At 51.2% G+C, this 54999-nt stretch carries 63 protein-coding genes, 3 tRNA genes and 1 pseudogene (1 of these 67 only partly in view); 30 read left to right on the forward strand and 37 right to left on the reverse strand.

The annotated features are described in order from the left end of the window. The first annotated feature begins 162 nt into the window (after nt 1-162). Nucleotides 163-591, forward strand: a complete 429-nt coding sequence (gene uspC / locus BZK41_RS24820) for a universal stress protein UspC (RefSeq protein ID WP_079939943.1) — start codon at nt 163-165, stop codon at nt 589-591. Between the two features lie 17 nt (nt 592-608). On the opposite strand, the gene otsA is transcribed toward uspC, so the two are convergent. The 6 genes and pseudogenes from otsA to BZK41_RS24855 form a co-directional block, all read right to left on the reverse strand. Continuing rightward, entirely contained in the window at nt 609-2030 is a 1422-nt protein-coding gene (gene otsA, locus BZK41_RS24825; protein ID WP_079939944.1) for an alpha,alpha-trehalose-phosphate synthase, read from the reverse strand. Then, nucleotides 2005-2808: a trehalose-phosphatase gene (otsB, locus tag BZK41_RS24830; RefSeq protein ID WP_079939945.1), complete on the reverse strand. Its 804-nt coding sequence runs from the start codon at nt 2806-2808 to the stop codon at nt 2005-2007. The genes otsA and otsB overlap by 26 nt, the downstream gene beginning before the upstream one ends. Nucleotides 2809-2983: 175 nt before the next feature. Continuing rightward, nucleotides 2984-3970, reverse strand: a complete 987-nt coding sequence (gene araH / locus BZK41_RS24835) for an L-arabinose ABC transporter permease AraH (protein ID WP_003034609.1) — start codon at nt 3968-3970, stop codon at nt 2984-2986. Between the two features lie 14 nt (nt 3971-3984). Further along, nucleotides 3985-5504 (reverse strand): annotated as a pseudogene (araG, locus tag BZK41_RS24840) (arabinose ABC transporter ATP-binding protein AraG). Nucleotides 5505-5636: 132 nt separating this feature from the next. Then, the gene (locus BZK41_RS24845; protein ID WP_079939946.1) at nt 5637-6626 is read right to left on the reverse strand and encodes an arabinose ABC transporter substrate-binding protein; all 990 of its coding nucleotides are present in this window, start codon (nt 6624-6626) and stop codon (nt 5637-5639) included. Nucleotides 6627-6941: 315 nt separating this feature from the next. Beyond that, a complete protein-coding gene (locus tag BZK41_RS24855) occupies nt 6942-7499 on the reverse strand; it encodes a DJ-1/PfpI family protein (RefSeq protein ID WP_079939947.1) in 558 nt (185 codons plus the stop codon). 553 nt (nt 7500-8052) lie between these two features. Here BZK41_RS24855 and BZK41_RS24860 point away from each other — a divergent pair. Further along, nucleotides 8053-8556, forward strand: a complete 504-nt coding sequence (locus tag BZK41_RS24860; protein WP_003034597.1) for a non-heme ferritin-like protein — start codon at nt 8053-8055, stop codon at nt 8554-8556. A gap of 139 nt (nt 8557-8695) precedes the next feature. Here the strand turns inward: BZK41_RS24860 and BZK41_RS24865 are convergent, their stop codons facing one another. Further along, a complete protein-coding gene (locus tag BZK41_RS24865) occupies nt 8696-8947 on the reverse strand; it encodes a DUF2766 family protein (RefSeq protein WP_003034595.1) in 252 nt (83 codons plus the stop codon). Nucleotides 8948-9076: 129 nt separating this feature from the next. Here BZK41_RS24865 and BZK41_RS24870 point away from each other — a divergent pair, with 129 nt between their 5' ends. Then, nucleotides 9077-10498 carry an MFS transporter gene (locus BZK41_RS24870; RefSeq protein WP_079939948.1) on the forward strand — a complete coding sequence of 474 codons (1422 nt, stop codon included), beginning with the start codon at nt 9077-9079 and terminating at the stop codon, nt 10496-10498. Nucleotides 10499-10531: 33 nt separating this feature from the next. Here BZK41_RS24870 and BZK41_RS24875 read toward each other — a convergent pair whose 3' ends face one another. Beyond that, nucleotides 10532-11170, reverse strand: coding sequence for an RpiB/LacA/LacB family sugar-phosphate isomerase (locus BZK41_RS24875; protein ID WP_079939949.1), 639 nt, complete (start codon nt 11168-11170; stop codon nt 10532-10534). 267 nt (nt 11171-11437) lie between these two features. Here BZK41_RS24875 and yecR point away from each other — a divergent pair, with 267 nt between their 5' ends. Together yecR and ftnA are read left to right on the forward strand one after the other, a co-directional pair. Next, entirely contained in the window at nt 11438-11773 is a 336-nt protein-coding gene (gene yecR, locus BZK41_RS24880) for a YecR family lipoprotein (RefSeq protein WP_079939950.1), read from the forward strand. A gap of 194 nt (nt 11774-11967) precedes the next feature. Beyond that, nucleotides 11968-12465 (forward strand): non-heme ferritin, encoded by a 498-nt coding sequence (ftnA, locus tag BZK41_RS24885; protein WP_079939951.1) that lies wholly within the window; start codon nt 11968-11970, stop codon nt 12463-12465. 45 nt (nt 12466-12510) lie between these two features. Here the strand turns inward: ftnA and BZK41_RS24890 are convergent, their stop codons facing one another. After that, the gene (locus tag BZK41_RS24890) at nt 12511-12750 is read right to left on the reverse strand and encodes a YecH family metal-binding protein (protein WP_003034586.1); all 240 of its coding nucleotides are present in this window, start codon (nt 12748-12750) and stop codon (nt 12511-12513) included. 225 nt (nt 12751-12975) lie between these two features. Between BZK41_RS24890 and tyrP the strand changes: the two genes are divergently transcribed. Then, on the forward strand, nt 12976-14187 hold the full coding sequence (gene tyrP / locus BZK41_RS24895; RefSeq protein ID WP_079939952.1) for a tyrosine transporter TyrP: 1212 nt from the start codon (nt 12976-12978) through the stop codon (nt 14185-14187). Between the two features lie 27 nt (nt 14188-14214). Here tyrP and BZK41_RS24900 read toward each other — a convergent pair whose 3' ends face one another. The 6 genes from BZK41_RS24900 to BZK41_RS24925 form a co-directional block, all read right to left on the reverse strand. Beyond that, a complete protein-coding gene (locus BZK41_RS24900; RefSeq protein WP_079939953.1) occupies nt 14215-14880 on the reverse strand; it encodes a YecA family protein in 666 nt (221 codons plus the stop codon). 209 nt (nt 14881-15089) lie between these two features. After that, nucleotides 15090-15371 carry a heavy metal-associated domain-containing protein gene (locus tag BZK41_RS24905; RefSeq protein ID WP_079939954.1) on the reverse strand — a complete coding sequence of 94 codons (282 nt, stop codon included), beginning with the start codon at nt 15369-15371 and terminating at the stop codon, nt 15090-15092. Continuing rightward, nucleotides 15368-15724, reverse strand: coding sequence for a hypothetical protein (locus BZK41_RS24910; RefSeq protein ID WP_079939955.1), 357 nt, complete (start codon nt 15722-15724; stop codon nt 15368-15370). The genes BZK41_RS24905 and BZK41_RS24910 overlap by 4 nt, the downstream gene beginning before the upstream one ends. Then, nucleotides 15702-16844 (reverse strand): transglutaminase-like domain-containing protein, encoded by a 1143-nt coding sequence (locus tag BZK41_RS24915; RefSeq protein WP_079939956.1) that lies wholly within the window; start codon nt 16842-16844, stop codon nt 15702-15704. Before BZK41_RS24915 ends, BZK41_RS24910 begins: the two co-directional genes overlap by 23 nt. A gap of 208 nt (nt 16845-17052) precedes the next feature. Continuing rightward, entirely contained in the window at nt 17053-17523 is a 471-nt protein-coding gene (locus BZK41_RS24920) for an SRPBCC family protein (RefSeq protein ID WP_079939957.1), read from the reverse strand. A 12-nt stretch (nt 17524-17535) separates the two neighbouring features. Continuing rightward, entirely contained in the window at nt 17536-18225 is a 690-nt protein-coding gene (locus BZK41_RS24925) for a DUF1571 domain-containing protein (RefSeq protein ID WP_079939958.1), read from the reverse strand. 204 nt (nt 18226-18429) lie between these two features. On the opposite strand from BZK41_RS24925, the gene BZK41_RS24930 reads away from it, so the two are divergent. After that, nucleotides 18430-18774, forward strand: coding sequence for a hypothetical protein (locus BZK41_RS24930; RefSeq protein WP_079939959.1), 345 nt, complete (start codon nt 18430-18432; stop codon nt 18772-18774). A 156-nt stretch (nt 18775-18930) separates the two neighbouring features. Here the strand turns inward: BZK41_RS24930 and BZK41_RS24935 are convergent. From BZK41_RS24935 to uvrY, 6 genes are all read right to left on the reverse strand, one after another. Then, nucleotides 18931-19017 (reverse strand) — tRNA-Leu (locus tag BZK41_RS24935). Between the two features lie 12 nt (nt 19018-19029). Further along, nucleotides 19030-19103: transfer RNA gene (locus BZK41_RS24940), tRNA-Cys, on the reverse strand. A 51-nt stretch (nt 19104-19154) separates the two neighbouring features. Beyond that, nucleotides 19155-19230, reverse strand: a tRNA-Gly gene (locus BZK41_RS24945). A gap of 151 nt (nt 19231-19381) precedes the next feature. Continuing rightward, nucleotides 19382-19930 (reverse strand): CDP-diacylglycerol--glycerol-3-phosphate 3-phosphatidyltransferase, encoded by a 549-nt coding sequence (pgsA, locus tag BZK41_RS24950; RefSeq protein WP_003030490.1) that lies wholly within the window; start codon nt 19928-19930, stop codon nt 19382-19384. Nucleotides 19931-19985: 55 nt separating this feature from the next. Beyond that, complete coding sequence (uvrC, locus tag BZK41_RS24955; protein WP_079939960.1) at nt 19986-21818, reverse strand: excinuclease ABC subunit UvrC; 1833 nt, start codon at nt 21816-21818, stop codon at nt 19986-19988. Continuing rightward, the gene (gene uvrY / locus BZK41_RS24960; RefSeq protein WP_003834023.1) at nt 21815-22471 is read right to left on the reverse strand and encodes a UvrY/SirA/GacA family response regulator transcription factor; all 657 of its coding nucleotides are present in this window, start codon (nt 22469-22471) and stop codon (nt 21815-21817) included. Before uvrY ends, uvrC begins: the two co-directional genes overlap by 4 nt. A gap of 459 nt (nt 22472-22930) precedes the next feature. Here uvrY and BZK41_RS24965 point away from each other — a divergent pair, with 459 nt between their 5' ends. Continuing rightward, nucleotides 22931-23155 (forward strand): DUF2594 family protein, encoded by a 225-nt coding sequence (locus BZK41_RS24965; protein WP_003030482.1) that lies wholly within the window; start codon nt 22931-22933, stop codon nt 23153-23155. A 66-nt stretch (nt 23156-23221) separates the two neighbouring features. Here BZK41_RS24965 and sdiA read toward each other — a convergent pair whose 3' ends face one another. The 9 genes from sdiA to BZK41_RS25010 all read right to left on the reverse strand — a co-directional run bounded on the left by sdiA (nt 23222) and on the right by BZK41_RS25010 (nt 31906). After that, the gene (gene sdiA, locus BZK41_RS24970) at nt 23222-23944 is read right to left on the reverse strand and encodes a transcriptional regulator SdiA (RefSeq protein ID WP_079939961.1); all 723 of its coding nucleotides are present in this window, start codon (nt 23942-23944) and stop codon (nt 23222-23224) included. 230 nt (nt 23945-24174) lie between these two features. Continuing rightward, nucleotides 24175-24927 (reverse strand): L-cystine ABC transporter ATP-binding protein TcyN, encoded by a 753-nt coding sequence (tcyN, locus tag BZK41_RS24975; RefSeq protein WP_003030477.1) that lies wholly within the window; start codon nt 24925-24927, stop codon nt 24175-24177. Continuing rightward, nucleotides 24924-25592, reverse strand: a complete 669-nt coding sequence (tcyL, locus tag BZK41_RS24980) for a cystine ABC transporter permease (protein WP_003030474.1) — start codon at nt 25590-25592, stop codon at nt 24924-24926. Before tcyL ends, tcyN begins: the two co-directional genes overlap by 4 nt. Nucleotides 25593-25613: 21 nt before the next feature. Then, nucleotides 25614-26600: a D-cysteine desulfhydrase gene (gene dcyD, locus BZK41_RS24985; RefSeq protein WP_079939962.1), complete on the reverse strand. Its 987-nt coding sequence runs from the start codon at nt 26598-26600 to the stop codon at nt 25614-25616. Nucleotides 26601-26708: 108 nt separating this feature from the next. Further along, complete coding sequence (gene tcyJ, locus BZK41_RS24990) at nt 26709-27509, reverse strand: cystine ABC transporter substrate-binding protein (RefSeq protein WP_003030469.1); 801 nt, start codon at nt 27507-27509, stop codon at nt 26709-26711. Nucleotides 27510-27609: 100 nt separating this feature from the next. Beyond that, nucleotides 27610-28161: a flagella biosynthesis regulatory protein FliZ gene (fliZ, locus tag BZK41_RS24995; protein WP_079939963.1), complete on the reverse strand. Its 552-nt coding sequence runs from the start codon at nt 28159-28161 to the stop codon at nt 27610-27612. A 57-nt stretch (nt 28162-28218) separates the two neighbouring features. Beyond that, a complete protein-coding gene (locus tag BZK41_RS25000; RefSeq protein ID WP_003030465.1) occupies nt 28219-28938 on the reverse strand; it encodes an RNA polymerase sigma factor FliA in 720 nt (239 codons plus the stop codon). A gap of 196 nt (nt 28939-29134) precedes the next feature. Continuing rightward, entirely contained in the window at nt 29135-30340 is a 1206-nt protein-coding gene (gene fliB, locus BZK41_RS25005) for a flagellin lysine-N-methylase (protein WP_079939964.1), read from the reverse strand. Nucleotides 30341-30418: 78 nt separating this feature from the next. Further along, a complete protein-coding gene (locus BZK41_RS25010; protein ID WP_079939965.1) occupies nt 30419-31906 on the reverse strand; it encodes a FliC/FljB family flagellin in 1488 nt (495 codons plus the stop codon). 255 nt (nt 31907-32161) lie between these two features. On the opposite strand from BZK41_RS25010, the gene fliD reads away from it, so the two are divergent. The 4 genes from fliD (at nt 32162) to amyA (ending at nt 35915) form a co-directional block, all read left to right on the forward strand. Continuing rightward, nucleotides 32162-33565 (forward strand): flagellar filament capping protein FliD, encoded by a 1404-nt coding sequence (gene fliD, locus BZK41_RS25020; RefSeq protein WP_079939966.1) that lies wholly within the window; start codon nt 32162-32164, stop codon nt 33563-33565. A 15-nt stretch (nt 33566-33580) separates the two neighbouring features. After that, a complete protein-coding gene (gene fliS / locus BZK41_RS25025; protein WP_079939967.1) occupies nt 33581-33988 on the forward strand; it encodes a flagellar export chaperone FliS in 408 nt (135 codons plus the stop codon). After that, on the forward strand, nt 33988-34356 hold the full coding sequence (fliT, locus tag BZK41_RS25030; RefSeq protein WP_079939968.1) for a flagella biosynthesis regulatory protein FliT: 369 nt from the start codon (nt 33988-33990) through the stop codon (nt 34354-34356). Before fliS ends, fliT begins: the two co-directional genes overlap by 1 nt. 71 nt (nt 34357-34427) lie before the next feature. Beyond that, the gene (amyA, locus tag BZK41_RS25035; protein WP_079939969.1) at nt 34428-35915 is read left to right on the forward strand and encodes an alpha-amylase; all 1488 of its coding nucleotides are present in this window, start codon (nt 34428-34430) and stop codon (nt 35913-35915) included. A gap of 40 nt (nt 35916-35955) precedes the next feature. Here amyA and yedD read toward each other — a convergent pair whose 3' ends face one another. Beyond that, nucleotides 35956-36369: a lipoprotein YedD gene (yedD, locus tag BZK41_RS25040; RefSeq protein ID WP_003030454.1), complete on the reverse strand. Its 414-nt coding sequence runs from the start codon at nt 36367-36369 to the stop codon at nt 35956-35958. Nucleotides 36370-36533: 164 nt separating this feature from the next. On the opposite strand from yedD, the gene yedE reads away from it, so the two are divergent. Both yedE and yedF read left to right on the forward strand, forming a co-directional pair. Next, nucleotides 36534-37760, forward strand: coding sequence for a selenium metabolism membrane protein YedE/FdhT (yedE, locus tag BZK41_RS25045; RefSeq protein WP_366557299.1), 1227 nt, complete (start codon nt 36534-36536; stop codon nt 37758-37760). Further along, on the forward strand, nt 37757-37990 hold the full coding sequence (gene yedF / locus BZK41_RS25050; RefSeq protein ID WP_000790504.1) for a sulfurtransferase-like selenium metabolism protein YedF: 234 nt from the start codon (nt 37757-37759) through the stop codon (nt 37988-37990). Before yedE ends, yedF begins: the two co-directional genes overlap by 4 nt. Nucleotides 37991-38044: 54 nt before the next feature. Here yedF and fliE read toward each other — a convergent pair whose 3' ends face one another. Then, complete coding sequence (gene fliE / locus BZK41_RS25055; RefSeq protein ID WP_003030448.1) at nt 38045-38359, reverse strand: flagellar hook-basal body complex protein FliE; 315 nt, start codon at nt 38357-38359, stop codon at nt 38045-38047. 216 nt (nt 38360-38575) lie between these two features. Here fliE and fliF point away from each other — a divergent pair, with 216 nt between their 5' ends. The 14 genes from fliF to rcsA all read left to right on the forward strand — a co-directional run bounded on the left by fliF (nt 38576) and on the right by rcsA (nt 50088). Continuing rightward, entirely contained in the window at nt 38576-40249 is a 1674-nt protein-coding gene (gene fliF, locus BZK41_RS25065; RefSeq protein WP_079939971.1) for a flagellar basal-body MS-ring/collar protein FliF, read from the forward strand. After that, nucleotides 40242-41237 (forward strand): flagellar motor switch protein FliG, encoded by a 996-nt coding sequence (gene fliG, locus BZK41_RS25070; protein ID WP_079939972.1) that lies wholly within the window; start codon nt 40242-40244, stop codon nt 41235-41237. Before fliF ends, fliG begins: the two co-directional genes overlap by 8 nt. Next, nucleotides 41230-41937, forward strand: a complete 708-nt coding sequence (gene fliH / locus BZK41_RS25075; RefSeq protein WP_003030441.1) for a flagellar assembly protein FliH — start codon at nt 41230-41232, stop codon at nt 41935-41937. Before fliG ends, fliH begins: the two co-directional genes overlap by 8 nt. After that, nucleotides 41937-43307, forward strand: coding sequence for a flagellar protein export ATPase FliI (fliI, locus tag BZK41_RS25080; RefSeq protein ID WP_003030440.1), 1371 nt, complete (start codon nt 41937-41939; stop codon nt 43305-43307). Before fliH ends, fliI begins: the two co-directional genes overlap by 1 nt. A 21-nt stretch (nt 43308-43328) precedes the next feature. Further along, the gene (gene fliJ / locus BZK41_RS25085) at nt 43329-43772 is read left to right on the forward strand and encodes a flagellar export protein FliJ (RefSeq protein ID WP_079939973.1); all 444 of its coding nucleotides are present in this window, start codon (nt 43329-43331) and stop codon (nt 43770-43772) included. Beyond that, nucleotides 43769-44998: a flagellar hook length control protein FliK gene (gene fliK / locus BZK41_RS25090; RefSeq protein ID WP_079939974.1), complete on the forward strand. Its 1230-nt coding sequence runs from the start codon at nt 43769-43771 to the stop codon at nt 44996-44998. Before fliJ ends, fliK begins: the two co-directional genes overlap by 4 nt. A gap of 104 nt (nt 44999-45102) precedes the next feature. Next, entirely contained in the window at nt 45103-45570 is a 468-nt protein-coding gene (gene fliL / locus BZK41_RS25095; protein WP_003030435.1) for a flagellar basal body-associated protein FliL, read from the forward strand. Nucleotides 45571-45574: 4 nt separating this feature from the next. After that, a complete protein-coding gene (fliM, locus tag BZK41_RS25100; RefSeq protein WP_003030434.1) occupies nt 45575-46579 on the forward strand; it encodes a flagellar motor switch protein FliM in 1005 nt (334 codons plus the stop codon). Next, nucleotides 46576-46989 carry a flagellar motor switch protein FliN gene (gene fliN / locus BZK41_RS25105; RefSeq protein WP_003030433.1) on the forward strand — a complete coding sequence of 138 codons (414 nt, stop codon included), beginning with the start codon at nt 46576-46578 and terminating at the stop codon, nt 46987-46989. Before fliM ends, fliN begins: the two co-directional genes overlap by 4 nt. Continuing rightward, complete coding sequence (gene fliO / locus BZK41_RS25110; RefSeq protein ID WP_139762666.1) at nt 46989-47366, forward strand: flagellar biosynthetic protein FliO; 378 nt, start codon at nt 46989-46991, stop codon at nt 47364-47366. The genes fliN and fliO overlap by 1 nt, the downstream gene beginning before the upstream one ends. Next, nucleotides 47366-48103, forward strand: a complete 738-nt coding sequence (gene fliP, locus BZK41_RS25115) for a flagellar type III secretion system pore protein FliP (protein WP_003834056.1) — start codon at nt 47366-47368, stop codon at nt 48101-48103. The genes fliO and fliP overlap by 1 nt, the downstream gene beginning before the upstream one ends. A 9-nt stretch (nt 48104-48112) precedes the next feature. After that, nucleotides 48113-48382: a flagellar biosynthesis protein FliQ gene (gene fliQ / locus BZK41_RS25120; protein WP_003030425.1), complete on the forward strand. Its 270-nt coding sequence runs from the start codon at nt 48113-48115 to the stop codon at nt 48380-48382. Between the two features lie 8 nt (nt 48383-48390). After that, the gene (gene fliR, locus BZK41_RS25125) at nt 48391-49176 is read left to right on the forward strand and encodes a flagellar biosynthetic protein FliR (RefSeq protein ID WP_048218017.1); all 786 of its coding nucleotides are present in this window, start codon (nt 48391-48393) and stop codon (nt 49174-49176) included. 288 nt (nt 49177-49464) lie between these two features. Then, on the forward strand, nt 49465-50088 hold the full coding sequence (rcsA, locus tag BZK41_RS25130; protein WP_003030421.1) for a transcriptional regulator RcsA: 624 nt from the start codon (nt 49465-49467) through the stop codon (nt 50086-50088). Between the two features lie 54 nt (nt 50089-50142). On the opposite strand, the gene dsrB is transcribed toward rcsA, so the two are convergent. Continuing rightward, nucleotides 50143-50331 (reverse strand): protein DsrB, encoded by a 189-nt coding sequence (gene dsrB, locus BZK41_RS25135; RefSeq protein WP_003030419.1) that lies wholly within the window; start codon nt 50329-50331, stop codon nt 50143-50145. A 163-nt stretch (nt 50332-50494) separates the two neighbouring features. Between dsrB and yodD the strand changes: the two genes are divergently transcribed. After that, the gene (gene yodD / locus BZK41_RS25140) at nt 50495-50722 is read left to right on the forward strand and encodes a YodD family peroxide/acid resistance protein (RefSeq protein ID WP_003030417.1); all 228 of its coding nucleotides are present in this window, start codon (nt 50495-50497) and stop codon (nt 50720-50722) included. Between the two features lie 205 nt (nt 50723-50927). Here yodD and BZK41_RS25145 read toward each other — a convergent pair whose 3' ends face one another. Next, a complete protein-coding gene (locus BZK41_RS25145; RefSeq protein WP_003030415.1) occupies nt 50928-51113 on the reverse strand; it encodes a DUF2158 domain-containing protein in 186 nt (61 codons plus the stop codon). Between the two features lie 77 nt (nt 51114-51190). Then, nucleotides 51191-52138, reverse strand: a complete 948-nt coding sequence (locus BZK41_RS25150) for a DUF808 domain-containing protein (RefSeq protein ID WP_139762668.1) — start codon at nt 52136-52138, stop codon at nt 51191-51193. Between the two features lie 143 nt (nt 52139-52281). On the opposite strand from BZK41_RS25150, the gene yedA reads away from it, so the two are divergent. Further along, nucleotides 52282-53202, forward strand: coding sequence for a drug/metabolite exporter YedA (gene yedA, locus BZK41_RS25155; RefSeq protein ID WP_079939977.1), 921 nt, complete (start codon nt 52282-52284; stop codon nt 53200-53202). On the opposite strand, the gene BZK41_RS25160 is transcribed toward yedA, so the two are convergent. Continuing rightward, complete coding sequence (locus BZK41_RS25160; RefSeq protein ID WP_079939978.1) at nt 53194-53661, reverse strand: very short patch repair endonuclease; 468 nt, start codon at nt 53659-53661, stop codon at nt 53194-53196. The genes yedA and BZK41_RS25160 overlap by 9 nt on opposite strands. Beyond that, nucleotides 53642-54999, reverse strand: the 3' portion of a protein-coding gene (locus BZK41_RS25165) for a DNA cytosine methyltransferase (RefSeq protein ID WP_079939979.1). 73 nt of this gene lie beyond the right edge of the window; the window shows 1358 of its 1431 coding nt (coding positions 74-1431); its start codon lies off the right edge, out of view; it ends in the stop codon at nt 53642-53644. The genes BZK41_RS25160 and BZK41_RS25165 overlap by 20 nt, the downstream gene beginning before the upstream one ends.

Genomic DNA, 54999 nt, shown 5'->3' on the forward strand with positions numbered 1-54999 from the left:
ACATATCTGCAACCAATATGAATCGATTATTCTATTTATAAGAATAATTAATGAATAATCATGATGACATTCACACTATGAAGTAAGGAAACGTTGCAGTATGGAGTAAGCTGAGTAAAGCTGAAAAGCCCTCTCATAATTCTTGAAAAAAAGGAGCGAGTTATGAGCTATTCGCACATTCTTGTTGCTGTTGCCGCCACCCCTGAAAGTCAGCAGTTGTTAGCCAGGGCGGTTTCTATCGCTCGTCCTGTCAACGCCCGAATTAGCCTGATTACACTGGTCTCAGATCCCGAACTGTATAACCAGTTTGCAGCCCCCATGCTGGAAGACCTGCGTGAAGTGATGCAGGAGGAGACTCAGGATTTTATCGACAAGCTCAGCAAAGAAGCAGAATACCCCATTGAACATACCTTCATTACCTATGGGGCTCTGAATGAACATATCCTGGATGTCTGCCGTAAACACGCTGTTGATCTGGTCATTTACGGCAACCATAACCACAGTTTTTTTTCGCGCGCGTCCTGTTCAGCGAAAAGCGTGGTCGGTGCCAGCCAGGTGGACGTTCTGTTAGTTCCGCTGGCTGGAGATTGATCTTCATTTTTTGAACGTCACGCCAGTTTAGAGCAGGAAGAAACGTTACCTGGCAATGGCTGTTTACTCTGGCGTAGGGACACTTTTTCCAGATCGCAAATGAACTGCGCCTGCCAGCTGTCGATATCATTTTTAATGATCGTTGCAAGCATCTCAGCGTGGCGGGAAATACGCTCAGCAAGTGGCATCGTCAGCGCCTGGTTTAATGCGCCTGCCACTTCATCCCGATCATAGGGATTAACAATAAGCGCGGAAGTAAGCTCATTCGCAGCCCCGGCAAATTGCGATAACACCAGCACGCCAGGGTTAGCAGGATCCTGTGCGGCCACAAACTCTTTCGCCACCAGGTTCATACCATCGCGCAACGGAGTCACCAATCCTACGTCAGAGTAGCGGAAGATCTTCATCAGCAATTTACGATCAAAGTACTGGTTCAGATAGTAAAGCGGCGTCCAGCCTAGTTGCCCATATTTGCCGTTGATTCGCCCTGCTTCTGTTTCCAGTTGGTGGCGAATATCCTGATAAGCCTGCACCTCTTCACGCGAAGTCGGCGCTATTTGCGTATAGCGAATTTTACCGTGGTGCTGCGGATAATGCTCCAGTAAAGCCTCATAGGCCTGAAAGCGCTCCGGCAAGCCTTTGGAGTAATCCAGACGCTCCACGGAGAAAATATTCTGCACATTTTTAAGCTCCGCTTTTAGCTGTGCCAGTTTTGGCGGCAGCGGTCCGGACGCCTGTCGTGCAATCTCATCAGGTTCAATACCGATGGGATAGACCTGAGTGCGAAACGCTTTTCCCCATGCCTGGTGGTGCTTATCTTTATGCGTGGACACCCGAGTCTGGGCTGCGAGACAGTCCAGAAAAGCCTGACAATCGTTTTCGGTCTGGAATCCGAGTAAATCAAAATCACACATTTGCTCAAGCAGTGCCTGATGTGGGGGAAGCGCATTAAAAATTTCCGGCGTAGGAAAAGGAATATGCAGGAAAAAACCGATGCGGTTATTCACACCGCGTTTACGCAGTTCGCTGGCAAACGGCAACAGATGGTAATCATGAACCCAGATAATATCGTCATCGCCAAGCAGCGGCAGAAGTTTATCCACCAGTAAGGCATTAACCCGTTGGTAGCCTTCCCAGGCAGAGCGCTGAAACTGTACCAAATCGAGGCGATAGTGAAACGCAGGCCATAAAACGGCATTTGAAAACTGGCAGTAATACTCTTCGTAATCTTGCTCACTCAAATTAAACGAAGCCCAGGTGATATTGCCACGCGTGACCTTTTTTAACGGTTTATCCTCATTACCTGTATCACCACTCCAGCCAAACCACAAACCACCAGCAGCTTTTAACGCGCCCAGTACACCGACCGCGAGCCCACCCGCGCTCCCTTTGTCATCTGGTGAGGCGATACGATTAGATACTACGACTAAACGACTCATAGCCACCTCTTCTGTTATTCGTTGCTTTCGATTCTTGCTGCGAAGAGTTGATTTGCTCCAGCCAGCGCCAGACATCACTCACGCCATTCAGACGCCATGTCGCCTGCGTCGGCCCGATCCCCACCTTTACGGAAATACCACCAGCGCGGTTAACCACAGCAAATCCTGTTTCATCTGTCAGGTCATCACCGAAAAACACAGGGATCCGGCCTGCAAAAGGCGCTTCCTGCATAAATGCAGCTATCGCGTCGCCTTTATTGCTGCCCTTAGGCTTTATTTCCACGACACATTTTCCGTGCTGCAGAGCAAGTTGCGGCCATCTACGCGTGATGTGTTCAGCCAGGGTAATCAGCGCCGCTTCGTGTTCGGGTGCCTGGCGATAGTGCAACGCGAACGCCATGCCTTTGGTTTCCAGCGTTGTCCCCGGTAACGTCACCAACGCTGCGTGTAATAACGCCCCGGCTTCACGCTCGATACCTTCAGGCAGGTGTACTATGTGCGTTTGACCATTGATATCACGGCGTTCTGCCCCATGTACTCCGGCAAGCGGAAAACGAAACGGAGTAGTGAGTGCGTCAAGCTCAGCCATTGAGCGCCCTGAAATCAATGCCAGCGCATCCGCATTATGCGTCGCTAACTGATGTAAACATTGCAGGATTGTCTTAGGGACAACGACCTGGTCGGGAAAGGGTTTAATCTCAGCAAGTGTCCCATCGAGATCAAAAAAATAAGCACAGTTTGCAGATTGTTCAGGGGGTAAGATCAGTGATGCTGTCACCCGGTTATCCTCCTCATCATGGTCAGAACGCCACGCGGATCGCGGCGTATAGATGATGTATGACGGATATAAGTATAGACAGTGTGACCATGCTCGCCATTTGGAAAAACAATCGCCAGCCGGGTAGCGGCTGGCGATGGGCAGAAGCTAGACTAAAAAGTTGGGGTTTAAATCATCAAACGGTACGCTTCGCTTTTTGCTTGTAACGGTCGAAGATCACCGCCGCCAGCAGGATGAGGCCGCGTACTACATACTGCGCGAACGGAGAGATATTCAGCAGGTTCATCGCATTCTCAACTGTACCCAGGATCAGCACCCCGGCCACCACATATGAGATTTTTCCGATGCCGCCTTTAAGCGAAACGCCCCCTAGCACGCAGGCTGAAATCACGATCAACTCATAACCGATTGAGGTCATGGGCTGGCCGCTGGTCATACGCGATGCGAGGATAATCCCGGCAATGGCGGAGACCAGACCGGATAGAATAAAGATAATAATCTTGGTACGAACAACCGGAACCCCAGCCAGGCGTGCCGCCTCTTCATTGCCCCCAATGGCCAGCGTATTACGCCCAAACGTGGTTTTGTTCAGCAGTAAGCCAAAGACAATAAAACAAACCACTGTGATCCAGATAGGCGCCGGCAGACCAAACCAGTTAGCATAGCCGAGCGTGAAGAAACGCTCGTCTTCAATCCCGACTGCCTTGCCGTCGGAGATAATATAGGCCAGACCACGTACAATCTGCATTGTCGCAAGAGTAGTGATCAGGGCGTTAATTTTTAACCGCGCAATCACGAACCCATTCACCAGACCACACAGAATACCGAGCAGCAGCCCGGCAGCCACGCCAATCCACAGACTTTCGGTCATGTTAATGACCACGGCAGTGGTAACACCAGCACAGGCAATCACAGATGCGACAGACAGGTCGAAATCACCGGATGCCAGGCAAAACAGCATCCCGCAGGCAACCATACCCGACATCGATACCGCCAGCCCTAACCCCTTCATGTTGATGAAAGTAGCAAAGTTTGGCACAAAGAGGGAACAAACCAGGAACAGCACGGCGAACACCACCAGCATGCCGTATTGATCCCAAATGCGGCCCAGATTTAGCGCCGACTTCGCTGCGCCAGAACCCGATGTAGAAACGGAAGACATCATACTCTCCTTATTCAGGCTACAGCCTGGCTGACTTTAGGCATAGCAAGGCTCAACGCCTGGCCTGGCGCTCATCCGCCTGTTCATGAAGTAACTCACCGGCAATTTCGCCTTCTCTCATCACCACAATACGGTCGGCGACACCGAGCACTTCTGGCAGGTCACTGGAAGCAAACAATACGGCCACACCGCGCGCTGCGAGGGCATAAATCACGTTGTAAATTTCATGCTTGGCGCCCACATCAATGCCGCGTGTAGGCTCATCCAACAAAATCACTTTCATCTCTTCCGATAACCAACGACCAAGGATAGCCTTCTGTTGATTACCGCCGGAGAGGTTCATGATCAGTTGCTCTGCACCCGGCGTTTTGATGTTGAGTGAACGAATATGGTGATCGGCATTGGTCTCTTCCCAGCCGTTGTTGATCACGCATCCCCCCAGAACATGCTTACGCCGTGCACTAATGTTGATGTTGTTGCGCACTGAATGGACCGGAATGATCCCTTCGGCTTTGCGATCCTCCGGGCACAGCATCATCCCAGCTTCAATGGCATGGCTTGGTTTACGGATATCGATAGGCTGTTCATCAATAAATACCTGGCCCCCCGTGATACGCGTACCGCCGAACAACCCTTTCATTAATTCGCTACGTCCGGCCCCCACCAGGCCAAACAGCCCGACAATTTCACCGCTTCGCACAGATAAACTGATTGGCGTACGCACGCCTGGAGCTTTGACTTCATGCAGCCGCAGACGCTCTGTGCCATACGGCCTGGATTTCCAGCCATAGATATCCCCGAGGTCGCGCCCGACCATCGCCTGCACCAGCGCATCATGATCGACCTGCTGCATATCCGTGAACGTTTTGACGTAATGACCATCTTTAAACACGGTAATGGCATCGCTGAGGGCAAAAATCTCCTCCATACGGTGCGAAACGTACAGAATGATGCGTCCTTCGTTGCGCAGCTCACGGATAACGCGAAATAAATTCTCAATCTCGCGAGCCGACAAGGAGCTGGTGGGTTCATCAAAGGCGATAATTTTGGCGTTTCGCGCCAGCGCTTTTGCAATCTCCACCATCTGCCACTGACCAATGGAGAGGTATTTCAATGGGGTATCGGGATCGATATCCATTCCCAGATGCTTCAGCTGGATTCCTGCTTCATAGTTCAGCAGCGAGCGGTTCACAATCCCGCCTTTGTGCGGTAACTGCCCTAAATAAATATTCTCGGCAACGGTCATTTCCGGGACGAGATGCAGTTCCTGGTAAATAATGGCGACACCGGCGTTGAGTGCGGCAGTGGTATCCGCGAACGAAACTTCCTGTCCGCGGATCGTCAAAGATCCCGCTGTTGGCGCATAGTTACCGCTGAGGATTTTTAAGAGTGTTGATTTCCCGGCGCCATTTTCGCCCATCAGCGCATGCACCTGTCCGGCATAGCAGTCGAAACTGATATCCGTCAGCGCCTTAACGCCCGGGAACGTTTTGCCAATGCCGCGAAATGAGAGATACGGGGTAGACTGTTGCATAACGTCTCCGTGAGTCAGGATTTTGCCGGCCAGGAAAACCGCCGGACGTAGGCCCGGTAAGCACAGCGCCACCGGGCATTGCGCCGGATGGCGGCTTCGCCTTATCCGGCCTGCAACATCGCAGCATTTCTGTTACTTACCGCCTAAGCCTTTCTTCGCCAGCTCTTCTTTGAAGTTATCGCGGGTAATCAGCACCACATCAGTCACTTCAGTGAATGCCGGTGGCTCTGCACCTTTCGTTACCCAGTTGTAGAGCATTTCACTGGATTTGTAGCCGTGCACGTCCGGGCTTGGCAGCAGTGAGCCGTAGAACCCGGTCGCTTCACCTTTAGACAGTTCGCTAACTGCATCAACGCCGTTAATCCCGATACCAATCACGTTTGGCGCTTTGAAGCCCTGCCCTTCGGTCGCGCGTACGCCACCCAGCACGGTGTTGTCGTTCATGCCGACAATCAGCCAGTTTTTGACTTCAGGATGCTGAACCAGCATGGAGTTGGCGGCGTCGAATGCGCCGGGGATGTCATTCGATTTTGTTGGGACCTGGTAAATCTGTTTTTCCGGGAAGCCTGCGGCTTTAAGTGCTTCCATTGAGCCAGAAGTACGACGACGTGCGGTATCCAGTTCGTTGGCGGTAATGGCCATTACGGCGGAGGATTTCACATCCCAACCGCGTTTTTGCATCTCCTTGTACAGCTCCTGACCCTGGCGCTCACCAATTTTGGTTGCCGCCATCATCACCAGCGGTACGGTATCCATCGGCTTACCTTTCGCGTTGGCAAACTGATCATCGACGGCAATGACTTTCATATCGTAGCCACGCGCCTTAGCCATAATGGCTGGCCCCAGTTTTGGATCTGGCGTGCAAATCACAAACCCTTTTGCCCCACTTGCAGCCAGGCTGTCGATGGCGTTCAGTGTTTTCTCGCCATCCGGAACGGCAATTTTAATCACCTCAAAACCAAGGTCTTTACCGGCTTTATCGGCAAATTTCCATTCCGTCTGGAACCATGGTTCTTCCGGCTGTTTGACCAGGAAACCGAGCTTCATGGATTCAGCGATAGCGGATTGTGACATAATGGCAGCCAGACCGATGGCAGCCAGCGCTTTAGTGAATTTGTGCATGGTTAACTCCAGCTTTAACGTTCTTTTATGTAGGGTAAAATCAGACGATTTTTTGTAATTCGGACGTAAAACAAGGCATTACCTTTTATTGATAAGATTAATGCCAGTGCTGAGAGTATTTTTAGCGGGAAATTGATTCTCCATAAGAGAGCGGCATCACACCACAGAATTACAGTAATTGCGTACATAAATTCAGCGGGAAATGACATAAAAAAACGCGGTTTTGTCGACGGGAAAAAAGAGAGGTAGCAGATTAGTCCATAAGGTCAGCCAACGAATCCTTGTTCCCGAATACCGAAGCATTCGGGAGAATGATTACCATCGGTAATAAATGTGGTCAGCGTGGTCGCGAACCGGAATATCATCTCCCAATAGACGCGCCGCAAGCGTGAAAGCAAAATCGAAAATATGCCCTAACCCTTTACCGCTAATCAGGTTGCCATCTTCCACAACCGGCGCATCGATATATTCCCCATCAGTGACGTTTTGCCACAGATCCCCCGAACACACGTAGCGACGCCCCTTCAGCAGGCCGTTGCCACCCAGCACGCGCGCAGCCGCAGAACACACCGGGCAAATGAGTTTTCCTGCCTCGTCATGGCGAGCGATAAACTGGATGACAGCCTCACTGGCGGCAAGATTAACGCTGCCCTGCGGCCCGCCGGGTAACACAATGGCATCGTAAAGATCCGTCTGGCGCACAGCCAACGTGCTGTCAGTCACCATCGGCACATCATGGTAACTCACCACCGCACGGGACTCGGCGCAGGCCAGTGTTTCAACTTCGATCTGCAGGCGGCGCAGAATATCAATGGTAACAATGGCTTCCGCCTCTTCAAAACCAGGTGCCAGTAGCACGGCAACCTTTTCCATACACACTCCTCGATTTTTCCAAATACACCTAACAATAAATGCCGAATCATTCAGGTGCTTAACTTTATTAATTTCCACAAAACTGATCTGGCGCAAAAAATTAGTCAGCAGATAACGTTCAACCACACATCTCAATGGTGAAATTTCTTCATCCTAAGAGCAGATAATCATCTGGTGACAGACAATACTTGATTGTGAAATTCAATTTCGTGATATGAAACACCATTTCAATATCAATATTTCGCTTTAATGATATAAATATCAATCACTTACATTCACATGACTTATATGCACAAGCAGAAAAATCACTAATATTGCTATGACAATATGTAAAAATTCATAAATACGCAGATTTAAGGATTTTCTTATGTTGGGACAGGAGTTATGCTGAATCTCGATCGGGAGCGAATATAATTCGTGATCACTAAAGGACCGGCGGAACGGATTTATTCTGCTAACAGTTTTAATTGTACGTAGAGGTGAAGTGTAGCGGCAGCCCGTTGCACTGACGTAAGTAACGTACATCCCCCTTTCTGGAAATAAGGATATTGATATGGCTGCAGTTGGAATTGTTCATAAACTCAACACACAAATGAACCTCGAGTTCTACGCATCGAATCTTTACCTGCATCTCAGTGAATGGTGCTACGAACACAGCCTGACTGGCACAGCAACCTTTCTACGCACCCAGGCGCAAGGTAACGTGACTCAAATGATGCGTATGTTTAATTTTATGAAAAGTGCCGGGGCTAACCCCATCGTCAAGGCTATTGATGTTCCGGGTGATGAACTAACTTCCCTTGAAGAACTGTTTCAGAAAACACTGGATGAATACCAACAGCGTTACAGCAAGCTATCTCGCTTAACCAATGAAGCAGAAGCCTTGAATGATGCAACAACCATTGATTTTCTTCACGATCTGGAAAAAGAGCAGCAGCAGGATGGCGTGCTGTTACAGACGATTCTTGATGAAGTCCGCAGCGCTAAACGTGCGGGACTGTGCATGGCACAAACCGATAAGCACCTGCTGAACGTCGTGAACTATCAACATCACTAATCTTCAATTTTCATCATGTTAATGCCGGATAACGATGCGACGCACCTTATCCGGCTGGCGCTAAATTATCTCTACGCTCACGCCTCTCATTCTACGAGGCGCAAAAAAACCTTTCTAAAACCTGAAACAACGGTTTATTTTAGTGAGATTCATTCTGCGGCGTGAATTTCAACTCGATCAAGGCAACCGCTTTTTGTATTGCGCGCATAGTGACCGGATCGGCACCTGCAGGATGGCTGGAGAAATCGATGCTTTTCAGCTGGCTGGACATTTTTTCACGAACTTCTACTGGGGCAATAACATCAAGAACATCCAGAATCTGCTTGATAACCAGCTGACAGGCAACAACGTCCGAGAGCAGTTCCTGATCGGCATTCAGTGTTTGGGACATAGTGAGCTCCTTATAGAAAGGTCGTCATAGTACCCATTCAACGAACGAAACGATAGCCGCGCAGGCATTACGAATGCGCTGAAAATAAAAAAAGTTCCAGTCAGTTTCTTTTGAGATGGCAAGCACAACATGAGTGAACATTTAGCGGTTGAGAACAAACGCGGTCTATCCCCGGCTGCATTACTTGTTGCCGGGGCTTTCTTTATGGAGTTTATTGACGGCACGGTGATTGCCACCGCTCTGCCCGACATGGCGAAAAGTTTTGGCGTACAAGCGGTTGACCTGAACATAGGTATCAGTGCCTATCTGATCACCCTCGCGGTGCTGATTCCCGCCAGCGGCTGGATTGCGGATCGCTTCGGCGCCCGAAAAGTGTTTACCCTGGCGCTGGCGATATTTACTCTCGCCTCGGTTTTATGCGGTTTTTCCGAAAGCCTTGAGAGCTTTGTCGCCATGCGAATCTTACAGGGTGTAGGTGGCGCGCTAATGGTTCCTGTTGGCCGACTCGCGGTATTGCGCACCACGCCTAAACATCAGTTGATCACCGCTATTGCGACCCTGACCTGGCCCGCGTTAGTCGCGCCCATCATTGGCCCTCCCCTTGGCGGATTCATTACCAGCTATGCCAACTGGCGTTGGATTTTTTTCATTAATGTACCGCTCGGAATACTGGCGATTGCGCTGGCGCTACGTTTTATCCCGGATATTCATGACGACGAGCGCCGCCCATTTGATATAACTGGATTTATCGCAACCTCTGTTGCGATGGTAAGCCTGGTGTATGCCATGGAGTTACTGGGAACCCAACAGCCTCAGGGCTGGCTGACCGCCGGGCTTTTGGCGCTAGGAACAGTGACCTTTCTGTTTGCCCTATATCATTTTCGTCACACCGCCTGGCCAATGATTCGCCTTGATGCCATGAACGTCCCTACTTTTCGCGTCACCATGTATGGCGGATCGCTGTTTCGTGCCTCTATCAGCGCCGTGCCGTTTCTGCTGCCGTTAATGTTTCAGGTAGGTTTTGGCATGAACGCTTTTCACGCGGGTTCGCTGGTGCTGGCGGTATTTGTCGGCAATCTGACAATTAAACCTGCCACCACACCGTTGATACGCTGGCTGGGCTTTAAGAAACTGCTGTTGATTAACGGTGCGCTTAACGTCCTGGCGCTGCTGGCCTGTGCATTAATTACGCCGCAGACCCCCGTGTGGGTTATTTTGCTGGTGTTGTATCTGGGTGGCGTGTTCCGCTCAATTCAGTTTACCGGCGTCAGCACGCTTGCCTTCGCGGACGTCCCCGCGGCACAAATGAGCTACGCTAATACGCTGTTCAGTACGGCAACACAATTAGCGGTGGGATTGGGCATTTCTTTAGCCGCTATTGGCATCCGCATTGGCGATGTGGTCAGTGAAAGGCTGGCATTGGGCAATATCCCGGGGATCAGTTTCCGGCTGGCCTTTGTCGCTATTGCCATTATTTGTCTGGTAGGTATGGTGGATACGCTGCGGCTCACCCGTGATGCAGGAAGCGCAGTATCGAATAAGAACAGGTAGCCCGGAGGGTGAACGCCGCCGGGCCAACAGGATTTAGCCAATCACCTCGCGTACAAACGCTTCGATTGCTTTGTCCTGGCAGTTGTCAAAGAAGCACTGCTGAAAGCGCTGGCCTGATACAGCGGTTTTCACCAGCTCAGGATCGATAGCGCGCAGCGTGTCCAGATAATTTTCTTTTACCACAGCCGCTTTCACCTGATTCAGAATACCGGCGTTACGTACCTGCGGCTCTTTACGCTCCGGTGGGTAGCCTTCGCCGTTACGCCCGGTGAACGCTTTTTCAAACATATAGCGCACATTCAGCTCAGCCCCCCAGCCAAAACCTTTGGCGAATGCCAGAGAAAGCGCGTTGCCGTTGTTGATCTGAGAGAACAAGAACGCATCTGCAGGATCGAGGCAATAACCACACACCACACCCGGATGGATATTCAGTGACATCATTGCCCCCTGCCCCGTACCGCAGCCTGTAACAACAAAGTCTACAGCTTTGGAATTAAGCAGGATGCTGGCCATAATTCCTAAATGGATGTAAGTCAGATGATGATCATTTTCGTCGCTCATCCCAACGTTATAGACCGGAAAACCCTTCTCATCCGCAACGGCTTTAAGCTCGTTATGGATGATGGCGTTTTTGCTTGCCTGACTGTTTTCCATCATCAATGCAATTTTCATTCTGTACTCTCCTGAATGCGCTGCGGTAGCCCGCTGAAAGTCATAACATTCAGCCACATTACTATTTTGCAATTACACTTTCAAATTTAATGAAATTTAGTTTTAAAAAACAAAGTTGCGCTCACATTCTTGTCTGAACAGTTCAGAATTGCCTCAAACAAATGATCTCGTTGTGATTAATCGCAGGTGATCTTCGGGCTATTCAAGCCATTGATGAGGGCCTCTGTATGCCATGATAGTGTATCTTCGAACTTTCAGAGCGATCTCATGAAGACTTTTATCCTGGCGCTTTTGCCGCTCGTGCTGACAGGATGCACAATTACAAAACAGGCACAGGTCAGCGAAGCCAGCGCCATCACTGGTGTGGTTCGCCTGACTTATAATCAGGCCATGTTACAAACGGCACGTACCGATAGCTATGTTACTCAAGGGACAGCCACCAAAGAGTGTCAGCGCCTGGGCTATGCCAGCGCTGAAGCGTTTGGTCAGCCGGTGTCAACCTGTAGCGTATATGCCGGTTCTTTATGTTTGAATACCAAATTTACGCTCGCGTGGCAGTGCCACGGCGTCGCGGTACCCCAGTCGCCTTCCTTGAGTTATTAATATTTCCGACCAGCACATTATTGCTGGTCTTCTGTCCTTTTATTATTTATATCCTCTGTTTAATAGCGTTAATGCGTTTTATTCCCATTCGTATTTTTAATAAATAAATTTATTATTTTACCTTTTGCAAATAATTAAATAACAAATTATAGTGACGCCACGTCAATATATAATAACGTTTGTGGAGCAGAACCATGCTGAAAGCCGAAATGATCGACCAACTGAATGAGCAAATGAACCTTGAATTATATTCATCTCTGCTCTACCAACAGATGAGCGCGTGGTGCAGCTATCACAGCTTCGAAGGTGCCGCCGCGTTTTTGCGCCGTCACGCCCAGGAAGAGATGACGCACATGCAGCGTCTGTTCGACTACCTGACCGATACCGGCAGCTTGCCGCGTATTAATACCGTTTCTTCACCCTTTGCTGAATATGCGTCTCTGGACGAACTGTTCCGTGTTACTTACGAACACGAGCAGCTGATCACCCAGAAAATTAATGAGCTGGCACACGCGGCAATGACCCATCAGGATTATCCAACCTTTAATTTCCTGCAATGGTATGTTGCCGAACAGCATGAAGAAGAGAAATTATTTAAATCTGTTATTGATAAGCTATCGTTGGCAGGAAAAAGCGGCGAAGGTCTTTATTTCATCGATAAAGAACTGGCTACGCTTGATACACAGAATTAATATTTTGGGGTAATGAAGGCAACCCGCCATCATTACCCATTAAAATCAGTGACGGCAGATCTTGCTTTCGTGCGTAGAGAAGCCGTCTTCTTTTGCAATAAACTTTCCCTTCGCCGCTAAAAACGCCACCAGCTCGCCTGCCGTCATATCCGCCGCAGAACAAGTGTGAAAACGCGCCTGCTCGCCGAAACGTGCCGTAATCGCCGCTTCAAGGCTGGCATTTGAATACTGCTCGCCAGATTCAATCATCATGTTAAGCACTTCGTGACCGTGAATAGATTCCATACTACCTCCTTAATAAAGTCCGTAGCCTAATGTGAACCGCACGGCGCCGCTTTGCGCTAACGCAGGTTTATCCGCAGATAAATGTCATTTGTTATACATCTTAATGGTCAAAATACTGTAAACATTAATATACAGTCATTGTAACGGTGATTTGACGAAAATAGCGTTTTGCCTTAACCTGCGCCGCAGATATAACCGTTGATTATCTCTGGGACAGAGGAAAGCGTGAAAAACAGAACCCTGGGTAGTATTTTTATCGTGGCGGGAACCACGATTGGTGCCGGTATGTTGGCAATGCCGTTGGCTGCGGCAGGCGTGGGGTTTAGCGTCACGCTGGTGTTGTTAGTCAGTCTTTGGGCACTCATGTGCTACACCGCGCTGTTGCTGCTTGAAGTGTATCAACATGTCCCGGCAGACACCGGGCTGGGTACGCTGGCAAAACGTTATCTTGGTCGTTACGGACAATGGGTAACGGGCTTTAGCATGATGTTTTTAATGTATGCCCTGACGGCGGCGTACATCAGTGGTGCAGGTGAACTGCTGGCTTCCAGCATCAGCGACTGGACCGGAACAAATATATCCCCGACAACAGGCGTACTGCTGTTCACCTTTGTTGCCGGTGGCGTGGTTTGTGTTGGGACCTCGCTGGTCGATCTGTTCAACCGTCTGCTATTCAGTGCCAAGATAATCTTCCTGGTGGCGATGCTGGCTCTGTTAATGCCGCATATTCATAAAGTGAACCTGCTTACGCTGCCACTGCAACAGGGGCTGGCGCTCTCCGCGATCCCGGTCATATTCACCTCGTTCGGTTTTCACGGCAGTGTTCCCAGTATCGTCAGCTATATGAACGGCAACATTCGTAAACTGCGTTGGGTGTTTATTACGGGTAGCGCTATTCCGCTGGTCGCCTATATCTTCTGGCAACTGGCGACGCTTGGCAGCATTAACTCGACAACGTTCATGGGGCTATTAGCCAACCACGCAGGCTTAAACGGCTTATTGCAGGCATTGCGTGAAGTCGTGGCTTCGCCGCACGTCGAACTGGCGGTGCATCTGTTTGCCGACCTCGCGCTGGCAACCTCTTTCCTCGGCGTTGCATTGGGATTATTTGACTACCTGGCCGATCTCTTCCAGCGCCGCAATACCGTAGCGGGAAGAATGCAAACCGGCGTGGTGACCTTCCTGCCGCCGCTGGCATTCGCGCTGTTCTATCCGCGTGGCTTTGTCATGGCGCTGGGGTATGCGGGCGTTGCCCTGGCGGTGCTGGCGCTGCTCATTCCCTCGATGCTGGCCTGGCAGAGCAGAAAACATAATCCGCAGGCCAACTACCGCGTAACAGGCGGTGCTCCGGCGCTGGCGCTGGTATTTTTGTGCGGCATTGTGGTGATAGCAGTACAGTTTTCTATTGCAGCAGGATTACTACCAGAAGTGGGTTAAAACAAAAGGGGCTTTCGCCCCTTTCTGTTAATGCAAACAGCACTGCTTATATTTCTTGCCGCTGCCACACGGGCAAGGGTCATTGCGCCCTACTTTGGCATCCACTTTCACCGGTACTTTGACCGGCGTTTCCTGAGGATGCGCCATCCAGTAAGCATGCAGGTCCAGCGCAGCCAGGCGGATGGCGTCCACGCTCTCTTCAAATGCTTCCGGCGTTAGTTTCTCAACCACCGCAAAGTTCTCTTCCGTACCGTGCAGCGCAATAGCCTCAAGTGCTGGTTTTAACGAGTCAGGTAACGCAGACCAGTCTGACAGTGCGACGCCGCGCATATAACCAAAGCACCACTCTTCAACGATGGTCAGTTCATGCTCGTCAATTTCACGCAAACCAAACAGCGGCTCAAACTGCTCAGGATATTCATCCAGACGATCGGCCGTATCCGCCATATGTTGAAACGCCAGGTTCATGAAACGCGTCATTTCTTTTTCGGAGGACCAGCGAGGGACATACTGCGCGCCGCCCCAAATCGCGACCAGCCACTGCTCTGGTTCAATTTCATACGGTGAACTCAGCACCGCCGTCAGCAAACCATCCAGTTCTGACACATCCAGAATAGCCTTGTCCGTATTGTACTTAGTCAGTACATCATCCAGCCATTCCAGTTCGCTCTCGTTTAATGGTCCCGTTTTCATAACGCTTTTCCTTAGTCAAAAAATCTTGCCTGTGATCATCCTACATGGCTGGAGGGATAACAGATACAAATGGGCATATGCGGCATACAGTTGCCGCCCGTTCAGGTTAACAGGAAACGAGGGGAATTCCGGAAGTTAACGCACAAAAGAGAACACTAAGCCGCCGGGCATCATACCGGGAAAAAACAATAAAACCACCCGCAGGTGGTTTACTGTTGTTCAATACGGTTGAGCGTTGCGGTATAGCCCGTTTTCGCTACCGCGTTAAGTAAAGTATCGGTTGGGAAACCTTCCGGTACAATCGCTTCTGCTTGTCGGGTTTTTAGGGAGGATTTTGCTTTAATCACACCGTCGGTTTCACGTAGTGCCTGATTGACCGAAATAACGCACAGCGAGCAGGTCATATTTTGTATATCCAGCACCACTTTTTGATTGGCCGCCTGAGCCCACAGCGGCAACAGCAAGCATGTAACTAACGTGAAGATTTTCATTCAAATACCTCATAAAACCAGGCGACGAGCGTGGGGTAAAATAGCACTGGCAAAATCAACGCCAGCGCGCACCAGTAGAGAATGCGCGCTTGCTTCAGCGTTAGCCACCCGGAGCACCACAGTCGTTTGGAAAAATAGAGCCGCCAGAAAACGCGCAGTAATAAGCCCAATGACACCAGCATCAGGGGAATTCGCAAGAATTCGAACCGGGTGAAGACAGCAAAGCTCGCCGCCGAAATACCAAACAGCAGGTAGAGCAGCGGTCCAACGCAGCATAAGCCGGCGGTGACGGCAGCCGCAGCGGCCGTCAACAGGGTGAGTCCCGCCCCTTTAGCGTTGTTCTGTGGCGACATAGCTATAGGAGAACGCTTTAGGATCGTAGAAATTGATCGGGTCGCCATCAACTTCAGCGTAAGGATAGCCAAAGTTGTTCATCGCGCCCTGCTCCGTTGCCGGATACAGCTCGAAATCACGCCCGTAGTTAAATCCAACCCAGTTCATTTCCCAGTTACCAAACAGGTAAGTGTTTACCGCCTGGACATCGGCATCCTGATGCGATTTTTTCTCTGCCAGACGCATTTTGGTCACATCAGCAGGATCGCACGGTAACCAGCCGTAACCGGCCAGATAGAATTCGGCGCGGCAATGTTGTCCGCCGCTCACATCGGCAACCCCTGCACTGTCTGCTTTGCCAAAAGCACTTTTCGAGTAACGTTCGAGCTTATTGGCTTTGCCCAGACGGATGCCGAACAGTTCCCGCGCCGGGATGCCGCTGGCCCGTGCCAGAGCCACAAAAACGGAGCTCATGTCGGTGCATTTTCCTTTGAGCTTACCGCTTTTTAAGATCTCCGCCACATCCCCCGTACCGCAGCCGATAACGTCGTTATCGCGCTCCATATGGCTACTCACCCACTCGTAAATCAGACGTGCTTTTTTCAGCGGATCCTGCTCATTACCAGTAATTTTACGAGCGGTTTCCAGAACCTGCCCATCAACTGGGGTATGTGTCGTCGGCAGCAGGTACGGTTTTACATCCAGCGGATAAATAATCTGCTCCGGCGCTTGCCAGGTTTTCAACGCGTCCTGCTTCAGCGGTTCCCAGTCGGCGGTTTCAATGTCGATATCAACGTTAATCAACAGTTCGCCCTGCGAGTCAGGCCAGGTGGCAAACAGCGTTTTCGCACCATAAGTATTATTAGTGGTAACGTACGCCTGCTTGTAGTTTCCGCTGAAGGCAAGGGCCGTCATTTGTTGAAACGCGGTGTCTACCGGAAGCGGGATCCACAGTTTCACTACGCCGCTCGATCCCTTAGGAGGGTTAAGTTTATACGTCTGGGATAACACAAAGCGCCGACGCGCGACGGGTACAACGGATGGCTCAGCGGCGTGAACCGTCTGGCTAATAACCGCAGGACCGACTAAACCGGCGGCGGAAAGGAGAACGCTATTTTTGAGAAATTGTCGACGTTGCATTGCTGTCTGTCCATGTTGTAAGAGTTGGGCTACGGCTAAGAAGGTAAAAACCGTATGCGATCATCACAGCAGACAGACGCTGACATAAAAAGGTGAGCCGATGGAGGTTATTCATCAATAACAGACCTGTTAACTGTGAATGAAATAAGAAACTGCGCGACAGATAGTAAGCCATAGACAGGCAAAAAGTACAGCCGTGAGGGCGAGTTCAGAAAATATAGACATTCGTTGCCAGCTTACGGGCTAGCCCTCTGGCCCCCTCGCGCATGACCATATCGTGATTCCAGCGAAAAACAGGTGCTGCCAGCGGGGCAAGATAATTCATCCAGCGGATCGTGGTACGCACATTCCAGTCATATCTGACGATAGTCTCTGCACCATTGGCAGAAAAAGACCACACGCCTCGCCCTTCAACCGCTCCACTGGCTTGCCCTTCAAGCAGTGAGCAAGGCAAAATATTCAACACGTTGATGTCAAAGGTTAAGCGATAAGGAAGCGCTCCTTTCCAGGTATAACGATGCAACGCCCCAATGCCCTGTATATCACCTTTTTTAATCTCAACGATGCGTTCCAGACTTTCCCACCATTCAGGCCACTGATCGGGATGAGATAAAACATCCCATACTTCCTGAATTGAAGCCTCAACCCGCCAGACGGTGGAAAACTGATAGTCAGCCATAGAGCGGGCTCCTCAAGGCGAGAAGAAATTGGCAGGAAAACGGATGTTAATGACCATAGTATCCAGAAACACGGTTTCTAATCGCTGCCCATCTGGCGCATAGCTGATCACTTTGGCAGGGAGTCCGTGATAATTATCCAGCCAGACGTCATAGCGGTGAACACCATCAACCGCCATTGTTCCAGGCCCAACCACAGATACGTGCGTCGTCGCCCGTCCTGCAAGGTTTTCCTTACCAATAGTGGTCGTTGTCCCTTCACGTTGCAGATGACGAATATTGCCCAACAACACGCCGATATCAGAGCGATCCACCCGATGACCACGCTCATCCTGGATCAATGAATTAGTAGGCGACAGGTGCAAAATGGGCAACGTACCCACACCAAATGGCCATAACGTCACTTTATCGCTGACAGGATTAAAGATAAGCACCGCTCCTGAATGCGGTTGGGTAAAATCCATCCGCACATAGCCGGGCTTTTGAAAGCTGTAGCGGATTATTTTGCTTTCATCGGATGGCGACGAGGAGCGCATCATGACCTGATAAGACGTCAGGTTATTAAATGACTGTTGAGAAAATGCTATGGGATCCATATCCCTGATATTCTGAGAAAAGATATCCCCTTTTTCCACCGAACATGCTGAACAACTCAAGGTGAGCAATGCGGCGAACATAACTATCGGAAAAGATGAAATGTTCATAACAGCCCCCTGAACCAGCCCTGTCTGCAAACAGAAGTCATCACCTGTCGACTGGTTTTATTATAGTTCTTAACTGCATGGCACGGCTCTTCCGGCCCCTCAGACTCAGTATGGACAGAAGGTTTAAATTATTGGTTTTGTTTTCAGTTGAGATGACAACATAAAGCTATACTTTAATAGCCATACTTTTAATAGGTATTAATCATGAAACTGCCATCGGTATTTTCATGCGCCGTTCTCATATTACTGCTGCTGGCGTCATCGTCTGCCACAGCCAGTGCGTTACAAAACCAGGCTGTCAGAGAGCAAGAGTTAAGCGCAGCACTTCGAGCTGGTAATGGCGTGATCATCATTGGCGGGACGGATGATTTCGCTTTCACGCTCAGGGCACGAAACCGAATCCACAGACAGCTGGCGATACCGGATGGCTTTGGCGATCCCATCCTTATGAATGGTTTCCAGGACCACAACTATAATCCCGCCCGCGATGGGTTTATCAACAACCCTGCCCGAGGGGGCTTTATGTTTAACGCGCCGATTCGGCGATAGATTGATTAGCAATAGTGAGTATATAGAGGGCAGTTTACGTTTCTGGCAGGCTACCTGACGCAAGGTATCTATGGCTTTTAAAAAACAGACACAAAAAACCACCCGGAGGTGGTTTCACGACACTGCTTATTGCTTTGATTATTCTGTTCTTTCCCATGGTACCCGGAGTGGGACTTGAACCCACACAGCGCGAACGCCGAGGGATTTTAAATCCCTTGTGTCTACCGATTCCACCATCCGGGCTCGGGAAGAAATTGGAGGCGCGTTCCGGAGTCGAACCGGACTAGACGGATTTGCAATCCGCTACATAACCGCTTTGCTAACGCGCCGAAATCTTCTGGCTTTACAGCCGACATCCGCTATTGCCGATGTCTAAAATTTGGAGCGGGAAACGAGACTCGAACTCGCGACCCCGACCTTGGCAAGGTCGTGCTCTACCAACTGAGCTATTCCCGCATCACCAAGTAACTTTGTTAATCACTTGATTTTGTTATCGTCTGGCAATCAGTGCTGCCGTTCGATGCGTTGCATTCTACTTACCTGACGCAATGAGTCAACGATATTTTTCACCACTTACGATCGTTTGCTGAAATTTGCGTCGAAACGATCACTGATCAAGCAAATCTCCACGTGCAGCGCTCAAATACTGGAACATTGACCACAAAGTCAGTATCGCAGCGACGAAGAAAAGTGCGATCCCAGCATACTCTACCCAGATATTTGGACGCCACAGCAGCCAGGCCAGTGCAGCCATTTGCGATGTGGTTTTCACTTTACCGATCCAGGATACGGCTACGCTGCTGCGTTTACCCAGTTCGGCCATCCATTCACGTAGTGCAGAGATGATAATTTCACGCGCAATCATTGTTGCGGCAGGAAGCGTCACCCACCAGCTGTGGTAATGCTCGGTCACCAGGACCATCGCGATAGCCACCAGCACCTTATCAGCGACCGGATCGAGGAAGGCGCCAAAACGCGTGCTTTGGTTCCAGCGGCGTGCCAGAAAACCGTCAAACCAGTCAGTGACCGCTGCGATACAGAAGATCAGCGCACAAACAAAGGGAGCCCAGGTGAATGGCAGGTAAAAAGCCAATACAAAGAATGGGATCAGGATGACGCGAAACAGCGTGAGCAACGTAGGGATATTAAATTGCATATGACGGATAACTATCTGTTGTCAGTGAAATTACCCCTATGTTGCTACAGAGGGCCTAATGTTTCAACGAGTAGAAGATCTTTTCTGCCAGAGCTTGCGAAATACCCGGCACTTTTGCAATTTCTTCGATACTTGCGTTACGAAGACCTTGCAAACCTCCCATATATTTCAACAACATCTGGCGACGCTTTGGCCCGACACCTTCGATGGTCTCAAGCGTGCTGGTACTTTTCACCTTCGCTCGTTTTTTACGATGTCCGCTAATCGCATGATCGTGAGATTCATCGCGGATATGCTGGATAACGTGCAATGCAGGCGAATCCGGCGGCAGGCTAAAGCCCTCACCTTCCGGCTCAAAGAACAGCGTTTCCAGACCGGCTTTACGATCGGCCCCTTTTGCCACCCCCAGCAAGAGTGGGTGCTGCTTGTCCCAGGGAACGTCCAGCTCAGCAAAAACGGCTTTCGCCTGCCCTAACTGACCTTTCCCGCCGTCGATCAATATGACGTCCGGAATCTTACTTTCTTCAATCGCCTTCCCGTAACGCCGACGTAAGACCTGATTCATCGCCGCATAATCATCACCCGGCGTAATACCGGTAATGTTGTAACGCCGATATTCTGCACGCAGCGGGCCATTGGCATCAAAGACCACGCAGGAGGCTACCGTCTGCTCGCCCATCGTATGGCTGATGTCGAAGCACTCCATACGCTTCACCGCAGGTAACTTCAATACGGAGGCCAGCGCCGTCAAACGTTGTGTAATCGTCGACTGCTGAGAAAGTTTCGTGGTGAGCGCCACTGCCGCGTTGGTTCGCGCCAGCTTCAGATAACGCGCGCGATCCCCTCGCGGTTTCGTCTGCACGTTAATCTTCCTGCCGGCCAGTTCAGACAGAGAGTCTGCCAGCAGGGTTTTATCGCTAAGATTAAAATCGAGCAGGATCTCCCCGGGTAAGGTACGCATCTGGCTCCCCTGCAGATAAAACTGCCCGACAAAGGTTTCGACGACCTCACCGAGTTCTGTGCCACCGGGTACTTTCGGGAAATAGCTGCGGCTGCCCAGTACTTTACCCTGGCGAATAAACAGAACATGCACACAGGCCATACCGGCGTCAAACGCCACGCCAATGACGTCCAGATCGTCTCCGGTATTAGAGACAAACTGTTTTTCTGTCACGCGGCGTACGGCCTGGATTTGGTCACGAATGCGCGCAGCCTCTTCAAATTCGAGATTTTGGCTGGCTTTTTCCATACGGGCGATCAGCTGCGTTAATACCTGATCGTCTTTTCCGGACAGGAACAGACGAACATACTCGACCTGCTGAGCATACTCTTCCTCACTCACCAGACCCGCAACACACGGACCGAGACAGCGGCCAATCTGATATTGCAGACAAGGTCGAGAACGGTTGCGATAAACGCTGTTTTCGCACTGGCGGATGGGGAATATTTTCTGCAACAGCGCCAGCGTTTCACGCACCGCATAACCGTTCGGGAACGGTCCAAAGTACTCGCCTTTGGCATGCTTTGCCCCACGATGCATCGCCAGACGCGGGTGGGTATCGCCACTAAGGAATATAAAAGGGTAGGATTTATCATCGCGCAGCAATACGTTATAGCGCGGCTGATACAGCTTGATGTAGTTGTGCTCAAGCAATAACGCTTCGGTTTCGGTGTGCGTTACCGTGACATCAATCTGCTGGATTTGCGCGACCAGCGCTTCAGTCTTGCGCGACGCAAGATTGCTACGGAAGTAGCTGGAAAGCCTTTTTTTCAGGTCTTTCGCTTTTCCGACATAGATAACCGTCCCGGCGGTATCATACATACGATAGACGCCGGGCTGACTGGTCACGGTTTTCAGAAACGCTTTGGCATCAAACTGATTGGTCACTGGCTTGTTAATGTCTCCGCATTACACAGGCCATGGCGAATTGCCAGGTGAGTCAGCTCTACATCGCCATGAATGTTTAATTTACTGAACATTCGATAGCGATAGCTGTTCACCGTTTTAGGGCTAAGATTCAGTTGCTCTGAGATCTCATTGACCTTCTGACCTTTGGTGATCATCAGCATAATCTGCAACTCGCGTTCAGACAAACTGGCAAACGGTGTTTCCGTTTTCTCAGGCTCAATCTGGCTGAGCGCCATTTGCTGAGCGATATCGGAGGCAATATAACGCTGCCCGGAAAAAACCGAACGAATCGCACTCACTACTTCCTGGGGGGCGGCGCCTTTGCTGAGATACCCTGCGGCCCCTGCCTGCATAACTTTTGCAGGTAATGGGTTTTCAGTGTGTACCGTCAGCATGATCACTTTAATGTCTGCCGTGGAACGCGCAATTTTGCGGGTTGCTTCCAGACCGCCAATACCGGGCATATTCATATCCATCAGCACAACGTCAACGGAATTTGAGCGGCACCATTTTACCGCATCTTCACCGCAGCACGCTTCGCCGACAACTTTTATGCCTTTTATATCTTCCAGAATGCGTCGTATCCCTGCGCGCACCAGTTCGTGGTCATCAACAAGAAAAACGTTGATCAAAGGAATATCTCCAGAATAGGGATAACGCTACCGATAGTTAATCGGTCCTATGTTAACGGGTTTTATCTCAACTTTGAAATGTAAAAAACGCCCGACTTTCGATTTTGCTCTCGTTTTTGGAAATTAGATTGTACGACGAGTGGAAACTTTCAGTCCTGACAGCCTTCTGCCACGGTTATATCTGCATAGCTGTTTCAGAATAGTGACAAAAAATTCATATTCCCTCGCTGAATGCAAAATAGGCAGTCAAAGTTGTAACAATAATTAACGAGGAAAATACTCGAAATAAACAACATGTGGAGAAAATATATGCACTGCAACATGTTGTTTATTTTAATGTCCACAACATTAGTCCGCGCAAAAAACAACCACAGATATTTTTAGCCTCGCTTATGGTATACTCCGCCGCCTTAAGATTTGACATCGCACTTTTTCATTGAAACATAACGAGGAAAATAAATGAGTACGCCTGACTTTTCCACTGCTGAGAATAACCAGGAACTGGCCAATGAAGTCACCTGCCTGAAAGCCATGTTAACGCTGATGCTGCAGGCAATGGGCCAAGCTGATGCAGGCCGCGTGATTCTTAAAATGGAAAAACAGCTCGCGCTGATTGAAGATCAATCACAGGCTGCGGTATTTTCCAACACGGTTAAGCAAATTAAACAAGCTTACCGCCAGTAATAAGAAACCGGCTGATAGCAATGCTCTCAGCCGGTTTTGCGTCTGACACTCAGAACGATAATTTACTCAGATAAGCCCGGTTGCCGCGGCATAACAGGCGATCTGCGTTTTGTTTGGCGCATTGAATTTCTTTTGCATATTCTTCTGATGGAAGTTCACGGTATTTTCGGAAATCGACAGAATGATGGCTATCTCTGAAGAGGTCTTCCCCTCTGCCGTCCATTTCAATATTTCCTTTTCCCGCTTGCTAAAACGCATCTCTGGCGCCATAACCATGTCATCTTCCAGCCGCGTCAGTACAGACAGACTTTCCCGTACCAGAAGCTGCATCCTGAGCTCCACTTCATCGTTTGCAAAGCGACTATTACGGATACTCGCCCGCGATACCGATAAAAAACCCAACGCCCGATTAGGCAACATTAGGCATTGCGTCATCCCTTTGCGTAAACCGTGATTGCGTGCGGCGTCCCACAAAGGTTGCGCATCGCGAAACAGAGTATCGTTCCAGGGTAAATGCCCCTGACTGTAGTTTTCAGGTTTCAGCACCGGATCAATGGCGAAATAATTTTCGGACTGATAATGCGCCACCCATGCTTTGGGATAGGTCGTATGAAGTGACGTTTTAGGTCGGGTAAAAGGTACCGGATGACGAACACAGAGCGCGTAAAAATCAAACTCTAAGTGCTGCGTCTGTTGCTGTAATTCATTATAGACATCCTCTGCCGCCGCCATTTCCTGAAAGCGTAACAGCATGCTCCGTCGCCAGGTGAAGAAATCATGATCCTGCATACTAAGTGGTAATGCCCCTGAGATTGATAATCATCCAAACATATGAAACAAGCTAACACATAAATGTATTTTATATATGCAAATTATCGGACAAATGAACAATTACTTGAGTATTACTCAACAGCGGAAGGAAGTAACAGAATCAAATTCTAATAATAAAGCAATAATTATAAATAGTTATGCGAAGAGCACTCGCCAGAAACAATCCCGGCGAGCGCTATATGCACTATTTATTGCATCAAAAACTTTTCAAGAAACTGACGGGTACGCGGCTGCTGCGGATGTGTGAATAAGGATTTTGCGGGTCCCTGCTCTACAATCCGTCCTTGATCCATAAATATCGCTCTATCGGCAACATCGCGAGCAAAGCTCATTTCATGCGTCACAATTACCATGGTGCGTTTTTCCTGTGCCAGTTGGCGGATGGTATTAAGTACCTCGCCAACCAGTTCAGGATCAAGCGCGGAGGTCGGTTCATCAAAAAGAATAACCTCAGGTCGCATCGCCAGCGCTCGGGCAATCGCTACGCGCTGCTGCTGTCCACCCGATAAACGCCGCGGATAGCTAGTTTCTTTACCTGCCAGTCCGACTTTCGCCAGCAGCTCACGCGCACGAGCTGTCGCTTCAGCTTTTGGTTCACCTTTGACTATCACCGGCCCTTCAATAATGTTTTCCAGCACCGTCCGATGGGGGAACAAATTAAAGTTCTGGAACACAAAACCGACGTGCTGACGTAACTGGCGAATCAGCCCTTTCTGCTGGGTCAACGAACGCGCGGTATCAATGGTAATCTCACCCACTTTAATGGTGCCCGCCTCCGGTTGCTCCAGCAAATTAATGCTACGCAGCAGCGTGGTTTTGCCCGATCCGCTCGGCCCGATAATGGCTACTACTTCACCAGGTTTGACGTCAAGATCGATCCCATGCAGCACCGTTTGCCCATGAAATTTTTTGACCAGGTTTCTGACTTCGATAGCACTCATTTCGGCTCTCTCTCCTGGCGGTTCAGTTGTTCTTCAAAATAGTTTTGCAGCGCAGAAAGCACCGTCGCCATCACCCAGTAAATCAACGAGGCCGCCAGATACATCGTAAAGACTTCCAGCGTACGCGAGGTAATCAGCTGCGCCTGACGGAACAGTTCCGGAACCTGGATAGTGGCGGCCAAAGAGGTATCTTTCACCAGACTGATAAAGCTGTTACTCAGAGGCGGTAGCGCAACGCGTGCAGCCTGCGGCAGGATTGCCCGGCGCATGGTCTGCCAGCGCGTCATACCAATACTGGCCCCCGCCTCCCACTGCCCTTTGTCGATGGAAGAGATTGCCGCACGCAGGGTTTCCGCAGCGTAGGCTGCCGTATTCAGCGACAAGCCAATCATCGCTGCCGGGATGGGATCTAGCTCAATACCAAACTGCGGCAGACCGTAATAGATCATGAACAGTTGGGCAATCAGCGGTGTTCCGCGAAAAATGGAGATATAAAAACGCGCCAGCCAGCGCACAGGCAGCAGCGGCGACAGACGCATCAGCGCCAGGATAAACCCCAGCACGAGGCCAAAAAACATCCCGCCGATACTCAGTTGCAACGTAAAAACCGCGCCTTTGAGCAGATACGGCAGAGAATCAATTACCAGTTGGATACTTTCATGCATTAGCGTTTTTCGACCTGTTTGTTACACATGAGGATGGTAGGCAAACAGTGCAGGTGCCCCACCGGTATGAATAAAGAGGATTGGCCCTTCGTCTTTGAAGCGTTTCTGGCTGATACCGTCAATCAAACCCGCCATCGCCTTACCGGTATACACCGGATCCAACAAAATGCCTTCCAGGCGCGCCAGTAGTTTTACTGCCTCCATGCCTTCTTCGTTTGGCGTACCGTAGCCCGGTGCAAAATAATCGTCCCATAACAGAATATCCGCTGAGGCCGTCAGTTCCAGTTCACGGGCAATATCTTGCTGCAACGTTACAACTTTAGGCATTTGATCGGCGACACTGCGCGAGACGGTCACGCCGATAAGCTCGACGTCTGGCATCAGTTGTTCCAGGCCCACGGCAAGTCCGGCATGCGTTCCCGCACTGCCCGACGCCACTACTACGGAAGAAAGCGCAACGGCCCCTTCACACTGCTGGGCAATTTCCAGCGCGCTTTCCACATAGCCCAGCGCCCCAAGTGCGTTGGAACCCCCAACCGGGATCACGTACGGGCGGAACCCCTGTGCTTCAATGCGCGTCGCCAGCTCCTGCAGCTGTGCATTCGGATCGGTCAACGCATCGCACATTTCAATTTGCGTATTAAACAGGTCCAGCAGCAGACGGTTGCCATTGGTGAGATAGTTTTCCGCAGTGGTGCCAATCGGATTTTCAAGCAGCGCCACGCAGTGCAGGCCAAGCTTAGCCGCTACCGCTGCCGTCTGGCGAACGTGGTTAGACTGAATCGCACCCGCGGTTATCAGCGTATCAGCGCCTTCACGCAGTGCGTCTGCGGCAAGGAACTCCAGCTTACGCAGCTTATTGCCGCCCATGGCCATCGGCGTGACATCATCGCGCTTGATGAAAATATCGCGCCCGAGGTAGTCGGAGAAGCGTGGAAGATATTCGAGCGGCGTTGGCGCGCCAATAAATTCCAGACGTGGAAAGCGCGTTAAGTTATGCAGCGGCATACAGCCTCCGGTATTCGTTGTTGTGATGTTCTTTTTATTATGCACGCTCAGGCGCAATGAAATAAAAAAAGGCGCTGTTTAAGGCGCCTTTTTTTCAGCGGATGACGATTATTTCGTCACATCCGCCCCAAACCATTTTTCAGACAGGGCTTTCAGCGTACCGTCTTTTTGCATTTCAGCAATGGCCGCATCAACCGCTTTCAGCAGATCTTCATTGCCTTTGCGCAGCGCCACACCGGACTCCTGGCGGGAGAATGCTTCACCGGTTACAGCCAGCGTATCCTTGGTTTTCTTGACCAGATCCAGCGCCGCCAGACGGTCAACCAGAATGGCGTCGATACGGCCTACACGCAGATCCTGGTATTTAGTCGGGTCATCATCATAGGTACGAATATCCACGCCCTGCACGTTCTGGCGCAGCCACTCTTCATAGTTGGTGCCCAGGCCAACGCCGACTTTTTTACCTTTCAGATCGGCAGCAGTCTTAATAACACCTTCATTACCTTTTTTCACCAGCGCCTGAATACCAGAAACCGTATACGGGGTGGAGAAATCGTATTTTTTCTTACGTTCGTCAGAGATGGTCACCTGGTTGATGACCACGTCAATGCGCTTGGAATCAAGAGAGGCCAGCATACCGTCCCACTTGGTCGGCTTCAGGTTAGCTTTCACCCCAAGGTGCTTGGCCAGTTCCTCAGCGAATTCCACTTCGAAACCGGTCAGCTTGCCGTCATCGCCCTGAAAACTAAACGGGGGATAGGTCCCTTCCAGGCCCACCAGCAGCGTGCCACGCTCTTTAACTTTATTTAACAGACCTTCGTCTGCATAAGTTTTTACGCTCATTCCGGCGACAAGTGCAACAGCCATTACACCCATCAGAGCCTGACGTCCCAGAAGTGCTAATTTCATAGTTACCCCGAATATTGTCATTAGTGACTGCTATTTATGACTACAGTGTAAAGCGTTTACTGTGTTCCACAAACACGACTCTGTTACACCTTATTCGTTTTTAATATATATCAGAACTGGCTGTCCAGGAGGATTTCTGCATATGTCCCATATGCGTATGGGCTTTGAACTGCTCATACTTACGCAAGGCGATGCGGTAATTGTTGGTGCTGGTTTCCGGCAGCCACGGGGCAAGTTTTTCGTCGAGGAACCCTTCCTGCAGCAGATCGTGAGAGATATTTTGTTCGGTCAGGTGATTCCCAAGGCGACGCAGGCGGACAACGTATTCACGTACCGTGCCGTGACTCATTTCGGTCTGCTCAAATAAAAATTGTTTAAAACCGATAATGTCGAAAAAGTCGCTCTGCTCTTTGCAATGCAAATCACCGCAAAAACGACACAGTGCCACCCACTCTTTTTTCTCCTGTTCCCACTCGGCTTCATCCAACAAAGTGTCCAGGCGGGCGATGGCGATTTTATTCACAATTTGCCCGCGACGAACCAGCGTGATCCGGTCGAGCAACTTAAAGCAATGGGCGCAATGCGTCTGGCTGTGTTTGAAATCTTTGAGGTAGCGGCTTAGAGGCCGTCTTTTTGATTGCTGCACCGTCATGAGAACTCCTGGTAGTCAATTCGTAATGCGGCATTGTTCAGGGGTAATGATGTACCCCTATAGCTTACCCAGCTTGGTGCGTAGACGTTTGATGGCCTGACTGTGCAACTGGCTGACCCGTGACTCCCCGACTTCCAGTACCGCGCCAATCTCTTTCAGATTGAGCTCTTCCTGGTAGTACAGCGTTAACACCAGCTTTTCACGCTCCGGCAACGCCTCGATCGCGTCCATCACGCGCTGGCGGAGGTTACCCTCAAGAAGCTGTTGTAACGGGTTTTCCTGCTGATGTTCTTCTGTCACCAGCTCAATACTATCGCCATGCTCTTCCCGCCACTCGTCATAAGAGAAGAGCTGGCTGTTATTGGTATCGAGCAACATCTGACGATACTCTTGCACAGGAATAGCCAGACGCGCCGCCACTTCGGTTTCCGTCGCGTTGCGCCCTAATTCCTGCTCCAGTTGTCCCATCGCCTGTGCCACTTCGCGAGCATTGCGCCGAACGCTACGCGGCACCCAATCCCGGCTACGTAGTTCGTCCAGCATTGCTCCACGAATACGCTGCACTGCGTAAGTGGTAAATGCCGTTCCTTGCAAAGCGTCATATCGGTCAACGGCATTCAATAACCCGATGCCGCCCGCTTGTAGCAGGTCATCCAGTTCTACGCTCGCCGGCAAACGCACCTGAAGGCGCAATGCTTCGTGACGCACCAACGGTACATAACGCTGCCACAGCGAGTGTTTATCCATTACACCTTCAGCGGTATACAGTGAATTCACGATAAACAGCCCTGCGTTAAATGAGTTATCGGCATGATTATCCGTTTCTGCAGGGGGTTCTATCGGAGGAATAAGGCTATAAAAGAAGGGTTATTTCACTTATGTAGCTGATAGCGTTATTTCGCATCAGAAATAATCAAGCATAAATCAAATAGTTAGCTTGCGAGGGATGCGTTTTAACGCATCCCCGTTAAAATTATGTCAAGAGATGAATCATCGACAGGTCATCACCTGCTCTTACCGTCTCGATATACTGGTGGAAATGGGTGGCCACATCACGATTGTGCTGGCTACGCGAATGAAAGCTGTAAACAATATTCGTTACATCATCCCATTCCAGACGACCACGCTCACGAGCACTGGCGGCTACCAGTAATTTAATGAAGGTGTATTCCGCCACAATCATGTACAGCGCGCGTAAAGGTTCAACATCCGTCTGATTGGGGTAGTTATTTCCCCAGATTTTATAGAGGATAAAATTACGCAGCGCATAAGCGCTATGCTGCTCATCCTCCTGTAGCAGTTTATCCAGTTGAGCTTCAGTTTCGCTGACTCTTTGCGTTATATCTCCCCCCTCTTCGGCTGTGAGGGCACGCAGCAGACACTGGATGTATTGCTCCAAAATGACACTGCCCCGACTGTCCGGCAAGGAACGGAAGTAATTTTGCATTTGCAAAACTAATGAGACTTTAACGCTACCGTCGCTATTTATTCCGTGCAACTCCTGCGCCAACGCCCCGGACTGCAGCTGTTCAACCAGCGTGACATACACCTGCTCAAGTTCGGCGAGGGCGTCATCATCGATTCGGGTGAACTTCTGCGCCACCATCATAAATTTGATCAGTGCATACAACGCAGCCTCAGGACGAACATCTGCGTGGTTTATAATGCTCAGACAAAACAGATTCAACAATTTCTGCTCCGACTGAAATACCGGTGCAGTATTGAACTGGGGCTGTATCACGGTTTTATCATTGATAACCATCGCATCGGGATCGTTAAGGATCCGTGAGGCGACTTCCGGGCAGGCGAGACTGAGAGAATTTCTGACCTCATGCTTATAAGTAAGCTGGGCGCGTGGAAAAACCGAGCAGGTCCGGCTCAGCGCTTTTGCCCCCAGCTTTTTTTGTACCAGACATAAACGCTCCTCATCCAGATAAGGACAATTTCCCAACGTTGACGGTAGTTTTATTTCGCCCCAGTGATTCACATTTTTTTTAAGCAGGATGATATTTTCTTTGGCGATTTTACGAATCGTCTCGTTTTTACTGGATATGTATTTATTGGCCGTCGCCTTATCCAGCGTAATTTTCCAGCCCTTACAACAGTGGTCCCGACATGAGGAACCACTACAGGAAAAGGTGGTGACAAAGTGGGGTTCGGTGACGGTAATCTCTTTCATTGCACAGGCTCCAGAATTAAAAAAGGCAGCTTTCGCTGCCTTAATTGTGTACGACTTCCTATTCAGTTAATCGCTTGATTAACGCAGTAAAGACAGTACGTTTTGCGGAACCTGGTTAGCCTGAGCCAATACAGAAGTCCCTGCCTGCTGCAGAATCTGCGCGCGAGACATGTTGGACACTTCGGTCGCGTAGTCGGAATCTTCGATACGGCTACGAGCTTCAGACAGGTTGTTTACGGTGTTGCCCAGGTTGGTGATAGCAGAGTTAAAACGGTTCTGTACCGCACCCAGGTCGGAACGCAGTGCGTCAACCTGCGCCAGAGCGGCGTCGATTTTCTGTAGAGGACTTTCTGTGGTTTTAGCCGCGGCTTCAGCCAGATCTGGATCTGCTTTGAAGTTATGATCTTTCGCCTTGCTGGCAGCGTAAGTTTTACCATCAACAGTCACAACTTCAGTTTTACCGTCAACACCGCCCAATTTATTCAGTGCAGATTTTGGATCACCATTTTTGTCTGTGTAAGAAGTGGTATTGATGCTGAAAGTACCATCTTTCTTCTGGGTAGCAGCATAAAAATCATTGCCAACCTTAACAGCATAACCACCATCAATCGTCTTACCGTTTTTATCGGTATAAGACATTTTGACCATTTCAGCTTTGGCTGCGTCTGCAGTGCTTACCCCGCCAGCTTTCAATTGATCCTGAATAGCAGTAGATGCGATATTTGTTCCTTGTACTTCTGTAACTTCAGTTACACCAGCAGGTTTAGCCGCGCCTCCTGCCGCAGGCGTTCCAGCGGTAACGGCACCAGTCGCAGCATCCACATTAACTTTGATAAAGCCGCCTTTTGCTGTATCGGCAGCATCCGCAAAGCTAACTTCGACATAGTAATCCGTACCATCGGAATACACTTTGCCATCTTTAAGTGCACCATCGGTTGTAGCACCTGTTACGGCACCTTTAATTGCCGTAGCGTCAAGTGCCGTGGTATCCAGTTTTGGTGCCGCCGTAGGCGATTCGCTTTTCACATCATAGGCTTTCTGTACGTTCAGTGAATCCAGACCCAGGGTCTGAGAGTTGATCTGTTTCAGATCGATATCGATGGTTTCACCGTCGTTCGCACCAACCTGGATGGTCAGGGTGTTGTCCTGAGCCAACACTTTCACGCCGTTGAACTGAGTCTGACCGGATACACGGTCGATTTCGTTCAGACGCTGGGTGATTTCTGCCTGGATGGAGTCGAGGTCAGACTGGGAGTTGGTGCTGTTGGCGGACTGAACGGCCAGTTCACGAACACGTTGCAGGTTGTTGTTGATTTCGTTCAGTGCGCCTTCAGTAGTTTGCGCAATGGAGATACCGTCGTTGGCGTTACGGGAAGCCTGAGTCAGACCTTTGATGTTAGAGGTGAAGCGGTTAGCGATCGCCTGACCAGCAGCATCATCCTTCGCGCTGTTGATACGCAGACCAGAGGACAGACGCTCAATAGCGGTTCCCAGTGAGGACTGCGATTTGTTCAGGTTGTTCTGGGTCAACAGCGACAGGCTGTTTGTATTAATGACTTGTGCCATGATCTTTTCCTTATCAATTACAACTTGATGTTATTGGGCTGTTGCCCACGGTTTCTCACCGTAACCCATGTATCGGCACCATAATTTCGAACTTTAGAAAATTTTCACCTTCGGCAGTTTTTTTTCTTAACCCACGAAATACCCGCTTTATTAGTCATTAATCTGCGCATTATTTTCACGAAAATATCATTAAACTTTGCCTCCGGATTGCCGATAACGAGCTTATCTACTGTTTGCAATCATAAGGAAGAAGGCATGGCTTCAATTTCATCACTGGGTGTCGGTTCGAACTTACCATTGGACGCATTGCTGGCGAACCTGACCACCTCTGAAAAAGGACGTTTAACTCCAATTACTACCCAGCAAAGTGCAAACACTGCAAAATTAACCGCATATGGAACACTAAAAAGCGCGTTAGAAAAATTCCAGACGGCCAACACCGCGCTAAATAAAGCCGATCTTTTTAAAACAACGGTCGCTTCCAGTACCACTGAAGATCTTAAAGTGAGCACAACCGCGGGCGCAGCGCCTGGTACCTATAAAATTACGGTCAAAAATCTTGCCGCGGCCCAGTCTCTGGCAACCGATAGGACTTTCGCCACGACCAAAGAACAGCTAGGCGATACCTCGGTCTCCTCCCGCACGATAAAGATTGAACAGCCGGGCCGTAAAGAACCGTTGGAGATTAAGCTCGACAAGGGCGACACATCCATGGAAGCAGTGCGCGATGCAATTAACGATGCCGACAGCGGAATTTCCGCCAGTATTGTGAAAGTGTCCGAAGATAAGTATCAACTGGTGCTGACAGCCGCAAGTGGTACTGAAAGCACTATGAAAATTTCGGTAGAGGGCGACAACAAGCTTAACGATTTGCTGGCCTATGACAGTACAACCGGCACTGGCAATATGAAGGAGCTGGTGAAAGCCGAAAACGCAGAACTTACAGTCAACGGGATCGACATCACGCGCCAGAGCAATATTGTGACGGATGCGCCACAAGGCCTGACCCTGAACCTGACGAAGAAGGTAACTGATGCCACGGTCACCGTCACGAAAGATGACACCAAAGCGACAGAGGCCATTAAAGGTTGGGTCGATGCTTACAACGCACTGGTGGATACTTTTAGCACCCTGACAAAATACAATGAAGTAGAGCCAGGTGAAGTATCAAGTGATAAAAACGGCGCACTTATTGGCGACAGCGTACTGCGTACCATACAGACGGGTATTCGTGCGCCGTTTGCGAACAGCGGCAGCAATTCGTCTTTTAAAACGATGGCTGAGATTGGTATCGTTCAGGACGGGACAACCGGCAAACTGAAAATCGAGGACGATAAATTAGCGAAGGCGCTGAAAGACAATACGGCATCAGTTCGCGAGCTGCTGGTCGGAGATGGTAAAGAAACCGGAATCACCACTAAAATTGCCACCGAAGTCAAAGGTTACCTGGCCGATGACGGCATTATCGACAACGCGCAAGACAACATCAATGCCACGCTAAAGAGTCTGACCAAACAATACCTGTCAGTCAGCAACAGTATTGATGAAACGGTAGCGCGATACAAAGCCCAGTTTACCCAACTGGATACCATGATGAGCAAGCTCAATAACACCAGTTCTTATCTGAGCCAGCAATTTACGGCGATGAGTAATTCCTGATAACACGAGGTAAGCATGTATACCGCGAGCGGTACCAAAGCCTATGCACAGGTCAGCATAGAGAGTGGCGTGATGAGCGCCAGCCCGCATCAGCTGATTGAAATGTTGTTTGATGGCGCGAACAGTGCCCTCGTGCGCGCTCGCCTGTTCATGCAGCAAGGTGATATCGTCGCCAAAGGCGAGGCCATCAGTAAAGCCATTAACATTATCGACAATGGTCTGAAGGCTGGGCTGGATCAAGAGAATGGCGGCGAAATCGCCGCTAACCTGTCCTCGCTGTATGACTATATGATTCGCCGTTTACTGCAAGCTAACTTGCGTAATGATTGTCAGGCTATTGAAGAAGTCGAAGGGTTGCTCAGCAACATTGCAGAAGCCTGGAAACAGATCTCACCGAAAGCATCTTCCCAGGAGTCTCGTTAATGACCTCAGCCGTGGAGTTTATCAACCGTTGGCAGCGCATCGCGCTACTCAGTCACTCGCTGCTGGAACTGGCGCAGCGTGGTGAATGGGACCTTTTACTGGAACAGGAAGTTACCTATCTGCAAAGTATTGAAGTGGTCATGGAAGAGCAAACTCCACCGGGCATTACGCGAAGTATTCAGGACTTAGTGGCCGGGTACATTAAACAGACGCTGGATAACGAACAGTTACTGAAAATATTGTTGCAGCAGCGTCTGGATGAACTCAGCAACCTCATCGGTCAGTCGACGCGTCAAAAGACGTTGAACAACGCCTATGGCCGTCTTTCCGGCATGCTGTTAGTCCCCGACGCCCCCACTGCCCCATAATAATTTCCCGTCTCGTCTGAATAATCTTCCATACTCCAGAGGTCGGCCAAACGACTTCTGGAGCACGGAAGATGAAAAATCCCACGTTATTGCAGTACTTCCACTGGTATTACCCTGATGGCGGTCAACTCTGGCCCGAACTTGCCGAACGTGCAGGCGGACTGAATGACATCGGTATCAATATGGTATGGCTGCCTCCCGCCTATAAAGGCGCGTCCGGCGGCTATTCCGTCGGCTATGATTCCTACGATCTGTTTGATTTGGGCGAATTCGACCAAAAGGGAACCGTCGCCACCAAATACGGCGATAAAAACCAGCTGCTGGCGGCGATTGACGCGCTGAAACACAATGATATTGCCGTACTGCTCGACGTGGTGGTTAACCACAAAATGGGCGCTGATGAGAAAGAAAAGATCCGCGTCCAGCGCGTTAACGCCGAGGATCGTACGCAAATAGATGATGAGATTGTCGAGTGCGAGGGCTGGACACGCTATACCTTCCCTGCCCGCGCTGGCCAGTACTCGCAATTCATTTGGGACTTTAAATGCTTCAGCGGCATTGACCATATCGAGAATCCCACCGAAGACGGCATTTTCAAAATCGTTAACGACTACACCGGCGAAGGCTGGAACGATCAGGTTGATGATGAGTTGGGTAATTTTGATTATCTGATGGGCGAAAATATCGATTTTCGCAATCACGCGGTGACTGAGGAGCTCAAATACTGGGCGCGTTGGGTAATGGAGCAAACCCAGTGTGACGGTTTTCGCCTGGATGCCGTCAAACACATCCCGGCATGGTTTTACAAAGAATGGATCGAGCACGTACAGGAAGTGGCACCCAGGCCGCTGTTTATCGTCGCGGAATACTGGTCCCACGAAGTCGACAAACTGCAAACCTACATAAATCAGGTGGAGGGGAAAACCATGCTGTTCGACGCCCCTTTGCAGATGAAATTCCACGAAGCCTCCCGTCAGGGCTGCGATTACGACATGAGCCAGATTTTCACCGACACTCTGGTGGAGGCCGATCCGTTTCATACCGTCACGCTGGTGGCCAATCACGACACCCAGCCATTGCAGGCACTCGAAGCCCCTGTCGAACCGTGGTTTAAGCCGCTGGCCTATGCACTGATCCTGTTGCGCGAAAATGGCGTGCCGTCGGTGTTTTACCCTGACCTCTACGGAGCGCATTACGAAGACACCGGCGGCGATGGCGAAACTTATCCTATCGACATGCCGATCATTGAACAGCTTGATGAACTGATCCTCGCGCGTCAGCGCTTCGCGCACGGGGTACAGACGCTCTTTTTCGATCACCCTAACTGTATCGCTTTTAGCCGCAGCGGAACGGACGAAGATCCCGGCTGCGTGGTGGTGCTGTCAAACGGTGATGACGGGGAAAAGACCATCAATCTCGGCGCGAATTATGGCAATAAAACCTGGCGTGACTATCTGGGAAATCGTGCAGAAAGTGTGGTCACCGATGAAAACGGTGAAGCGACGTTTTATTGTAACGGCGGGAGCGTCAGCGTGTGGGTGATTGAAGACGTGTTGTAATGTTCAACCCCGGTGGCCGGTGGCTACCGGGGCGTACGGTTTATGGCAGCGGTGTGGCCAGAGGCGTTTTCTTTAACGCGTCGGCACATTCCTGCGTCGGGCGATCCACCCGTTGTAGCGTCATACCGTCATATTCCAGCGTATTGCCTTCGCGTTCAATCTCGTACAGCTCGCGTTTCACCGTCACGTTGGTGAGATCGCCAGAGAGCATCGTCAGTTTCCCCGGCAGCGCGATCACCCGCTGCCACTGGCGACAATCCAGCGTATCGCCCTCTTTCGTTATTACCAGGCTGGCAATGGCTTCCGGGCTTACCAGACTGCGTTGCGGACCTTTTGACTGCCAGTATCCTTCCAGCCCGGCTGGCGCTGGCGTTTTCACCACGTCGTTATAATTTTCTACTTCGGCGCATCCGGTAAGCGCCAGAAATACACCAACGATTGCTAATTTTTTCATCATTCATCCTGCATGCGAAGAAAATGGGATTGTGGCATTAAAGGCCTGATGTCGCCAGCCTTTCGGCAGCGTTGAGAAAGATTGATCCAGGCGGTGTTACCTCTTATTACTCATAGTCAAAAATTCTGAACGGTGTAGTATCCACACTTCTTGTTACATACCTTCTGAGTTCAGAGGCACAACGCATGTCATGGCAACACTTCAAACAGGCCTGGTTAATTAAATTTTGGGCCCCCGCCCCTGCGGTCATCGCAGCGGGTATTCTCTCCACTTATTATTTCGGCATTACGGGAACCTTCTGGGCCGTTACCGGTGAATTCACTCGTTGGGGTGGGCAAATCCTACAACTGTTTGGCGTACACGCCGAAGAGTGGGGATACTACAAGCTGATCCATCTCGAAGGTTCGCCCCTGACCCGCATCGACGGCATGATGATCCTCGGTATGTTCGGCGGCTGTTTTGCTGCCGCACTGTGGGCCAACAACGTCAAATTGCGCATGCCGCGCAGTCGGGTGCGCATTATGCAGGCGATAGTCGGCGGGGCGATCGCCGGATTCGGTGCCCGGCTGGCAATGGGCTGTAACCTGGCCGCATTCTTCACCGGCATTCCGCAGTTCTCATTACACGCCTGGTTTTTTGCGCTGGCCACGGCCATTGGCTCATGGTTTGGCGCACGCTTTACCCTGCTGCCGATGTTTCGTATTCCGGTCAAAATGCAGAAAGTCTCTGCCGCTTCGCCGTTAACGCAAAAGCCGGATCAGGCCCGTCGACGTTTCCGCCTGGGTATGCTGGTGTTTATCGGCATGATCGGCTGGGCGCTGCTCACCGCGATGGATAAACCCAAACTCGGTCTGGCGATGCTGTTTGGCGTCGGGTTTGGTCTGCTGATTGAACGGGCGCAAATTTGCTTCACCTCCGCCTTCCGCGACCTGTGGATTTCCGGTCGCACCCACATGGCAAAAGCGATCATCTTCGGGATGGCGGTCAGCGCCATCGGTATCTTTAGCTATGTGCAACTGGGCGTCGAGCCTAAAATCATGTGGGCGGGTCCAAATGCGGTGATCGGCGGCTTGCTGTTTGGCTTTGGCATCGTTTTAGCGGGCGGATGTGAAACCGGCTGGATGTACCGCGCCGTTGAAGGCCAGGTGCATTACTGGTGGGTTGGTCTGGGTAACGTTATTGGCTCGACCATTCTGGCCTACTACTGGGATGATTTTGCTCCCGCGCTTGCCACCAACTGGGACAAAGTGAATCTGCTCAACACCTTCGGTCCGCTCGGCGGTCTGCTGGTGACCTATGTGCTGTTGTTTGCCGCGCTGATGCTGATTATCGGCTGGGAAAAACGTTTCTTCCGTCGCGCAGGGCTGACGCCTGCCAAGGAGTCTGTATGAAAAATATCGTGCCTGATTATCGCCTCGATATGGTCGGCGAACCGTGTCCATACCCGGCTGTAGCCACGCTGGAAGCGATGCCGCAATTGAAGAAAGGTGAAATTCTGGAAGTGGTGAGCGATTGCCCGCAGTCAATCAACAATATTCCACTGGATGCGCGTAATCACGGCTATACGGTGCTGGATATTCAGCAGGATGGCCCAACGATCCGCTATTTGATTCAGAAGTAACTGGTTGCCGGATGGCTCTACGCTTATCCGGCAAACATTCTCTGCACGTTGTCCCTACACCTGCATCGACATGACTTCCTGATACGCCGACACCAGTTTGTTACGCACCTGAATACCCATCTGCATCGATACCGACGCTTTTTGCATATCGGTCATCACATCGTTCAGCGCAATACCCGGCTCACCGAGGGTAAATTTCTCAGCCTGGGTACGGGACGCGGTTTGCACATCGCTAATCCTGTCTAACGCCGCATGCAGTTGTCCGGCAAAACTCACGGTCGGTTGTGGCTGCATATCCTGCATTTTTGCTGACATCGCCGTGGCCTGTAACTGGCTGATGACCCCTTCAATCCCCTGTATTGCCGACATTCTGATCCCCTGGATGATTTTTTACGTAGCTGAGATTACCAGTTAGTCAATAAGATAAAGGCGTTAAATAACGATAAAAAACCACGGTTTTTAACGCATAGAAAAATTCGAAACCGCAAATAATGAGACCGTCAATTTTTCGAGTTTGCTGACCCGGGAGTGAGTCTTGTTCCACTTTGCAAAAAACGCCGTCCACGATAAGCCACGAGGTGCGAGATGAGTGCGACAGCATCGACTGCAACCCAGCTTAAACCTCTCGAGTGGTTAAACCGCCTGCGCGCGAATCCCAGAATTCCTTTGATTGTGGCGGGAGCCGCTGCTGTCGCTATCATCGTGGCGATGGTCCTGTGGGCCAAAGCGCCTGACTATCGCACGCTGTTCAGCAATCTTTCCGATCAGGATGGTGGCGCGATTGTCACCCAACTGACGCAGATGAACGTTCCCTATCGTTTTACTGAGGGAAGCGGTGCTATAGAAGTTCCTGCCGATAAAGTCCACGAACTGCGCTTACGTCTGGCACAACAAGGCCTGCCGAAAGGCGGCGCCGTTGGTTTTGAACTGCTGGATCAGGAAAAGTTTGGTATCAGCCAGTTTAGCGAGCAGGTCAACTACCAGCGTGCGCTGGAAGGTGAATTAGCCCGTACCATTGAAACGCTGGGACCGGTAAAACGCGCCCGCGTGCATCTGGCAATGCCGAAACCGTCGCTGTTTGTGCGTGAGCAAAAAGCGCCTTCGGCCTCTGTGACCGTGAATCTTGAGCCGGGTCGCGCACTGGATGAAGGTCAGATCAGTGCAGTTACGCATCTGGTTTCCAGCGCTGTCGCCGGGTTACCACCGGGCAACGTTACGCTGGTCGACCAGGCGGGTCATCTGTTAACTCAGTCGAACACCAGCAGCCGCGATCTTAACGATGCGCAGTTGAAATACGCCAGCGATGTCGAAGGCCGTGTTCAACGTCGTATCGAATCGATCCTGTCGCCGATTGTCGGCAACGGTAACGTACATGCGCAGGTCACCGCGCAACTGGATTTTGCTAATAAAGAGCAAACTGAAGAACAGTATCGTCCAAACGGTGATGATTCCCAGGCCGTGCTGCGTTCACGCCAGTTAAACGTCAGCGAGCAGATCGGGAGCGGAGCGCCGGGCGGCGTACCGGGCGCGTTGTCCAATCAGCCAGCACCGGCTAATACCGCGCCAATCGCTAACCCACCGGCTAATCAGCAAAATGCGCAAACCACGCAGACGGCAAATAACAACAATAATGCCGGTCCGCGCAGTACGCAGCGCAATGAAACCAGCAACTATGAAGTCGACCGTACCATTCGCCACACCAAAATGAACGTCGGCGATGTGCAGCGTCTCTCGGTGGCTGTGGTGGTCAACTATAAAACGTTGCCGGACGGCAAACCGCTGCCGTTAACCGCCGATCAGATGAAACAGATTGAGGACCTGACCCGCGAAGCGATGGGTTTCTCCGACAAACGTGGCGATACCCTGAACGTGGTGAACTCGCCCTTCACGGCGACCGACGATTCCATTGGCGAGCTGCCGTTCTGGAAACAGCAGGCCTTTATTGAACAGTTGATGACCGCTGGCCGTTGGTTACTGGTTCTGCTTGTTGCCTGGATCCTGTGGCGTAAGGCTGTTCGCCCGCAACTGGTTCGCCGCAGCGAAGAAGCAAAAGCGGTACAAGAACAAACGCGTATCCGTCAGGAAACCGAAGAAGCGGTAGAAGTTCGCCTCAGCAAAGACGAGCAGACCCAGCAGCGTCGTACGAATCAGCGTCTGGGTGCAGAAGTGATGAGCCAGCGTATTCGTGAAATGTCAGATAACGATCCGCGCGTCGTGGCGCTGGTCATTCGCCAGTGGATGAGTAACGAACATGAGTAATCTTAGCGGTACCGATAAAAGCGTCATCCTGTTAATGACCATTGGCGAGGATCGCGCGGCGGAGGTGTTTAAGCACCTTTCCACACGCGAAGTCCAGTTACTCAGTACAGCGATGGCAAACGTACGCCAGATCTCCAACAAACAGTTGACCGATGTGCTGGCCGAGTTTGAGCAAGAAGCAGAACAGTTTGCCGCGCTGAATATCAACGCCAACGAATATCTGCGTTCCGTACTGGTGAAAGCGCTGGGCGAGGAACGCGCCTCCAGCCTGCTGGAAGATATTCTGGAAACCCGCGATACCACCAGCGGCATTGAAACACTCAACTTTATGGAGCCGCAAAGCGCCGCCGACCTTATCCGCGACGAGCATCCGCAGATTATCGCCACCATTCTGGTGCACCTCAAACGGGGCCAGGCTGCCGATATTCTGGCGCTGTTCGACGAGCGTTTACGTCACGACGTGATGCTGCGTATCGCCACCTTCGGCGGCGTGCAGCCTGCCGCGCTGGCAGAACTGACCGAGGTACTGAACGGCCTGCTCGATGGCCAGAACCTCAAGCGCAGCAAAATGGGCGGCGTGAGAACGGCGGCAGAAATTATCAACCTGATGAAAACCCAGCAGGAAGAAGCAGTTATTACCGCCGTACGCGAATTCGACGGCGAACTGGCGCAGAAAATTATCGACGAAATGTTCCTGTTCGAAAACCTGGTGGACGTCGACGATCGCAGTATCCAGCGCCTGCTGCAGGAAGTGGATTCCGAATCGCTGCTGATTGCCCTGAAAGGTGCCGAACAGCCGCTACGCGAGAAGTTCCTGCGCAACATGTCGCAACGTGCTGCCGATATTCTGCGCGACGACCTTGCCAACCGCGGTCCGGTGCGTTTGTCGCAAGTGGAAAACGAACAGAAAGCAATTCTGCTTATTGTACGTCGTCTGGCGGAAACCGGCGAGATGGTGATCGGCAGCGGCGAGGATACCTATGTCTAACGAACTGCCGTGGAAAGTCTGGACTCCGGACGACCTCGCCCCACCGATGGCAGAGTTCGTGCTGGCCGACCACAGCGAAACGCCGCTGTCAGAAGAGGCTGAAGAGCCACAGCTTTCCGCAGAGCAACAGCTTGAACAACAGCTTGCGCAGCTGCAAATGCAGGCCCATGAGCAAGGGTATAACGCGGGGCTGGCAGAAGGTCGACAAAAAGGTCACGAGCAAGGTTATCAGGAAGGTCTGAGCCAGGGACTGGAGCAAGGCCAGAACCAGGCGCGCGCGCAGCATGCGCCGATCCATGCCCGCATGCAGCAGCTGGTGAGCGAGTTTCAGAATACGCTGGACGCACTGGACAGCGTCATTGCCTCACGCCTGATGCAAATGGCGCTGGAGGCGGCGCGTCAGGTGATTGGTCAGACGCCTATAGTAGATAACGCTGCGCTGATTAAGCAGATCCAACAGTTATTGCAACAGGAACCGCTGTTTAGCGGTAAGCCACAGCTACGCGTCCATCCGGACGATCTCCAGCGTGTGGAGGAGATGCTCGGTGCGACTCTCAGCCTGCACGGCTGGCGGCTGCGCGGCGACCCCACGCTGCATCACGGCGGTTGTAAAGTCTCAGCCGACGAAGGCGATCTGGATGCCAGCGTCGCCACTCGCTGGCAAGAACTCTGCCGTCTGGCAGCGCCGGGAGTCGTGTAATGACCACTCGCCTGACCCGCTGGCTCAATACGCTGGACAACTTCGAAGAGAAAATGTCGCTACTGCCTGCGGTGCGCCGTTACGGTCGCCTGACCCGCGCCACCGGGCTGGTACTGGAAGCCACGGGATTACAGTTGCCGCTGGGCGCCACCTGCGTCATTGAGCGCCAGGACGGCAACGAAACCCAGGAAGTCGAAAGTGAAGTCGTGGGCTTTAACGGCCAGCGTCTGTTTTTGATGCCGCTCGAAGAGGTCGAAGGCGTTCTGCCCGGCGCGCGCGTGTACGCGAAGAACATCGCCGGAGAAGGTCTGCAAAGCGGGAAGCAATTACCGCTTGGCCCTGCTCTGCTGGGTCGGGTGCTGGACGGTAGCGGCAAACCGCTCGACGGACTGCCCGCCCCGGATACCACCGAAACCGGCGCGCTGATTACGCCACCGTTTAACCCGCTGCAACGTACCGCAATAGAACACGTCCTGGATACCGGCGTACGCCCCATCAACGCGTTGTTAACCGTTGGTCGCGGCCAGCGTATGGGGCTTTTCGCAGGTTCCGGCGTCGGTAAAAGCGTCCTGCTCGGCATGATGGCGCGCTATACCCAGGCCGATGTTATCGTCGTGGGCCTAATTGGCGAACGTGGCCGCGAAGTTAAAGATTTTATTGAAAACATTCTCGGCGCTGACGGTCGCGCACGCTCGGTAGTGATTGCCGCTCCGGCGGACGTCTCGCCGCTGTTGCGCATGCAAGGCGCGGCCTATGCCACGCGTATCGCCGAAGATTTCCGCGATCGCGGGCAGCACGTATTGCTGATTATGGATTCCCTCACCCGCTATGCGATGGCGCAACGTGAGATAGCCCTGGCGATCGGCGAGCCACCGGCAACCAAAGGTTATCCGCCGTCAGTATTCGCCAAATTACCAGCGCTGGTTGAACGGGCCGGAAACGGTATCCACGGCGGCGGTTCAGTCACCGCGTTTTATACGGTACTGACCGAGGGCGACGACCAGCAGGACCCGATTGCCGATTCCGCGCGCGCGATTCTTGACGGCCACATTGTGCTGTCACGTCATCTGGCCGAGGCGGGTCACTATCCGGCCATCGATATTGAAGCCTCGATCAGCCGCGCCATGACCGCGCTCATTAGTGAAAAACACTACGCACGGGTGCGCAACTTTAAACAGTTGCTGTCCAGCTTCCAGCGTAACCGCGATCTGGTCAGCGTGGGGGCGTATGCCAAAGGCAGCGATCCGATGCTGGATAAAGCCATCGCCTTATGGCCACAGTTGGAAGCATTCTTACAGCAAGGCATTTTTGAACGGGCTGACTGGGAAGATTCTCTACAAGCTTTGGAACTGATTTTCCCTGGTGTGTGATTAAGCAGGAGAGCATAGGTCATGGCACAACATGGTGCGTTAGCAACACTGAAAGACCTGGCTGAAAAAGAGGTAGATGACGCCGCTGTCTTATTAGGAGAGATGCGTCGTGGCTGTCAGCAGGCGGAAGAACAGTTAAAAATGCTGATCGATTATCAGCATGAGTATCGCAACAATCTGAATGCCGATATGGGCCAGGGTATTACCAGCAATCGCTGGATTAACTACCAGCAATTTATTCAGACGCTGGAAAAAGCGATTGAGCAACACCGCCAACAGCTCAATCAGTGGACGCAAAAAGTGGACATGGCGTTGAACAGTTGGCGCGACAAAAAACAACGATTACAGGCGTGGCAGACGTTGCAGGACAGACAAACCTCGGCGGCGTTACTGGCCGAAAACCGTCTGGATCAGAAAAAAATGGATGAATTTGCTCAGCGCGCAGCTATGAGGAAACCCGAATGATTACTTTACCCCAACTGATTACCACCGACACCGACGTAGCCGCAGGTCTTCAGTCAGGCAAAGCGGTAGATTCACCCGAGGATTTTTTAGCGCTGCTGGCTGGTGCATTAGGTGCGGGCGACGCACAGGGTAAAGATGCTCCTCTGTCGCTTGCCGACTTACAGGCGGCCAGCAGTAAGCTACAAAAAGGGTTACTGCAAAAAGGGTTACTGCAAAAAAATGGCGATGCCGCACAGTCGGTCAAATTAACCGATCTGCTGGCGCAACAGGAGCTGCAAACCGACGCTTCTTTTGCCGACATGACGGACGCTCAGCAACTGTTGTCCGCCCTCACGCCTTCACTGAAAGCCAATGCTTTGACGACTCTGGGCAAAGTCGCTCAGCAGGACGAAAAAAATACTACGCTGAGTGATGACGATCTTGCCAACCTCAGCGCGTTGTTCGCCATGCTACCAGGACAACCGCCGGCTACGCCTGCCGTCGACAGCACACCAACCCCAGTTGATGCCACGCTTTCGGCATTATCACGTGGCGCTGTACAGGGCGCGGCGACTGATAATGCAGACGAATTACTGCCGGGTGATGCCAAAAAAGGCAAATCGGATGTCACGATTGCTGGCGGTGGTGCTAATCAGGCAAACAATCCAACATTAACCCCGCTGACGGTGGCGGCGAACGCCAGAGCTGAAATCGACAGCACCCCATCACCGACCAGCATTGGCATGACTGCGGCCCCGCTAAGTGGCCCACCAACACACGCACAACCGTTACCGACGGCCGCGCCAGTGTTAAGCGCTCCGTTAGGTAGCCATGAATGGCAGCAATCGCTGAGTCAGCACGTCACATTGTTCACGCGCCAGGGCCAGCAAAGCGCAGAACTGCGTCTGCATCCGCAGGACCTGGGTCAGGTACATATTTCGCTCAAGCTGGACGATAACCTCGCGCAGCTGCAAATGGTATCACCGCACAGTCACGTGCGCGCCGCACTGGAAGCCGCATTACCGATGCTGCGTACGCAGTTGGCTGAAAGCGGGATCCAACTGGGGCAAAGCAACATCAGCAGTGAAAGCTTCGCTGGCCATCAGCAGTCTTCCGGACAGCAACAGCAATCTGGTCGTGCTCAAGGACAAGACATTTTTGCCGCTGAAGATGACGCAATACTGGCAACCCCAGCCTCGCTGCAAGCCGCTGCCCGCGGCGATGGCGCAGTAGACATCTTCGCCTAACGCCAGAGGTAGCATGATTATCCGCGTCTTTTCCACGCTTTGTCGTGGACAGGACACGGGATAATCAGCCCATAAGCTGTACCGAAACAGGAAGCCCGTATCTGATGACTGACTCCGCGATTAACAAAAAAAGTAAACGCGCTATTTGGATCCCTCTGCTGGTATTAATTACCCTCGCCGCCTGCGCAACTGCGGGTTATAGCTACTGGCGCATGCAGCAGCAGCCGTCCGCCAGCGTCAAAGCGGAACCGGCTCCACCGCCAGCCCCGGTGTTCTTTGCGCTGGATACCTTTACCGTCAATCTGGGTGATGCAGACCGTGTACTGTATATCGGTATCACGCTGCGCATGAAAGATGAGGCGACACGTTCACGTCTTAACGAATATCTGCCGGAAGTGCGCAGCCGTTTGCTGCTGCTGTTTTCTCGTCAGAATGCGGCCACACTCGCCACTGAGGAAGGTAAGCAACAGCTGATTACCGCCATTAAAGAGACGCTGGCGACTCCGCTCGTTGTTGGACAGCCGAAACAGGTTGTCACCGACGTTCTTTATACAGCTTTTATTCTGCGGTAAAGACATGGGCGACAGTATTCTTTCTCAGGCTGAAATCGACGCATTGCTGAACGGCGATAGCGAAACCAAAGACGAACCCATTTCAGGTATCGCAAAAGAAAGCGATATTCGTCCTTATGATCCCAACACTCAGCGTCGCGTTGTACGTGAGCGTTTACAGGCGTTGGAGATCATTAACGAACGCTTTGCGCGCCAGTTCCGAATGGGATTATTTAACCTGTTGCGCCGTAGCCCGGATATTACCGTGGGTGCGATCCGTATCCAGCCATACCATGAATTTGCGCGCAACTTACCGGTTCCGACCAACCTGAACTTAATCCACCTGAAGCCGCTGCGCGGTACGGGTTTGGTGGTGTTCTCACCGAGTCTGGTATTTATCGCCGTAGACAACCTGTTTGGCGGTGACGGTCGTTTCCCGACAAAAGTCGAAGGCCGCGAATTTACGCACACGGAACAACGCGTTATTAACCGCATGCTGAAGCTGGCGCTGGAAAGCTACAGCGACGCGTGGAAGGCCATCAACCCGCTGGAAGTGGAATACGTTCGTTCCGAGATGCAGGTGAAATTTACCAATATCACCACCTCTCCGAACGACATTGTGGTGAACACCCCGTTCCACGTTGAAATTGGCAACCTGACCGGTGAATTTAACATCTGTCTGCCATTCAGCATGATTGAACCGTTGCGTGAGCTGCTGGTGAATCCGCCGCTGGAAAACTCGCGTAATGAAGATCAGAACTGGCGCAATAATCTGGTGCGTCAGGTTCAGCATTCTGAACTGGAGCTGGTGGCAAACTTTGCCGACATTCCGCTGCGGCTATCCCAGATTTTAAAACTGAAACCCGGCGATGTACTGCCGATTGAGAAACCCGACCGCATTATTGCTCATGTGGACGGCGTGCCTGTGCTGACCAGCCAGTATGGCACCGTAAACGGTCAGTATGCGTTACGCGTAGAACATCTGATAAACCCGATTTTGAATTCGCTGAATGAGGAACAGCCCAAATGAGTGATATGAATAATCCGTCCGATGAGAACACTGGCGCATTGGACGATCTGTGGGCTGACGCGTTAAACGAGCAAAAAACCACGCCCACCAAAAGTGCGGCCGATGCGGTATTCCAGCAGTTAGGTGGCGGCGACGTCAGCGGCGCTTTGCAGGACATCGACCTGATCATGGACATTCCGGTCAAGCTGACCGTCGAACTGGGCCGTACCCGCATGACCATCAAAGAGCTGCTGCGTCTGACGCAGGGTTCGGTTGTCGCACTGGATGGTCTGGCAGGCGAGCCGCTGGATATCCTGATCAACGGTTACCTGATTGCCCAGGGCGAAGTCGTCGTGGTCGCGGATAAATACGGTGTGCGTATCACTGACATTATCACCCCGTCTGAACGTATGCGCCGTCTGAGCCGTTAATCATGAATACCCAGGCTACCGTTTCTCAACCCGCCGCCGTTCCCGGCTCACCGCTGGTGCAGGTAAGCGGCGCGCTGCTCGGGATCATCGTCTTGATCCTGGCGGCGGCCTGGGTCATTAAACGTCTGGGGTTTGCCCCCAAAAATACCGGTACACGCGGGCTGAAAGTCACGGCCAGCACCTCACTGGGTCCACGTGAGCGCGTGGTGATTGTCGAGGTCGAAGATGCCCGTCTGGTACTGGGTGTCACAGCCTCACAGATTAATGTCCTGCACACCCTGCCCCCGGCACCTGCCGATGCAGAAGAAAAAACGGCCTCCCCTGCGGATTTCCAGGCCATGATGAAGAGTTTGCTGAAGCGTCCTGGGAGATCCTGATGCGCCGTTTGTTATCCCTTACGCTAGCAGGCTTGTGGCTTTTCAGCCCCGTTGCCCTCGCCCAACTCCCGGGGCTGGTCAGTCAGCCGTTGCCGGGCGGCGGACAAAACTGGACGTTGCCCGTGCAGACGCTGGTGTTCATCACCTCGCTGACGTTCCTGCCTGCAATTTTGCTGATGATGACCAGCTTCACCCGCATCATCATCGTTTTCGGTCTACTGCGAAATGCGCTGGGTACCCCCTCTGCACCGCCTAACCAGGTGCTCCTGGGCCTGGCGCTCTTTTTGACCTTTTTCATCATGTCGCCGGTGATCGATAAAATCTACGTTGACGCTTACCAACCGTTCAGCGAAGAGAAGATCTCCATGCAGGAAGCCATGGAGAAAGGCGCCCAGCCGCTGCGCGAGTTTATGTTGCGCCAGACCCGTGAAGCCGATCTGGCACTCTTCGCGCGCTTAGCAAACAGCGGTCCGTTACAGGGGCCAGAAGCCGTACCGATGCGAATTTTGCTGCCTGCTTATGTCACCAGTGAGTTGAAAACAGCATTCCAGATAGGCTTTACCATTTTTATTCCGTTTCTGATTATCGACCTGGTGATCGCCAGCGTGCTGATGGCGCTCGGGATGATGATGGTACCGCCAGCCACAATCGCGTTGCCGTTCAAGCTGATGCTATTTGTGTTGGTAGATGGTTGGCAGCTACTTGTCGGCTCGCTGGCACAAAGCTTTTACAGTTAGAGGCGCGAAATGACTCCTGAATCGGTCATGATGATGGGCACAGAGGCGATGAAAGTCGCCCTTGCCCTTGCCGCGCCTTTGTTGTTAGTCGCTCTCGTCACAGGTCTTATCATTAGTATTCTGCAGGCGGCGACCCAGATTAACGAAATGACGCTGTCCTTCATTCCCAAAATTGTCGCGGTGTTTATTGCCATCATTGTTGCTGGCCCGTGGATGCTTAACCTGCTGCTCGACTACGTGCGTACGCTGTTCAGCAATATCCCCTATATCATCGGGTAGACAACGTTATGTTGCAGGTGACCAGCGTTGAGTGGCTCCATTGGCTGAATTTATACTTCTGGCCTTTGCTGCGCATACTGGCGCTCATCTCAACGGCCCCCATCCTCAGTGAACGAGCCATCCCTAAACGGGTAAAGCTGGGGCTGGGGTTGATGATAACCGTCGTTATCGCCCCGTCGATTCCCGCCGTTGACGTCCCCATCTTTTCTGTTGGCGCGCTATGGCAGGCAATGCAACAAATCCTGATCGGTATCGCTTTAGGCTTCACGATGCAGTTTGCGTTTGCCGCAGTACGTACCGCCGGGGAATTAATTGGCCTGCAAATGGGCCTTTCCTTCGCGACGTTCTTCGATCCCGGTAGCCGTCTGAATATGCCGGTTCTGGCACGACTGATCGACATGCTCGCCATGCTGCTGTTCCTGACCTTTAACGGCCATTTATGGCTGATTTCGCTGCTGGTAGATACTTTTCATACTCTGCCCATCGGCGGCAATCCGGTGAACAGCAATGCGTTTCTCGCGCTGGCACGGGCAGGTAGCCTGATTTTCCTCAACGGACTAATGCTGGCCCTGCCGGTAATGACGCTTCTACTCACGCTGAACCTCGCACTTGGTTTGTTAAATCGCATGGCACCACAGCTGTCGGTTTTCGTCATCGGCTTTCCTCTCACTCTGACCGTAGGTATTTCACTAATGGCGGCGCTAATGCCATTAATTGCGCCATTCTGCGAACGATTATTCAGTGAAATTTTTAATTTACTGGCCGATATCGTCAGCGAAATGCCAGGAAAATAATAACCCTTAATTTTTATCCTGTTTTACTAAGGATTGTCCTAAATTTAAAAAGTGACAACATCCACCAAGATATCTCTGTCGCGGTTTATTTGTTTTTGCCTCACTCACATAACGCAACATTCACTTTACTTTAAGATGTTTCCTGGCAAATTATACGCAACTTTACGGGATAGTAAATTCGCCTGAAAAACAGCGAAAGCGTCATCTTGGGTCGTTATTATTCCGTTTAGTTGTGATGAAATAATCAGGTAAGGGGAATTATCGTTACGCATTGAGTGAGGGTATGCCATGTCAACGATTATTATGGATTTATGCAGTTACACCCGACTAGGGTTAACCGGATATCTGGTAAGTCGGGGGGTGAAAAAAAGGGAAATCAACAACATTTCCAACGTTGATGAACTCAGTCTCGCCTGTGTCTCTCAACAACCCGCTGTGGTGTTTATTAATGAGGACTGCTTTATCCACGATCCTGCTAATAGCCAGCAAATAAAGCAAATCATTAATCAGCATCCCAGCACATTATTTATTGTGTTTATGGCAATTGCCAACGTGCATTTTGATGAATATCTACTCGTCAGAAAAAATTTATTGATTAGTTCTAAATCGATTAAACCTGACTCACTGGATAAACTACTTGGCGATATTCTGAAAAAAGAAGTAGATATTGCTATTGATGTGAATCTGCCGACATTATCATTAAGTCGAACCGAATCCAGCATGCTGCGTATGTGGATGGAGGGTCAGGGAACAATACAGATATCAGATCAAATGAATATCAAAGCCAAAACGGTGTCATCCCATAAGGGGAATATAAAACGAAAGATTAAGACGCATAATAAGCAAGTTATCTATCACGTTGTGAGGCTTACGGATAACGTCACCAATGGTATCTTTGTGAATATGCGCTAAAACGTTCTGACTGGTGGCGACTCCACCAGTCAGAATCAAACAGCAGAATTCAATTCACTCCACTTTTTCCACAAAGATACCATCCTGATGACCTGATTCATTAAAGAACCAGATACCGAGCGGGTAGTCTTCCAGCGAAACCAGGTACATGGTGCCTTCACTAAACTCTTCGATTGCCAGTACCACGCCCGGTCGACGAGGACCGCCGTCCGTTTTGACTGTGACCCGATCATTCACCTTCATAGTTTTCCTCCTGTGGCTTTGTGCCAGTGTAGAACAAATTCCTTTTTCTGGCAGCGCTATGCACGCGCGATTGCGGGTTTTATCGACGGTCTATACTTAAGTTGTGCGTATTCGATGTTTGGGTACGCTCCCCCGGTATCCTTAACGGTTGAGAGGTATGAGGATGAAAACCGCGAAAGAGTACAGCGATACGGCCAAACGTGAAGTCAGCGTCGATGTCGACGCGCTGCTAAAGGCAATCAACGAAATCTGCGAGAGTGAAATTCATCGCAGCCAGGATGACCCGGAGCGCGTCAGCGTCGACGGGCGAGATTACCATACATGGCATGAACTGGCCGATGCGTTCGAGCTTGATATCCATGACTTTAGCGTGTCGGAGATCAATCGCTGACTGAGGGCGAAAAAAATCCCGGCCCTTATCGGGTCGGGATCAAGCTTGCTTATGCAAGAAGCACTTGTAAATTCGTTACACCAGAAAATCTGATGTGAACCAAACCTTATCTGCAATTTTTTTGCCTGACAAGTAAATAATTCTCACCGGAATGATAAATATAACTAATAGGTGAGAGATCACCTGGTTACGGTCGAGCAAATGTTCAGGCATCCTGACAGAGCTGTCTTCGCTCGCCCGGCACCACCAGTTCATCTTCACGGAATGCTTCCCGTTTAACGCCAAAGCCGTCGTACCAGCGACACTCCACCATTCCGCTGGCATACCCGGTAACGATCATACGTGGGCCACCCTCTTTGGAGGTGACTTCCTCACTGACAGAAAAGACCATACCTGCCTCCTGTATCAAGAGAAACCTTTACACCTTAGATGACAAAGAGGCGTTTTGCGTAATCAGTCCTGTAACAATTAGTGCGAAACTCCGCGCAGTCTGGCGACAGCTTTTACCAGCAGAACGACAATCCCGCCGATGATAAATCCGAGCACCAGGTTAAGCAGGGTCGGAAGCATTAGCGAAATCAATGTACTTTGCTGCTGAGCAAAATGTTCAATCGCATGATGCAGCGGCGATATTCCGTGTACCACAATGCCGCCTCCCACCAAAAACATCGCCAGTGTGCCGACCACAGAAAGTGTTTTCATAAGCCAGGGGGCAACCACCAGCAACCCTTTCCCCAGCGACTGGGCAAGCAGACTGCGCTTTTCTGCCAACCAGTACCCGATGTCATCAAGCTTAACGATAATCCCGACCAGGCCATATACGCCCACGGTCACCACTAACGCGATACCTGATAACACCAACACCTGATTCAGCAAGGGTGCGTCCGCGACAATACCCAGCGTAATCGCGACAATCTCTGCAGACAAAATGAAGTCGGTACGTATTGCCCCTTTGATTTTATCTTTCTCAAAGGTGAGTGGATCCTGTGCGGCCAGAGCAGTCAGACGCTGCTGACGCTCTTCCGGGCTTTCTTTGTGCTTACGCGCCTCCAGGGTATGCAGAACCTTTTCCACCCCTTCAAAACAGAGAAATGCCCCGCCTACCATTAATAAGGGGGTGATCGCCCAGGGAATAAATGCGCTTATCAATAATGCCAACGGCACCAGAATAACTTTGTTAACAAACGATCCTTTCGCCACGCTCCAGACAACCGGGAGTTCACGGTTAGCCCGCACGCCCGACACCTGCTGCGCATTAAGCGACAGATCATCTCCCAGCACGCCCGCGGTTTTTTTCGCGGCCAGTTTTCCCATCACTGAGATATCATCCAGCAGCGTGGCGATATCATCGAGTAAGGTCAGTAAGCTACTTCCTGCCAAAATTTTAACCCTCAATATTATTTTTTTTGCAGTCATAAGTATGAAGTAAAACACGCCATGCTGAAACTGACCTTTCTGGTCAACAAGTTTTTAACATCGACACGTAATTATAAATCTCGCCAGTAAGATAGTTTTGACGTTTACTATGTTGCACCTTTTTATTTCTACCGTGAGGGATTATGCGTTTCAGGCAATTGTTACCACTTTTCAGTGCGCTATTCGCGCTGTACATCATTTGGGGTTCCACGTACTTCGTTATTCGCATTGGCGTAGAAAGCTGGCCGCCGTTAATGATGGCAGCCGTACGTTTTCTCTCCGCGGGAATTTTATTAACAAGTTTCTTACTTATTCGCGGGCATAAGCTGCCCCCCTTACGCCTAATCCTGAACGCCGCGTTAATTGGTATCCTGCTGCTGGCTGTGGGTAATGGGCTGGTCACCGTCGCAGAACATCAAAATGTCCCTTCCGGTATTGCCGCCGTGGTGGTCGCCACCGTCCCGTTATTTACGCTGTGTTTTAGCCACTTTTTTGGCATCAAAACGCGCAAGCTGGAATGGTTGGGGATAGCGATTGGGTTAGCAGGGATCATCATGCTGAACAGCGGAGGCAATTTAAGTGGCAATCCGTGGGGCGCTATTTTAATCCTGATCGGTTCGATAAGCTGGGCGTTTGGCTCGGTGTACGGTTCACGCATTACGCTACCCGTTGGCATGATGGCCGGAGCCATTGAAATGTTAGCCGCTGGTATTGTGCTGATGTGCGCGTCATTACTCTCCGGAGAAAAACTGACCACCATGCCAACATTTTCAGGCTTTATGGCGGTGGCTTACCTGGCCCTGTTTGGCTCCATTATTGCCATTAATGCGTATATGTTCCTGATCCGCAATGTCAGCCCGGCGCTAGCCACCAGCTATGCCTACGTCAATCCGGTTGTTGCCGTGCTGTTAGGGACCGGTCTTGGGGGAGAAAGACTGGCCCCTATCGAATGGCTGGCGCTCGGCGTGATCGTGTTTGCTGTGGTGCTGGTAACATTGGGGAAATACCTGTTCCCTGTTAAAGCGGACGCCGTTGCGGCCCCGTCGGAAAAGACGTTACAGTAAATGAATACCGAGAGTGTCGATCTGCGCGGTGTCGCCACCGCCGCAGATCCACTCGATGACTCGTTCAGATAACGCTTCATCGTCCAGCTTTTCGCGACCACGCAGGGCGCACTCCCAGACAATCAGTACCCGCCAGCCCAAAACCCGCAACTTTTCACAATCCCGCGCATCACGTTGGACATTTTTGCCTATTTTTTCCAGCCAGAATTCCGTTCGTGTCGCGGGGACTTTGAAGAGATAACAGTTGTGATGATGCCAGAAGCAGCCATGGGTAAAAATCACACAATGATAATCATCCACCACAAAATCGGGACGACCGGGTAACGTCGCATCCTGCACGCGAAACGTTACCCCCTGCTCTGTCAGCACGCTGGCAAGGCGTTTTTCAATTGCGGTATCGCGGGTAGCTATCGCCCGCATATTTTTACTGCGTGTTGCTTTATCGTGAACGTCTGCCATGCAGGTTCTCTTTCTCGCGAATAGCAACCGCCTGTTTGATTTTCGGCTCCAGCAGCCTGGCCACCGCCGCAAATGCCGGAACGACCACCGAATTACCAAACTGGCGATAAGCCTGAGTATCTGACACCGGGATCCTGAACTGATAGCCCTGCGGAGATTCAAACCCCATCAGACGCGCGCACTCTCTTGGCGTAAGTCTGCGTGGGCGGTGTCGCTGATTCTGCGGATCGTCAAAATCTTTTTCACCCAGCGCCATATCCCAGCCACGGTCAATCAGGATCTCCGCCCCATCCTTATAATAACGCGCAGATAATGTGCGCGTTACGCTATCAGGGTTACCGGGATACACCATGCCATAACCAAATCCATTTCCCCGCGCCTGATGTTTTTTCGCATAACGATAGAGGTATTTCCACAGCACCGGCGTCAGTATATATTTCGCATCAACGGTCGGCTCAAGCAGTTCCGCCAGCGTAGTACGTCGCTGCGGGTAACGCGTGACAATATCCCGCAACGTGAAGTCTGATTTCAAATTCAGATCGCGTCGGAAGCCGACAAGCACGATACGTTCGCGATGTTGAGGCAAAAAATGTTGCCCATCGATAATTTTCGGATCGTCCGGACCGTTATCCGCCGCATCCGCCACGTCATAACCCAGCTCGTCCAGCGTTTGCATAATAATGCGAAACGTTTTGCCCTGATCGTGACTCTTCAGGTTTTTGACGTTTTCGAGCACAAATATGGCGGGCCGACGCGCGTCGATGATGCGCACCACATCAAAAAATAGTGTGCCTTGCGTATCACAGGCGAAACCATGGGCCCGCCCTAACGCGTTTTTCTTTGATACACCAGCCAGAGAAAATGGCTGACATGGGAATCCGGCCAACAGCACGTCATGTTCAGGCACATGCTGGCGAATATGTTCCGCCGCCTGCAGGTCACTCACCCCTTCATGATGGCTGAGCGTGATATCACGAATATCTTCATTAAAGCGGTGCTGGAGCGGATCGCAGTAGTTGTTCGCTTTATAGGTGCGCACCGCGTGCTTGTTCCACTCACTGGTAAACACGCACTGCCCACCAATCGCTTCAAAGCCGCGACGAATGCCGCCAATGCCGGCAAAAAGATCGATAAAGCGAAAAGCATAGTGCGGATGATGTGCAGGTGGTTTCGGCAACAAAGTATTCAGATGATTAAGCTCGCGGTCGCTGAGGCGATGCCATGTTTCATTAGCAACTACTCGCTTAAAGATGGCCGGGCTCCAGCGGTTCTCGCCAACGCCATTCAGATGAGCAACCAGCGTTTTCACGTCATATATTTCAAGCAACTTGGCCAACA

This window comes from Citrobacter sp. A316 (assembly GCF_002042945.1).
In the GTDB taxonomy this organism is placed as follows: Bacteria; Pseudomonadota; Gammaproteobacteria; order Enterobacterales; family Enterobacteriaceae; genus Citrobacter; species Citrobacter portucalensis.

What these genes read in the sequence shown, in the direction of transcription:
- uspC (WP_079939943.1), top strand. Translation starts at nt 163, where the DNA reads ATGAGCTATTCGCACATTCTTGTTGCTGTTGCCGCCACCCCTGAAAGT.
- otsA (WP_079939944.1), bottom strand. Translation starts at nt 2,030, where the DNA reads ATGAGTCGTTTAGTCGTAGTATCTAATCGTATCGCCTCACCAGATGAC.
- araH (WP_003034609.1), bottom strand. Translation starts at nt 3,970, where the DNA reads ATGTCTTCCGTTTCTACATCGGGTTCTGGCGCAGCGAAGTCGGCGCTA.
- BZK41_RS24845 (WP_079939946.1), bottom strand. Translation starts at nt 6,626, where the DNA reads ATGCACAAATTCACTAAAGCGCTGGCTGCCATCGGTCTGGCTGCCATT.
- BZK41_RS24855 (WP_079939947.1), bottom strand. Translation starts at nt 7,499, where the DNA reads ATGGAAAAGGTTGCCGTGCTACTGGCACCTGGTTTTGAAGAGGCGGAA.
- BZK41_RS24860 (WP_003034597.1), top strand. Translation starts at nt 8,053, where the DNA reads ATGGCTGCAGTTGGAATTGTTCATAAACTCAACACACAAATGAACCTC.
- BZK41_RS24865 (WP_003034595.1), bottom strand. Translation starts at nt 8,947, where the DNA reads ATGTCCCAAACACTGAATGCCGATCAGGAACTGCTCTCGGACGTTGTT.
- BZK41_RS24870 (WP_079939948.1), top strand. Translation starts at nt 9,077, where the DNA reads ATGAGTGAACATTTAGCGGTTGAGAACAAACGCGGTCTATCCCCGGCT.
- BZK41_RS24875 (WP_079939949.1), bottom strand. Translation starts at nt 11,170, where the DNA reads ATGAAAATTGCATTGATGATGGAAAACAGTCAGGCAAGCAAAAACGCC.
- yecR (WP_079939950.1), top strand. Translation starts at nt 11,438, where the DNA reads ATGAAGACTTTTATCCTGGCGCTTTTGCCGCTCGTGCTGACAGGATGC.
- ftnA (WP_079939951.1), top strand. Translation starts at nt 11,968, where the DNA reads ATGCTGAAAGCCGAAATGATCGACCAACTGAATGAGCAAATGAACCTT.
- BZK41_RS24890 (WP_003034586.1), bottom strand. Translation starts at nt 12,750, where the DNA reads ATGGAATCTATTCACGGTCACGAAGTGCTTAACATGATGATTGAATCT.
- BZK41_RS24900 (WP_079939953.1), bottom strand. Translation starts at nt 14,880, where the DNA reads ATGAAAACGGGACCATTAAACGAGAGCGAACTGGAATGGCTGGATGAT.
- BZK41_RS24905 (WP_079939954.1), bottom strand. Translation starts at nt 15,371, where the DNA reads ATGAAAATCTTCACGTTAGTTACATGCTTGCTGTTGCCGCTGTGGGCT.
- BZK41_RS24910 (WP_079939955.1), bottom strand. Translation starts at nt 15,724, where the DNA reads ATGTCGCCACAGAACAACGCTAAAGGGGCGGGACTCACCCTGTTGACG.
- BZK41_RS24915 (WP_079939956.1), bottom strand. Translation starts at nt 16,844, where the DNA reads ATGCAACGTCGACAATTTCTCAAAAATAGCGTTCTCCTTTCCGCCGCC.
- BZK41_RS24920 (WP_079939957.1), bottom strand. Translation starts at nt 17,523, where the DNA reads ATGGCTGACTATCAGTTTTCCACCGTCTGGCGGGTTGAGGCTTCAATT.
- BZK41_RS24925 (WP_079939958.1), bottom strand. Translation starts at nt 18,225, where the DNA reads ATGAACATTTCATCTTTTCCGATAGTTATGTTCGCCGCATTGCTCACC.
- BZK41_RS24930 (WP_079939959.1), top strand. Translation starts at nt 18,430, where the DNA reads ATGAAACTGCCATCGGTATTTTCATGCGCCGTTCTCATATTACTGCTG.
- pgsA (WP_003030490.1), bottom strand. Translation starts at nt 19,930, where the DNA reads ATGCAATTTAATATCCCTACGTTGCTCACGCTGTTTCGCGTCATCCTG.
- BZK41_RS24965 (WP_003030482.1), top strand. Translation starts at nt 22,931, where the DNA reads ATGAGTACGCCTGACTTTTCCACTGCTGAGAATAACCAGGAACTGGCC.
- sdiA (WP_079939961.1), bottom strand. Translation starts at nt 23,944, where the DNA reads ATGCAGGATCATGATTTCTTCACCTGGCGACGGAGCATGCTGTTACGC.
- tcyN (WP_003030477.1), bottom strand. Translation starts at nt 24,927, where the DNA reads ATGAGTGCTATCGAAGTCAGAAACCTGGTCAAAAAATTTCATGGGCAA.
- tcyL (WP_003030474.1), bottom strand. Translation starts at nt 25,592, where the DNA reads ATGCATGAAAGTATCCAACTGGTAATTGATTCTCTGCCGTATCTGCTC.
- dcyD (WP_079939962.1), bottom strand. Translation starts at nt 26,600, where the DNA reads ATGCCGCTGCATAACTTAACGCGCTTTCCACGTCTGGAATTTATTGGC.
- tcyJ (WP_003030469.1), bottom strand. Translation starts at nt 27,509, where the DNA reads ATGAAATTAGCACTTCTGGGACGTCAGGCTCTGATGGGTGTAATGGCT.
- fliZ (WP_079939963.1), bottom strand. Translation starts at nt 28,161, where the DNA reads ATGACGGTGCAGCAATCAAAAAGACGGCCTCTAAGCCGCTACCTCAAA.
- fliB (WP_079939964.1), bottom strand. Translation starts at nt 30,340, where the DNA reads ATGAAAGAGATTACCGTCACCGAACCCCACTTTGTCACCACCTTTTCC.
- BZK41_RS25010 (WP_079939965.1), bottom strand. Translation starts at nt 31,906, where the DNA reads ATGGCACAAGTCATTAATACAAACAGCCTGTCGCTGTTGACCCAGAAC.
- fliD (WP_079939966.1), top strand. Translation starts at nt 32,162, where the DNA reads ATGGCTTCAATTTCATCACTGGGTGTCGGTTCGAACTTACCATTGGAC.
- fliS (WP_079939967.1), top strand. Translation starts at nt 33,581, where the DNA reads ATGTATACCGCGAGCGGTACCAAAGCCTATGCACAGGTCAGCATAGAG.
- fliT (WP_079939968.1), top strand. Translation starts at nt 33,988, where the DNA reads ATGACCTCAGCCGTGGAGTTTATCAACCGTTGGCAGCGCATCGCGCTA.
- amyA (WP_079939969.1), top strand. Translation starts at nt 34,428, where the DNA reads ATGAAAAATCCCACGTTATTGCAGTACTTCCACTGGTATTACCCTGAT.
- yedD (WP_003030454.1), bottom strand. Translation starts at nt 36,369, where the DNA reads ATGAAAAAATTAGCAATCGTTGGTGTATTTCTGGCGCTTACCGGATGC.
- yedF (WP_000790504.1), top strand. Translation starts at nt 37,757, where the DNA reads ATGAAAAATATCGTGCCTGATTATCGCCTCGATATGGTCGGCGAACCG.
- fliE (WP_003030448.1), bottom strand. Translation starts at nt 38,359, where the DNA reads ATGTCGGCAATACAGGGGATTGAAGGGGTCATCAGCCAGTTACAGGCC.
- fliF (WP_079939971.1), top strand. Translation starts at nt 38,576, where the DNA reads ATGAGTGCGACAGCATCGACTGCAACCCAGCTTAAACCTCTCGAGTGG.
- fliG (WP_079939972.1), top strand. Translation starts at nt 40,242, where the DNA reads ATGAGTAATCTTAGCGGTACCGATAAAAGCGTCATCCTGTTAATGACC.
- fliH (WP_003030441.1), top strand. Translation starts at nt 41,230, where the DNA reads ATGTCTAACGAACTGCCGTGGAAAGTCTGGACTCCGGACGACCTCGCC.
- fliI (WP_003030440.1), top strand. Translation starts at nt 41,937, where the DNA reads ATGACCACTCGCCTGACCCGCTGGCTCAATACGCTGGACAACTTCGAA.
- fliJ (WP_079939973.1), top strand. Translation starts at nt 43,329, where the DNA reads ATGGCACAACATGGTGCGTTAGCAACACTGAAAGACCTGGCTGAAAAA.
- fliK (WP_079939974.1), top strand. Translation starts at nt 43,769, where the DNA reads ATGATTACTTTACCCCAACTGATTACCACCGACACCGACGTAGCCGCA.
- fliL (WP_003030435.1), top strand. Translation starts at nt 45,103, where the DNA reads ATGACTGACTCCGCGATTAACAAAAAAAGTAAACGCGCTATTTGGATC.
- fliM (WP_003030434.1), top strand. Translation starts at nt 45,575, where the DNA reads ATGGGCGACAGTATTCTTTCTCAGGCTGAAATCGACGCATTGCTGAAC.
- fliN (WP_003030433.1), top strand. Translation starts at nt 46,576, where the DNA reads ATGAGTGATATGAATAATCCGTCCGATGAGAACACTGGCGCATTGGAC.
- fliP (WP_003834056.1), top strand. Translation starts at nt 47,366, where the DNA reads ATGCGCCGTTTGTTATCCCTTACGCTAGCAGGCTTGTGGCTTTTCAGC.
- fliQ (WP_003030425.1), top strand. Translation starts at nt 48,113, where the DNA reads ATGACTCCTGAATCGGTCATGATGATGGGCACAGAGGCGATGAAAGTC.
- fliR (WP_048218017.1), top strand. Translation starts at nt 48,391, where the DNA reads ATGTTGCAGGTGACCAGCGTTGAGTGGCTCCATTGGCTGAATTTATAC.
- rcsA (WP_003030421.1), top strand. Translation starts at nt 49,465, where the DNA reads ATGTCAACGATTATTATGGATTTATGCAGTTACACCCGACTAGGGTTA.
- dsrB (WP_003030419.1), bottom strand. Translation starts at nt 50,331, where the DNA reads ATGAAGGTGAATGATCGGGTCACAGTCAAAACGGACGGCGGTCCTCGT.
- yodD (WP_003030417.1), top strand. Translation starts at nt 50,495, where the DNA reads ATGAAAACCGCGAAAGAGTACAGCGATACGGCCAAACGTGAAGTCAGC.
- BZK41_RS25145 (WP_003030415.1), bottom strand. Translation starts at nt 51,113, where the DNA reads ATGGTCTTTTCTGTCAGTGAGGAAGTCACCTCCAAAGAGGGTGGCCCA.
- BZK41_RS25150 (WP_139762668.1), bottom strand. Translation starts at nt 52,138, where the DNA reads ATGACTGCAAAAAAAATAATATTGAGGGTTAAAATTTTGGCAGGAAGT.
- yedA (WP_079939977.1), top strand. Translation starts at nt 52,282, where the DNA reads ATGCGTTTCAGGCAATTGTTACCACTTTTCAGTGCGCTATTCGCGCTG.
- BZK41_RS25160 (WP_079939978.1), bottom strand. Translation starts at nt 53,661, where the DNA reads ATGGCAGACGTTCACGATAAAGCAACACGCAGTAAAAATATGCGGGCG.